The following is a 57,671-nucleotide window of genomic DNA, read 5'->3' as shown; positions in this document are numbered from 1 at the left end:
CCATGAAGCGGTTACTGTGCGCTGACAGCGGTAGTATTTTTCAGGTGTGTAAAGCGTTTCGCCATGAAGGTGAAGGGCGCTGGCACAACCCAGAGTTCACCATGCTAGAGTGGTACCGCTTAGATTTTGACCATTTTGCGCTAATGGACGAGGTTGACGCCTTGCTGCAAGAAACCTTAAACACAGCTTCGGCTGATAAGATGACGTATCAGCAAGCTTTTCAAACCTATTTAAATATTGACCCGTTAAGTGCTGATGGCGACGTTTTGCTAAAGGCAATGGAAGAGCAGAACATAGATATTCACGCGCCGCAAAATCTAAGCTATGACAGCAAGTTACAACTGTTGTTCAGCTATGTAATCGAACCTGAAATCGGTAACGAAAAACCGTGCTTCATCTACGATTTCCCTGCTTCTCAGGCGGCGCTTGCCAAACTAAGCCCAGTTGATGAACGGGTTGCCGAACGCTTTGAGGTGTATTACCAAGGCGCTGAACTTGCTAACGGTTTTCATGAGTTAAGTGCAGCAAAAGAGCAGCGACTGCGTTTTGAAACTGATAACGAGAAACGCAGAGAACATGGCCTTCCCACTAAGCCCATTGATGAAAACTTTCTAAGTGCGCTTGACGCAGGTTTGCCACCGTGTGCGGGTGTGGCGCTGGGCATCGATCGTTTGCTTATGCTTAAAACCAACGCGAAGCATATTCAAGGAGTGATCAATTTCACAGTGAGTAGGGCTTAGTACCTTCGTGCCCAATTAGCTATGAATTGCTTAAACCTTGGGTTTCAGTAGGCGCGTCCGATTGAATTGCAAAAACATAAGATTAAGTGAGTAAAGCAGCGGTTGACAAGCAATGGGCAATGGATAAAATGTTATAACATCACTAAATAATGTTATAACATCCACAGAGGGATACCCATGAAAATGCGTTCGCTGCTAAGTTTATCCATAGCAGGGCTGTTAAGTGCGCCTGTGCATGCCACCACAGTAACGGGAAAAGTCACCGACACGGCAGGGCAACCTGTTGCAGGGGCTGAAGTAAAAATCGAAGGCAGCCGCCGTGTAGCATACACCGATGCAAATGGTATTTACCGTTTTGACGATGTAAAGCAGCCACATATTCATTTACATGTTTATTCTTCAAACTACATTCATGGTGATAACGACTTAGGCGACGTAAATACGGATCAAAATGTAGACTTCGTTTTAAAGCCTGCATCCGTCGAAAATATCGTGGTTACCGCCAATGCGCTTCAATCATCAGTACTGGAATCTGTTACGCCAGTGACCGTAATTGGTGCTGAAAAATTACGTAAAATAGAAGCGCCAACCTTAGGGGAAACCCTAAAAAACGCGCCTGGTGTGCACAGCACTTATTTTGGCCCGGTTTCAAGCAGCCCAGTTATTCGCGGTAATGATGGCCCGCGCGTAAAGATTGTTCAAAACGGTTTGGATGTATCTGATGTATCTCGAGTAGGTCCAGATCACAATGTTGCCACCACACTTTCAAGTGCAACGCAGGTGGAAGTACTTCGCGGTCCTGCAACGCTTCAATACGGTAGTGGCGCTATTGGTGGTGTGGTGAACGTGGTTGACAAACGTATTCCTCAGTATCAGATAGACGGCGTAGAAGGCGAAGCTGAAACTAGCTATAGCACAGTGAATAACGGCTCGTATACCCGTGCAGATGTAACGGGTGGCAGTGGCAATATTGCATGGCATGTCGACGGGTTTTATCGCGATACAGACAACGCGGATATTCCGGGCTTTGCGTCTATCGATCCCGATGAAGATGAACCAAACGGTGTGCTAGAAAGCAGCGCAATGGAGACGCGTAACGTCGTTGCAGGTTTATCTTACGTGGCCGAAGAAGGCTACTTCGGTTTCGCTGTGGAACAACTCGACAACAAATATGGCGTACCTGGTCATAGCCATGCTCATGGTGAGGAAGAGCATGAGGGCGAAGACCACGATCTTGAAGAACATGATCATGAAGAACACGCTGAAGAAGGCGTGTTACTTGATGTAGATATGACCCGTTATCAAGCAGCCGGTGAGTGGCACTCTCCGGTACGTGGACTTACAAACCTTAAATTTGCCGCAGCTTACACCGATTACGAACATGCTGAAATTGAAGACGGTGAACCAGGCACGGTATTCACAAACGAATCGAGCGACATTCGCTTGTCTGCCTACCACGAAGAAGTGAACGGCTGGCACGGCGTATTCGGGCTACAGTTTAATCATAGCGATTACAATGCCGTGGGCGAAGAAGCCTTTACCCCAGCTAATACCACATCAAGCTACGCACTTTATCTAATAGAACAAAAGAAAGTAGGTGATGTAACCTTTGAGCTTGGTGGCCGACTAGAGCGAACGACATTAGACGCTGATGCCAGCGAAGTGGAACTTGACGTATTGCATGATGAGCATGAAGGCGAGGAGCACGATGAGGAACATGAGGGTGAAGAACACGAAGAGCATGCCGTTGCTTTCAACTTCCCTGACTACGACTTTACCAGTCTATCGCTTTCAGCGGGCGCCAACTGGGAATACCAGGAGGGTTACTCGGTTGCCGTTACGTTGTCACGCAGTGAGCGTGCGCCTAGTCAGCAAGAACTTTTCTCTGCTGGCCAGCATTTAGCAACACAAAGCTACGAAGTAGGTCTAGTATTTGATATGGACGAGGAAGGCCATATCGAAGAAACACTTAAAGGCGTAAAAGAAGAAGTTAGTACCAACCTAGATATTACTTTCCGTAAGTTTACTGGAAGCTGGGGCTACAGTGCGTCGTTCTTCTACAATCAGGCAGATGACTATATCTTCCAAACAAGCACAGGCTTAATTGCGCTCAGCGTGCACGAAGAACACGATGAGCACGAAGAGGAAGGATTAGAAAGCGAACACGAAGAACATGGACATGATGAACACGGCGATGAAGAAGGCTTGCCTATCTATTACTTCCAACAAGCTGACGCTGACATTTGGGGCTTCGAAGCAGAAACTTACGTTGATTTATCAGACACGCTACGCTTAACCGTATTTGGTGACTATATCCGCGCAGAAATAGAAGACGACAACCTTCCGCGCACGCCGCCTATGCGCTTTGGTAGTGAATTAAGCTACGTGAACGATGGTTTAAGTGCCGACGTGGGCTTTACGTGGTACGACGACCAAAATGAAGTTGCGTCATTTGAGACTGCAACCGACGGCTACACCTTGGTTAACGCGAGCGTGCAATATGAGTTTGGCACGCAGGGCATTGACTGGGTAGTGTTTGCGCGCGGTGAAAACCTAACTGACGAGGAAGCCCGTGTTCATACATCTTTCTTAAAAGACCAAGCACCGCTTCCAGGTAGAAACTTTACTATGGGTGTGAGAGCGTTGTTTTAATTAAACAACTCCACTGCGGTATACAAGGCGATGTATTGGGGCTCTCAGTACATCGCCTTTTTTATACTAGGGGAAAGTGGTCAGTACGATTTTTTCTAGTTGAATAAACTGCAAAGATAAACATGCTTAAGATGGTAAACGTCGAGCGGTTGTGAAGTAGAGGTGAAAATGAATGAAATAGCGAATTGGTTAAGCATGCAAACCGAAAAACACATGGTGTTAGGTTATGGAAGCTTACTAAGCAAAGACAGCCGAGAGCGCTACTCCAACATTTTTACACCAGGGATCCCTGTGACGGCTTCTGGCTTCGAAAGGGCCTGGGTGACTCGCAGTCTTCATGAAAAACAGACATACGTTGGCGCGGTGGCCAATGCGCATAGCAAATTAAACGCCCAGCTTATCCCCACACAAATTAATCCTGCCTTACAGGAAAGAGAAAAGGATTATCGGTTCGTTGAGGTAAGTCCTGAAGCACTAAATTTTCATCTACATCAACATAATGAATCAGCGCCGCTAGAAAACGTGCTTTCACAATTCACTTTTTGGATTTGTGAAACACTTGAATGCACACAGGCAAATAACGACTACCCCGTTCACCAAACTTATATCGATACATGCTTAAGCGGATGTCTAGAGCACGGCGGTATTAAGGAAGCCGAGCGATTTATCGTCCATACATCGTTGTGGGAGCACCCAAGAGTGAATGACAGGTTGAACCCAAAATATCCTCGCGCCGCAGCGGTGAATACTGAACACCTCGAACAGATAGACAGGCTTTTATCAAAGAGGTAGTGTTTCGTTTTTACGTTCTTCTTTGAGTTCTCAGACGCAAAGGTATTTTCATGACGCAAAAGCTGGAAATAAACCCTTGTATGAACATTTCGAAAAAGGTCTAGTGTGAACATAAACACCGCTATTTTTACAAACGATAAAATAACGCTACGGCCGCTTACTTTTGATGATAAACACTGGGTATTGGCATTACAGCAAGATGAACTGTGGCTTAGATACATTGGAAGTAAAAATGTCCATACAGTAGACGATGCGTGTGACTACATTGGCAAAACAAATGCGCAGCGCGAAGAGTGGGGGTATGGCCTGCTGGCTGTCGAATTAACCGAAACCAAACAACCGTTGGGCGTCTGTGGCTTATTTAATCGCTTTGCATTTGAATGCCCAGATTTAGGCTTTGCCATGCTGCCTGAAGCAAGAGGCAAGGGTATATGTTATGAGGCATGTCAGTGTGTTATTGCGTGGTCTGCCTCTAAGGGCTATCGTTTTTTAACCGCAATGACGCACCCAGAAAATATGGCGTCGCAGAAGCTTTTACAGCGCTTAGGATTTAACAAGCAGGGCTTTTACTTTGACAAAACCTTCCCAAAACAGCATTTGTTCAGGTTGGAATTACAGCCATAAAGCATTGCTCTTTATGGCTGTTTGTATCTGTTAATCGCTATAAGGGCGGTAACACGGTCATCTTTTTAATAATAATCGGCTCAATGGGTACGTTATTCGCGTTAAGGCGAATCGAATATTCAGTTTCTACTTCCGACATGGCATCAACAATATCTTCGCCTTCAACAATTACGCCAAAAACTGCGTAGCCCCAGTCTCTTCCGGGGTTTAAGCTGCTGTTGTCATTCACGTTGAAGAAAAATTGTCGGTTTGCGGTATGCGGGTCACCTTGTCTTGCCATGGCAATGGTGTGCAGGTCGTTAGTCAAACCGTTACCAGATTCATTGAAGATATCTGGAAAGTTTGACTTACCGTTGAAGTCTGCCGTATAACCACCACCTTGCACAACAAAACCAGGCACGATGCGGTGAAAAATGGTGTCTTCGTAGGCGCGCTTGTCAACATAACGAAGAAAGTTATTTACGGTAATTGGCGCACGTCTTCTGTCCAGTTCAACCACAATATCGCCCATGGTGGTTTCTATTTTCACCCGAGGGTAATAGTTATCTGGCTGAACCTGAGACCCATCGTCTTTTTTGGCCATAACGGGTGAACTGCTGCCTATTAGCATGATGGCGGTCAGCAGTGATAAAAGTATTTTCTTCATAAAAATGCCTTTAAATGTTTTCCTTAATTCGCGCACGTTTTTTAATCGCTTAGCGTTTTGCAGTGCCTAAGATAACGAACTTTTTGTCACTCGCAAGTACCTTAGCGCCACCAAACAACTTTTTAAGTTTAATGTGATAGTCGAGGTGTCGGTTACCAACCACCACTAAGTGACCGCTTTTAATAAGTACGTCCCGGGAATCAGTGAACATTTGCCATGCAATATGGTCAGTGATTGCGTTTTGTTGATGAAATGGTGGGTTACACAGAATTTTGGTAACAGCAGGTTTATTCTCTCTATTGATTAATGTTTCAAGGCAATTACTTGCAACAAACTCACATTGATCAATTTTATCCGGGAAGTTGTTGAGCACATTGAGTCTGGCACTTTCTAATGCCATATAGGACTCATCCACAAATATTACTTTGGCATCAGGGGCAAGAGAAAGGGCATTAACCCCCAGTACTCCGTTGCCGCAGCCTAAATCTACCACCACATCATTAGCGCTCACCGTCATATGTTCAAGCATAATGCGAGCGCCTATATCTAATGACTGTCGGGAAAACGTATTCGCCAGATTGTCTATAGTTAACGCCGTTCCCATCGTACTTTTACACTGCCAACGCGTCGGATAGGGAGAGTCAGATAGTTTTATTGACTCACGAGGCGAAGCGAACACAAGCCGCGATTTCTTCTTGGCAAGGGAAGTGGTGGTGGGGCCAATATATCGTTCAAATAGGTTGAGTACGGATTTTGTGATGGTCTTCACTTTACCGGTTGCGATAACGCGCGTGTCAGGTGTTATATATTTTTGTAAATCAATAAGCTGTTGTTCAAGAAGTGCAAGGGCGCGGGGGACCTTCAGCGCAACAAGACTCGGCGCCTTTTCTGGCTTAAACGTTAAGCTTTGCACGCTAGTCAAGGTTTTCAGCGGCGCGGTTAGCAGGCCGTTTTTATTGTTCGTTTCTGCATTACCCAGTAAATGATTGGCTTTTAAATTCTCAGAGAGTGATCGCAAAGATATGTAGGAGTCAGATACCCAGTAAGGTGCTAAGTGCGAAAACCAACAACCTAACGCGCCGAAATCGTCGTTAAAAATCATCATTGAGCCATCATTGTCACCACTGCCAATTGAAAGCGACGCTTCACTTAATAAGTTCTCAATGTGCTCAATAACGAGTTCATCAGCGCTATCCCATGCTTGAAGGCTTATGTGCTGGTGCTTTTCAGGGTAGCGAATAAGCGAAAATTGTCGGTCGGCAAAAATAAATTCTGTATTCATTGGAGTCTGTTTTCAGAGATGGCTCAAAGCACTCACATACTTTTGGGAATGCCTATTTGGTTTATGTACGCGCTGCCTATCTTATCATATCAGCCACGCGGCTCTAACCAATAACGTGTCATTCTTATGCCGTGCAATGTTGATGGTGACAATGTAATGGTGAAAGAATCACTTTTATAGCTCGCAGAAAAATCCACATTAGCAATGCATGCGTAATTAAGGTGTAATTAGGGGAAACTTCACATGTGTGTTTAAGCACTTTTGAGATCAAGTGCCCATAGCCAAGATTATAAATCACCGGAAATATCATAGTTACGCATGCAGTTTTCTCTTTTCGAGACCCCAGAAAACAATAGCTCTTCTCATAAGCTCCCGCTGTCAGAGGGCGATGTCACTTATTTTCCTCAAGCGCTATCAAAAAATGATGCAGATACTTTTTTTGAGTTACTGAAGGCCGAGTTACCCTGGCGTCAGGACTCGATCAGACTGTTTGGCAAGCAGGTAAAAATTCCCCGCCTTCAGAGCTGGCACGGCAATGACGATTGCACCTATACCTATTCGAATTTAACCATGTCGCCAAATCCGTGGACGAACAGTCTTTTAAGTATAAAGGATTGTTGTGAAGCGCTATGTGCTCCAACCCAAAATACAAAGTTCAACAGTGTGTTAGCGAATTGGTATCGTGACGGACAAGATAGCATGAGCTTTCATTCAGACGATGAGCCTGAGTTGGGCATAAACCCGGTTATTGCATCCGTCACCTTAGGTGAAGTAAGGCCCTTTGTTTTTAAGCACAAAGAAACTAAGGAAAAGTATACACAGGTGCTTGAGCACGGCAGTGTACTAATTATGGCAGGAACAACACAAAGTCATTATGTGCACGGTATTGCGAAGACGGCTAAGCCTATCGGTGGTAGAATTAATCTTACATTCCGACATCTTATTCACAGAACAAGGTAAGCCAAATGCAAGTAAAAGCGTTTCTGGAAACTACGATTGAAGCTGCACTTAATCCGAGTTTTCTCGAGGTTGTAGATGAGAGTTTTATGCACAATGTTCCGGAAGGGGCTCAAAGTCATTTTAAAGTAACGGTAGTGAGTGATGCCTTTGAGGGGAAGCGCTTAATAGCGAGACACAGAGAAATTAACGGTCTGGCGGCTGAAGCGCTGCAGGGGCCAGTTCACGCGTTGGCACTCCACACGTATACGCCGACAGAGTGGGAAGCTCGAGGTGGGCAATCTATGGTATCGCCAAACTGCCTAGGTGGTAGCAAGCACGACCAATAACGCTCTTTTTGTACTAAATGGAAGTAGATTTATGACAAGCAGTGAAACAAAAAACAGCGGCGCGCTAGCCTCTTACTTAGACATCATTAAAACACCCTCTATTCAGGTGTTACTACTTGGCACCGGTTTTTTGCTTATGATGTTGTTTGTCTACATGGGCGTGCTGACTACGTTTGACAATGCGTTATTCAATGTAATCAGCGAAGCAGGCAATGTATCGGGTTGGAAAGAAGACGCGCTTCGTGATATCACCGCGTTAGGCAGTAATGCGGCACTTATCTTTGTCACGATTTCAGTTGCCGGAGCCTTGGCGATGGCCGGTGAAAAGAAAAAGGCACTGACTTTTTTGATTGCTGTTGCCGTGGGGATCGCAACGACTTTCTTACTCAAAGCTGGCATCGACAGGCCTCGTCCTCCGCTGCCCATGCAGGATGTAAGTGTGTATACACAAAGCTTCCCCTCTGCACATGCTACCTTATCTACGCTTGTTTATTTCTATATCGCCTATTTGTTAACGTACTTCACGCAAAACGCTTCAGTAAAAGTGTGGATCTACATGGCAGCCACCTTTCTTGTATTTTGTATTGGCTTAAGCCGCATTTTATTGGGCGTGCATTGGCCTAGCGACATTATTGCAGGGTGGTTTGCTGGTGGCAGTATGGCTGCCTTTTGCTTTTATATCATCAAGTGGAAACGCAAACTGCGTATAAAAGGCGAAGGTTAAACGTGCAAGATCTCAAACGGCTAGGCGACATTATTAAGCGGGATCCTTTTCGCATGCGTTGCCTTCGCGCTTTGAGAGCGCTCGATTTACCGCAAGGGTACATTGGTACTGGATTTGTTCGAAATGCCATATGGGATGAGTTACACGCAAGAGTGACACCAACTCCGCTTAACGATATTGATGTGATTTACTTTAGTGGTGGAATTAATCCGCCGCAAAGTGTTGCGAGTGCCGATAATACATTGGAATCAGTACCTCAACCGCAAGCTTACTCACCAAATTCTGCAGCTGCTAAACCAGGGCTGAAAGCACAAGAACAAGCCATAGAACGCGAGCTAGCGCGTATGGTTCCTCAAGCTAATTGGCAAGTTAAAAACCAAGCGCGTATGCACGTAGCTCACGCGCACGCTCCCTATCAAAATTGCCACGACGCTATTTCTTATTGGATAGAACGAGAAACCTGTGTTGCGGTTCGTCTTTTAGCCAATGATGATTTAGACATACTCGCGCCATTTGGTTTGGAAGCAAACTTCGCCGGCACCATAAGTATTAACCCAAAATATCCAAGACCCGAAGTTTTTAAACAGCGACTTGCTTCTAAGAATTGGCTTACTGTTTGGCCTTTGTTGACTTTAGTTTCTCCTTAAGAGCTAGAACGCGCTTAATTAAACTAGAAGTGACTCAATTGAGCGTAGCTACCTTTGAGCAGTAGTCTTTGTTGTAATATTTACTATCTTAGCGGCAATAGCCGCTATGGTCGTATTTTCGCTCATAGCTTGTTTTTGCAGTCGACGATACGCGTTATTTTCGCTTAATCCGAATTGCTCCATTACTACCAGTTTTGCTCGCCCAATCAGTTTTTGTTCCTGTATTGCACGCTTGGCCTCTTCGAGCTCCCGACCCATATCTTCTATGTGTTGGGCCTGTGAACGCAGTAAATCATAAAAAGAGCGGTGAGCAGATAGAGTCTTCGTTTGCTCGTTAAGTGATAGCGTTTTGATTTCGTCTTCTTTGGTGTCTTCCGCGAGTCCAGGCATACTTGGATCGAACAATAAGGTGAGCGGTGAGCCATCAGTAGCGTGTTCATCATTGAAGCGCGTAAGCAACTGCTGATGATTGGCCATCTCATTTTTTGCATTGGCGACTTTACTGTTAGCTTGCTGAGTAAGGGCCTCAGTGAGCGCCACTTCGATAGTCTGCATTGCATCCATTCGACGTGTTGCTACATCAAACCAAACTTCCGATATTTCTCCGGCAATCGGACTGCCGTCACCAAGCTGTGCAATCATATTTCTAAGCTGTGTAATATCGATTGCAGCAGGGCTTTTGTTCAACGCGTCTAATGCATCTTTATGCGGCTTACAGCTAAACTCACAGAATATACTGAAGTGATGTTCTTGGGCATGCTGAAGCGCGGCCAGCTTTTCACAAAGGCGAACATCGAAATGAGTTTCTGCGAAACCAATAGCGCCCCACGCCCGCTCCTGCCCAGCGTATTCTTTTGCCTGCATAAAATTGAACAGTGCAACCAATAAGCGAGTGATTGTTGGGTCGCTTGCAATATCTGCCGCTTCAAAAATAACCGTAAGCAAACTGGCAACTAGACGACTATATGCTCGTGTAGATTCCAGTGGTGTCAGCAGCTGCTTGCTTACTTGTTCTCTCAGTCTGGGCAGGTAGTCCGTCGCCTGCATAGCAAGTGTAATGCTGCTCAACAACCGCGGGTTACCCGTTGTGATCTCATCTGTCAGGTAGAGAGATTTCAAGTGGCTTTTCAACATTGACTCCGCTTGCTCGCTAGCACTGACGTACTGCATTCGCTCAGCGGCATAACGCTCGCCTTTTGAAGCAAGAAAGATATTGCTGGCCCCACGCTCTTTTTGCAGTTCATGAATAAGTTCTCGAACGGCAATTACAATTCGACAATTACTAGATAGTTGCTCAAGCACGGTTATTTCGGCGTGCTTGGCCGCTAGCAAAAAGCGCTTAGTGGCGTCGCTACAAAGCGCAATGGTCTGTTCTGGTTCATGAAGCATGTTAAGGCCTGCTAATCTTCGGTACACACGTTTCGAATTTTTTCTTGATGAGTGCATCTATTGGCGAAACGTTTTTTGAAACTCATTGCTCTTAGCCCCTGCACTCAGCAGAGCAATACGTGTACCAAGCAACACTTATGCCCTGTTTATTAGAATTAATGAAGATAAGCGTTAGAGTGAACAAAAACGCTCGGAGTGCTGACATTTAGCGGCATGTGGTTCGGCTGGAATTTTAACTTAAGGTGACTGTATAAGGGGGACGGGAAGGTTAGCGGCGTTAAGAGGGAAGTTGAGAGAGAAGAAGCTGCGCCAAAATGGTGCAGCTTCGCAAAAGGTGTGGTTTTGCTATCCAGATTAGTTTCTGACTACGCGAAGAAACCAACCTACAAACAGTGAAATTAAGAAACCGAAGAAGGCAATCATTGTGGTGATAGTTAACATTTGCCCAGAAAAGTCAGCATTCTCGCCAGTGTGCTCGCTAACCAGCATTCCTGATGCTTTAAAGATAAACAATGCTGCTACAGAAAATAGTAAAATAACGGCGGTCGACATGATAGTGGCTTTCCAATAAGCCTTCGGCGACATCCAATGAATAGCGCCTGCCACTAGCACGCACAAAATAGTCAGAATATAAGGTACCACTTTAACTCCTCGTTGAATAAGACTTGTGCCTTATTGCGACGTCTTACCGTAGCCCCGTATTAGAAATCGAAGCGCATTGAACGACGCGGTTAATAAAAACCATTATACGATGCCATGTACGATGCAATTTGTCAGCATTCGCTATTAAATTAAGCCCTGAGACCGTACATGAAAAATTGACAAGCTCACAGCATTAGGAAAGGGGCAAAGAGCCCTGCGCTTATCACGTAAGCGCCAAGTAGTTCGGACTGGAGCCTGTTGATCTTTGCTGCACATCAACGTTCAACAGGCCCTAGTAACAATCTATTAAAAGATTTTGCGCTACAATGGTGATAGAATCGCCGAAAAAATCTCCTACCTACTTGGTGTTCTGCTTTAACGCGGTGTACGCCATGGTGGGTTGTTGTGTTTAACATCTTAGCTTCTGAGAGAACATGTTCGATTTAATTACCAGTAAAGACAGCAACGTTAAAAACGACGTGCTATCAGGTATTACCGTGGCGCTTGCCTTGGTCCCTGAAGCCGTTGCATTCGCATTTGTGGCCGGCGTAGAACCAATGATTGGTCTTTATGCGGCTTTCATGATGGGCTTAATCACTTCCGCTATTGGTGGCCGACCAGGAATGATTTCTGGTGCTACCGGCGCCATGGCCGTTGTAATGGTGGCACTGGTTGCCCAACACGGCGTGCAGTATTTATTTGCCGCGGTTATTTTGGCTGGTTTACTGCAAATAATGTGCGGTATTTTCAAGCTCGGAAAGTTTATACGTCTGGTCCCATATCCGGTAATGCTAGGCTTCGTAAATGGTTTGGCAATTGTTATTTTCTTGGCGCAATTAGGCCAGTTCAAAGTGACCAACGCAGCCGGTGAATTACAGTGGATGGAAGGTACGCTGTTATATTGGATGTTAGGGCTTGTGGCGCTAACCATGGCCATTATCTATTTATTGCCAAAGCTAACCAAAGCTGTACCGGCGTCGCTTGTAGCGATTGTTACGGTAACCTTGTTAGTACACGGTCTTGACCTTGAAGCGCGCACTGTAATCGACTTTGTTCGCGATTTGCTACCAGCTGACCAGCGCGACACCGCGACGCTAGCGGGTGAACTTCCTAGCTTTGCTATTCCTATGGTGCCGTTCACCTGGGAAACCTTCATGATCATTTTGCCTACCTCAGTCATTCTTTGCTTGGTTGGTCTAATTGAGTCGCTTCTTACTCTTTCATTAATTGACGAAATGACAGATACCCGCGGGCGCGGCAACAAAGAGTGCGTTGGCCAAGGCGTTGCAAATACCGTAAACGGTTTCTTTGGCGGTATGGGCGGTTGCGCCATGATTGGTCAAAGTATGATTAATATTAACTCTGGTGGCCGTGGCCGCTTGTCTGGTATCACCGCGGCGGTTGTATTATTAGGCTTTATTCTATTTGCTGCTCCGCTAATTGAAATGATTCCTCTCGCTGCCCTTGTTGGCGTTATGTTCGTGGTGGTTATCGCTACATTTGAGTGGGCGTCATTCAGAATTATTCGCGGCGTAAACAAAGAAGATGCGTTCGTACTTTTCCTAGTAACAGGCGTTACCGTTATCGCTGATCTGGCTATTGCGGTTGTGGTGGGTGTTATCGTTTCAGCACTGGTGTTTGCATGGAAACACGCTCGTCATATTGAAGCGAGATCCCATATCGATAACGACGGTTGGAAAGTCTATGAGCTAGACGGCCCGCTGTTCTTTGGCTCGGTATCGCATTTCAAAGACCTGTTTGATATCGCCAACGACCCTAATGATGTAGTTATTGACTTTAAAGACTCTCGCATTTGGGATTCATCAGGTATCGATGCGCTAGATACCCTTGCTGACAAATACGAAGAGCAGGGTAAAAAGCTACACATTCGCCATATCAGTGATGAATGTCGCTCACTGCTTCGCAAGGCCGATAAGTTTGTTGAAATTAACGTGGTTGAAGACCCTCGCTACCGCGTAGCGACGGATAAGCTGGCCTAAGTTATTTGATAGCCTTAATGCACCAAGTAAACACAGTTTTGCGTTTGTTTGGTGCAGTTGTGAAGTCTGAATAATGCTTATTTTGTAGTAAATCAAATAAAAACAATTATTTACGGTTTTGGCACTGAACTTGGATAGCTATAAACGTAAAGTGTGTTTTGGTGATTTGTGTCAATCGCTGAAAATTGTGTGATTTATAACACTCCGTAAAATGTGTTAGCCGACCTAAACCGTTGGCAAAATAGGCAACGAAGCCCGCATCAACGAAAGTTGAAGCGGGCTTTTTTTTGTCCCGAAAAAAGGGGAATACCATGACTTCATTGGACTCAAAACCGCAAATTGTCGTCGTAGGCAACGGCATGGTGGGGCATCATTTTGTTGAGCAGCTTCACCAAAGCGATGCCAATGTAGAAATAACCGTTTTATGCGGCGAGTCACGCCTTGCGTACGACCGCGTTTATCTGTCGTCTTTTTTTAGCGGCGCGAGTGCTGATGACTTAGCGCTTACTACTCCCGCTCAGTACGCCGAGTGGGGCGTAAACGTAGTTACCAATGCCTTGGTTACCGATATAGACCGTGACAATAATAAAGTGACGACGTCGGAAGGGCAGGTGTTTAGCTACGATAAGCTTGTGTTAGCTACGGGCTCTTACCCATTTGTGCCACCCATTCCTGGCAACGATCAAGAGCATTGCTTGGTGTACCGTACTATAGACGATCTACTTGCTATTGAAGCGTCAGCAGCGGTGAGCAAAGTAGGGGTTGTCGTTGGCGGCGGTCTTCTAGGTTTAGAAGCCGCTAACGCACTAAAACAAGCCGGTCTAGACACCCACGTGGTAGAGTTTGCCCCGCAGCTTATGGCGGTACAGCTAGACCAAGCTGGTGGTAACGTGCTTAAAGATAAAATCGAAGCATTGGGCGTAATGGTTCACACCCAAAAGGCCACCCAAACTATCGAGGCTGGTGATACCTGCCGCTATAAAATGGTGTTTGCTGACGGCACTGCACTAGAAACTGACATGATTTTATTCTCTGCCGGTATTCGACCTTCCGATCAGCTTGGCAGAAAGTCAGCGCTAACACTGGGTGAGCGCGGCGGTATTGTCATTGATAACCATTGCGTGACGTCTGACCCAAACATTTACGCTGTGGGTGAATGTGCGCTGTGGGATAACAAAATCTTTGGTCTTGTTGCACCTGGCTACACCATGGCACGCACGGCCGTAAGTCATATTACAGGTGGCGATGCCGAGTTCGCTGGCGCAGATATGAGCACTAAACTCAAGCTAATGGGCGTAGAAGTGGGCTCAATTGGCGATGCCCATGAACGCACAGACGGAGCGCTTAGCTACACGTACTTAAATCAGCCCGAGGGCGTGTATAAAAAGCTGGTGGTAGATAGCGAGCAAAAGTACGTGCTTGGTGCTGTGCTCGTTGGCGATACCAGCGACTACGACACGCTCTTACAGTATGCACTTAATAATATTGAATTACCTGAACACCCAGAAAGCCTAATTCTGCCCTCATCCGATGCCGCACCGGCGTTAGGTGCCGATGCACTACCAGACACCGCGTCTATTTGTTCATGCTTAAATGTGACTAAGGGCGACATAGTTTCAGCCATTGAAGGCGGCTGTTGTAGCGTTGGTGATGTAAAAGGTGAAACTAAGGCCAGTACAGGTTGTGGAGGCTGTGCTGCCTTACTTAAAAATGTTGTGGATAGCGAACTTGAAAAGCGCGGTGTGGAAGTATCAAAAGCCATTTGTGAGCACTTCAACCATACCCGACAAGAGCTATTTCACATTGTTAAGGTAAACGGCATTCGCACCTTTGACGAGCTACTAGAGCAGCATGGTGAAGGTCTAGGGTGTGAAATTTGTAAGCCCGCTGTCGGCTCAATTTTAGCTTCGGTGTATAACGACTACATTCTTAAGGCTTCACATCTTCCTCTGCAAGACACCAACGATATCTACCTTGGCAACATGCAAAAAGATGGCACGTACTCGGTTGTACCGCGTGTACCTGGTGGCGAAATAACGCCTGAGAAGTTGATTCTGCTCGGCGAAGTGGCAAAAGAATACAACCTGTACACCAAGATCACGGGTGGTCAGCGCATTGATTTATTTGGAGCGCGCGTAGAGCACTTACCGGATATCTGGGAAAAACTGGTCGCTGGTGGTTTTGAAACCGGCCATGCTTACGCGAAGGCACTGCGTACCGTGAAATCGTGTGTGGGCAGCACATGGTGCCGCTACGGTGTACAGGATTCTGTTGGCACTGCCATTGACTTAGAGAATCGTTACAAAGGCTTACGTGCACCGCACAAAATTAAATTTGCCGTTTCGGGGTGTACCCGTGAGTGCGCAGAAGCCCAAAGTAAAGACATTGGTGTTATTGCTACCGAGCAAGGCTGGAACCTGTATGTTTGCGGGAATGGCGGCATGAAGCCTCGACATGCAGACCTGTTTGCCACCGATCTAGATACCGAAACCCTTATAAAGTACATCGACCGCGTGCTGATGTTTTATGTGAAAACGGCTGATCGCCTACAGCGCACATCGGTGTGGATGGACAACTTAGAAGGTGGGTTAGCTTACTTGCAAGACGTTGTGATAAACGATGCTCTTGGCATTAATAGTGAGCTTGAAGCACAGATGGATGCTGTGGTTGATGCTTATCAGTGCGAATGGAAAACCACCATTGAAAACCCTGAGTCGCGCAAGCGTTTCCGTCAATTCGTAAACAGCAATGCTAGCGACACCAATATTCAGTTTGTTTCAGAGCGAGGCCAGGTTCGCCCAGCTACTGAAGCTGAAAAAGTAGCAGGTAAAAATCAGTTCATTCCTGTCTCTATGGTATAGCCACTGGCTTATCAACCCTGTTAGGAGAATCAAATTATGTCAGCAGCGCAAAATGTAATGGCGTCAGAACCACAGCAAGTGCAATGGCACTATATTTGTGAGACGAACGACTTAGTGACAAACAGTGGGGTTTGCGCCCTTGTCGACTCACAGCAAGTGGCAATTTTCAGTTTGAAGATAAACGGCGAAACCCAGGTTTTCGCCATTAGTAACTACGACCCTATTGGTAAAGCAAACGTACTCTATCGCGGGCTTCTAGGGTCGATAGGCGGTGCGCCTGTTGTTGCTTCGCCTCTATACAAAGAGCATTACTTTTTAGAAACCGGGCTGTGTAAAGAACACGACGATGTTTCCGTCACGGCTTACGCTGTGAAGGTAGAGGGCGAAAAGGTTTTCGTCGGCGTTTAAGCAAACTGCCTTTATTTGAACGCCCACATGAAAAAAGCCTTTTAGCAAAATGCATTCAAAAGCTGTTAAACCGAAAAAGGTAATGAAATGAATATGCCTACACGACAACCCGACATGATGTCTGAACAATTAAGACAAACAACATGCCCATACTGCGGCGTAGGGTGTGGTGTAGATATCAGTTGCAACGTAAGCCCGCGTGCCATAACCCTGGACACTGTTAAAGGCACGCCAGAGCATCCCGCCAATTATGGAAGATTGTGTGTTAAAGGAACAAACCTGCTTGAAACAAACGACGTAAACGGACGTTTGCTTCACCCAACCATGGCAGGTCAATCGGTGGATTGGGACACGGCCACCGATGTGATTGCGGATAAGATCACCTCTACCATTGCGCAGTATGGCGCGGATGCCGTTGCTTTTTATGTATCAGGTCAGCTTCTCACCGAAGACTATTACATTGCCAATAAGCTTATGAAAGGTTTCATCGGCAGTGCCAATATCGATACGAATTCACGCCTATGTATGTCATCAGCCGTTGCCGCGTACAAGCGTGCGTTCGGTGAAGATGTGGTGCCTTGCGATTACACCGATTTGGAATGTACAGATTTACTGGTGATCACCGGGAGTAATACGGCGTGGGCGCACCCAGTGCTTTTTCAACGCATTCAGCGAGCAAAGCTGAAAAATCCGAATATGAAGGTCATTGTTGTTGACCCACGCAAAACCGAAACCTGTACCATTGCCGATTTACACCTTCCTATAAAACCGGGTAGCGACGTAGCGCTATTTAACGGTTTACTCAGCTATGCAAACGCACAAGGTCGAATAGACAAATCCGCCGTTGAGACCTATGCCGAGGGACTTGAAGAAACGCTCAAAAGTGCAAATGCCTTAACGTTAGATGACGTTGCTGAAGTATGCGACCTGGACATTAACAGCATTAAGGCCTTCTTTGATGCCTTTTGTGAAGCCTCTAGCGTAGTTACTTTTTATTCTATGGGCGTGAACCAGTCTTCTGCTGGTGTGGATAAAGCCCAAGCCATTATCAACTGTCATTTAGCAATGGATTTAATTGCTAAAGACGGTTGTGGTCCGTTTTCAATTACTGGCCAGCCAAATGCCATGGGAGGGCGTGAAGTCGGTGGGTTAGCCAATATGCTAGCTGCTCATATGGACCTTGAAAACCCTGATCATATCAGCGCTGTTAAAACCTATTGGAATGCACCCGTCATGCCTAAAGGGCAGGGGCTTAAAGCAGTTGATTTGTTTAATGCAATTGAGAGTGGAAAGGTAAAGTTCGTTTGGATAATGGGGACTAGCCCTGTTGTCAGTATGCCAAATCGCGGTCAAGTTGAGCGCGCACTTTCAAAGTGTGACATGGTGGTGGTGTCTGATATTGTTGAGTCTAACGATACGCTTAACTACGCGCACATTGCTCTTCCTGCCACGGGGTGGTCGGAAAAAGACGGCACGGTAACAAACTCAGAGCGCCGTATTTCACGTCAGCGCGGTATATTGCCCCCACCAGGTAGTGCAAAACACGATTGGCAAATACTATGCGAAGTGGCGGGTAAAATGGGCTTTGGCGAGGCATTTAATTTTACCCATCCGTCACAAATATTCTGCGAATACGCTGGGCTAACCGGCTATCAAAATAACGGTAAGCGACAATTAGACCTGTCACCTTTACAAGCGTTAAGTGAAGCTCAGTACAATGGGCTATCGCCTTTGCAGTGGCCTTTTCACACAGTTATAAAAGCTGAGAATACGGCCAGTTCTAATTCTAAATCTAACCCTAACCCTCGCCTTACCAGTAAACGTCCTTTTGAAGATAAACGGTTTTCAACCCCTAGTGGCAAAGCGAAACTTATTCCCGTAACTTACAGAGCGCCACTGCAGGTAACATCAGACGCTTATCCTTTTGTTGTGAACAGCGGCCGAGCGCGAGATCAGTGGCATACTATGACACGCACGGGTAAAGCGGCAAAGTTACTGGCTCATATGCCAAGTGCTTGCGTGCATATCAACCCTAAAGACGCTGCTGAATTGGGCGTTGAAGATGGAAGCCTCGTTTCTCTTTCAAGTGCAGTGTGTAAAGACGCCCCTGTTATTTATCCGGTTAAAGCGGATACGGATATGCGCAAAGGGGAAGTATTCATTCCCATTCACTGGTCGGCGCAATGGGGTTCGCACAGTAAACTAGGCGCACTTTACGCCAGCGCGGTAGACCCTATTTCAGGGCAGCCAGAGTTAAAACACGCGGCGGTAGCTATCGCGCCTGCTCATTTCGCTACCTACGGCAAGCTCTTTGTTTCATCAGTAAACCAATCAGCACATAATTCAAAACTTAATCCGTTTAGTGAAGACGCACTAAAGCATGCGTGTGATTACTGGAATACGACACCGCTTGAAAGCACAGAGGCGTCTTCACCTTTAAATAACTCGGATGCAGCATTATCAGTATTGAATGTTGCTTCGAACAAAGGTCGTCGGGATTTTACCCAAGGGTTGATACCTCTGCTGCCGCAAAACGCGGTGCTATTGCAGTTTCATCATCATACATACTCAGTATGCCTTGCGCTTGTCGATGATACTCTTTGTTTCGCGGCGTTTTTGGGCGATGAGCCAGAAAAGGGTGAAAGGGCACCAGCAACTGCACATACAACAGCGCAGGCAGCGCCACATTCAAAAAGCACATGGTCAGTACCTAACGAATGGCTTGCCAGTCTTCTCAACACATCTATTTCTACAGACATACAGCGCAATTTAATACGTGGCCAAGTAGACGACGCATTTTTAAATGGTGATGTAGTTTGTAGCTGCTTTGAAGTGCGCGAAAAAACCATTACACATGCCATCGAAGAAGGCTGTAGTTCGGTGGCAGATCTTGGTGAAGCATTAAAGTGTGGTACGAATTGTGGCTCGTGCAAGCCCGCTTTGTCTCAGCTGATAGACAAGCATTTAGTCATTGAAATTCAATCTGTTTAGGAGCGTTAAATCATGTCAATTGCATCTAGTTGGTCGTTACCGTTTTTGCGCACCTTATTTAAACCGCAGAAACCTTTGTTAAACCTCTTTTATCGCGATGCTATTTCTACCTCGGTCACGACCGTGACGACGCGCCAGCGCTCCGATAATCCAAAAGCTCCAGCTAAGCATTCATACTTTGGCAAGTGGTTGAAGTTAGCAAACAGGCAAACTGAAGGTCATAAACAAGGGCAGGTGTTCATCGTCGGTGCTGGCCCTGGTGATGCCGAGTTACTTACGTTAAAAGCGTTTCGTCTTCTGCAACAAGCCGATGTCGTGCTGTTCGATGCTTTAGTCAGCGAAGATATTCTCGCGCTAATTCCCTCTAAAGTGGTGAAAGAATATGTAGGGAAACGCTGCAAAAAGCATAGCTTTACCCAAGACGCTATATGCAAGCGAGTGGTTGAATTGGCAAGCAACGGTCACACTGTCGTACGGTTAAAAGGCGGTGACCCAGCCCTATTTGCAAGAACCTGCGAAGAAACCGATGCACTCACAAAAGCCAACATTCCTTTTGCTATTGTTCCTGGTATTACGGCAGCATCGGGTGTGTCAGCCTATACGGGGATCCCTTTAACCGACAGGCGTTGTGCTCAGTCGGTGAGTTTTATGACCGCACATTTTAAGGACGTGGATCAATGGCCAGAGATGGCACCCATGGCGCAAAATGTATTGAAGCAAACCATGGTGGTTTATATGGGGCTAAGCCGACTTGAAGGGCTATACAAAGGCTTGATTCATCACAACGTGCCAACCACATGGCCAGTAGCGGCAATTGAAAATGCCACTTCGCCTGAACAGCGCGTGATTACTGGCGTGCTTGCCGATATTCATAGCAAGGTAGAAGCAGCAAATTTAACGGGGCCTACGTTACTTATATTTGGAAAGGTGGTAGAGTCTCGTCAACAGGTAAATACTCTTCTATTACATTCATCCAAGCATGCAGCAACCATTTAGTGAATACATAAAAATTATTGGAAAAGGTCAAAAAGGGGGGCGTAGCCTTACCCGTGATGAGGCTTATCATGCCATGAAAATGGTATTGGCCAATGAAGTGACAGGCGATCAACGCGGCGCATTTCTTATGTTGCTGCGTACCCGTGAAGAAACACCAGAAGAAGTTATTGGCTTTGTCGATGCATGCAGAGAGCTGATAGAGCCAGAAGTTAAAAACCTCACCCCCACGTTAGATATTGGCTGCTACGCGGGAAAGCGTCGCCAGTTACCGTGGTACTTATTGGCCGTAGCGGTTCTAGCCAACAATGGTTACTCGGTTATGCTCCACGGTGCGCATGAACCGGGTTCGGGACGCCTTTATGCAAGTATAGCGTTACCCCAATTGGGCCTGTCTGAAGTTAGCAGTATTGAAGATGCCAAACAGCAGTTAACGGATAAAGGGGTGACTTACCTTGATTTGTCTTATTTGCTGCCTGCGCTCGACACAATTATTAAGCTTCGTGAGGTATTTGGCCTGCGTTCATGCGCTAACACCCTCGCAAGGTTGTTGAATCCCACCGCTGCACAATTTTGCGTACAGGGCGTTTTCCATATGCATCTTGACCACAAACACTGCCGCGTTAATGAAAATTATCCATCTATAGATGCGCTTTGTTTTCGTGGTGATGGCGGAGATCCTGAAGTTAATGGTGAACGGGAAACTGAGCTATTTATTACCAGAAATGGTGAGACCGAAGAAGTAATAATGCCGGTGGTTGCTGACAAATGGGCGCTTAAAGATAAAGACATGAACGTTAACGACATGCTTGATGTGTGGGCGGGTAACGCGAGTAGCCTTTACGGTGAACAAGCCGTTTTGAGTACACTTGCCAGCTATTTAGTGCTGCTACAAAAGTGTGATGTCGCAGATGCCCTGTCCCAGGCAAGGCAGCTTTGGGCACAGCGCGATAAAAGCGCAACGCCATTTTAAGGTCACCTGCGTTTTCCGAGCGGGCAATTATCTATATTGCTTGATATAAAGCCCTTCTTTTTAAGGAAAAATAGCCAATCGTCGCATTGACTTAATCGTTGCTATACTTGTTAATAGTAATAACAAGTTTTCCTTAAGTGGTGTTATGCGAATCACGCAATGGCTCGTATTTTTAGCTAGCCTGTCGCTCATATTTCGAGCAGGTTATGCTGTATCTGAAAATCGAGAACAGGTCACAACCTCTAGCGTAACTTTCGTACTAACCGCAGATATGCCTAATATTAGCGACGCACGCACAGGGCGTTACGCTAATCTTCAAACCCTCGTAAAACAACAGCGGCAAATTAGTGAAACCGTCTTCTTCATTTTCGGCGGTGGCTCGATTGGGCCGAGCGCGCTATCCTCGTTTGACCGTGGCTCCCACATTATTGATATTCTCAATTCCCTTGAGCCAGATGTGATGGGGGTCACAAAGAGAGAATTTAGTTTCTATGAGGATGAATTATCTCTTCGTTCTTATGAAGCAGCCTTTCCATTGGTAGCCAGCAACGTAATAGACAACCGAGTGGGGCGTTCCCCTGATGGCCTGCACACTTCTGTGATTGTAGAAAAAGAAGAATTAACTCTTGGTGTTATATCAGTTTTACATGAGAGAGTGATAGAAGAGTACCAATTATCTGATATTACTATAACGCCTCCTCAAAAAGCCATCATGGAGGAGTCTAAAAGATTGCGACAGCAAGGCGCAGATATTATTTTGCTTCACTATTCCTACCCGTTCCCTTTTATTAATACCATGCTGAACAAACGCATTATTGATGTCGCTTTTATAACAGACAGTCGCTTGGACGAGAAAAATATGCTCGAAACTACGCGTCACCCTAATAGCATGGTGCTTACGCAGCAGGGCACCGCTGTCGTTGCTAGTTTCGTGAAAAGTGCTGGGTGGCAAGCAACGTCGTATACCGAACAGCCGTTAGAAGATATAGAGGCTGATGCTGAGTTAAACGAGCAACTCATTGAGTATGAAGCGCGCCTAAAGCGGTTGTTAAATATCCAAATTGGCGAATGGAAGATTGCCGTTTCGACCGCGCGCAAAGAAGTGAGAAGTGAAGAGAATCCTTTTGTAAACTTTGTCGCGGATACCATTAAACACTATGCCAATACTGAAATTGCCTTGATAAACGGAGGCAGTATCCGAGGCAACAAACAATATACGGCAGGTACACCGATTACTCGGCAAGATATTGTCACCGAAATGCCGTTTCGCGCGCATGTAGTAGCTTTAGATATAACTGGCGCTCAGTTGATTCAAGCTCTGGAAGAGGGGCTTTCGCAATATCAAAATTTAAAAGGTGGTTTTCCTCATGTATCGGGTATGTCTTATAGTTTCGACCCTTCAGCGAAAGTTTTTCAACGAGTAAAAAATGTCACGATTAATGGAAAGCGAATCGATAAGTCGAAAACCTATTCACTGGCTACAAGTAACTTTCTGGCCAATGGCGGAGACGGTTTCTATGCGTTAAAGAATACCGAAAAGCGTCCGGCCTCGAGCACACGTCCCCCTCAAATATCAGACCTTGTTATGCAGGCCATCGTCAATCAATACGATTTAAAGCCTAAAACTGATAACCGCATAATAAATATGGCAAAAGGCGAGTGATCAGATGCAGCATAAGAAAAAGACTTTGTATCTGTTTATCATTGCACAATGCAGTGTGATGGGATTTTTTCTTTTAATACTGGTTTTGACGCTGCTGCGTTTAAATGACGTGCGAACAGTGCTTGACGATATCACCTCGTCTTCTATCCCCACTCTTAGCCAAGCTACTGAAATTACTCGTGAAGTTCAGCACTTAATTTCACTTACTGCGCGATTAACATCGTCTGAGAGCCAATCGTCTCGGCGTATTATCAAAACTCAGTTAGATGAAACGATAGAGCGCCTGGATTCCTCCAATTTGAAACTTGAGCAGGGAGACAAGTACTTAGCGACGCAACTGAATGTACTTACATTAGAAATAGAAGAACTAAACGCATTAGTGCGTCAGCGAATTGATGTTGAAAAAGAAGTGCGGGTGGAAAGGGAAGTACTCTTTACTTACTTGAACAATACTTTCGAAGACAATAAATCGCAGTATGAGGGTATTCAATCTTCTCAAACGCTGGTTCCTCTGATATTACAAATTGCCCAAATAAATCAGCAGTTCCAACTGCATGAGTTACGCAAGTTAGAGGACAGTATTGAAAAAAGCATCGCTTCCTTGCGTGAGGCGACATCGCTAGACAAGCGCAGCAGCGAACTGGTAAGTGCGCTAGAGGAGGGGGTATTAGGTAAATGGGGCATGATTGATAAACAAGCTAATGTCATGCGTATTCGTGGACGTTCAAGAGGGCGAGGCAGTTTTGTTGAGCACTTGGCTGAAGAAGTCGCGTCAAATATTGAGTTTAGGGCATCTTCAATCACAAAAGACACCTCATTTTACGCATTGTCTGCCAACCAGGCTGTGTCCAAACAAATAACCCTGTCATTGGCACTTTCATTAATTGTGATGATTATTTGTTGCGCCATCATCTTCTATATCTACAAACGTATTATTCTGCGTTTAATTGCTTTAACCAACTTGGTTGAAAAAAATAGTGAAGAAGTAGCAAGCTTCGAAGGCAGTGACGAGATATCTCGCCTGGCTAAAACCTTCGCACTGTATTTTGAGAGAGTGAAGAGCCAAGAAACCGAATTGATTCGTTTGTCACTTAGCGATCCGCTGACTAACATCCCAAACCGACGGGCATTTGAAATGGAAATGGAAAAGGTAATAGCAATGTCAAAACGGTATGAATGGCCGTTGACGGTGATTATCTTGGATGTCGATAGTTTCAAACTTTACAATGACAATTATGGTCACCCTAAAGGGGATGAATGCCTGAAAGCCGTCGCTATTGGGCTTAATGAAGTTATTACCCGTAATACTGATTTCTGTGCTCGATACGGTGGTGAGGAGTTCGTAGCGATTCTGCCTAATATCGATGAGAAAGGCGCGAAGGTGAAAGCTGAAGAGATTCGAGATGCGATAGAATCATTAGGGATAGAGCACAGCAAGAGCACAGTTTCACCCGTAATTACCGCAAGTTTGGGCGTTGCAACGGTCAATTTCGTTAATCACCACAACTGGACGTTAACTTCGATCCTTAATACCGCTGACAGAGCTTTGTACGACGCCAAAACGGGCGGCCGGAATCGTTGCGTGTTTTCATCGCTGCCATGAGTATTTTTGTATAGCAAAAAGTAGCGCGTTTATGTCAATGCCCAAACTGGGCTATCTTTAATCTTTATTGAACAAAAAAATTTAGTTTTATTTGTGTGAAACATCAATAAACTTCACTTCCTCTGCTATCTTTAATCAAAACCAATAAATACTAGCTTATCGTTTCAGACAACTAACCGTATTTCAGTGTGATACGCCAGTGCCTATTTTGTCAGGGTGGCTTCGTTATGAGCTAAGTCGGCTGATAAATAATGCGTGAAACGAAGTTCATTAGGAGCGCAGGATGTTTTTCAAAAATAAAGAGTTGATAGCCGAAAACCAACGTTTGGAAAAGGAAATGGCGGCACATGAAACGGTTAAGGAAGAGCTTCGTGAAGAAATGTTGTACATTGAGTTGAATGCAGACGGACGTATAAGTGCAATTAATGATCTATATACTCAAGCAACAGGATTTAAGATTTCAGAGCTAGAAGGGAAGTCTCTTGAAAGCTTGATGGATCCGAAATCGCTCAAAAAATCGGACGTTCAAGATATGCTAGGCGCTATTAAAAATCATCGTCATTGGCATGGCGCAGTTAGATTCAACAATGCAAAAGGTCATGAGATTTGGGTAAGAGGAATCATACAGCCCATAGACGACGCCTATGGAAATGTGAAGTGTATTTCTTTCTATATGGCAGAGCAAACGCGCAATATTTCTTACAGTAACGAGCTTAGAGACATGCTTGCCGGACTTAATCGCTCTTCCGCAGTCATAGAGTTCAATCTAGATGGGAGCATAATTAAAGCCAATGAAAACTTTTTGAAAGCAATGGGCTATAAGTTGGAGCAAATAGTTGGAAAGCATCATAGGATTTTTTGCACGGAACAAGAAGCGAACTCTGAAGAGTACAAGCAGTTTTGGCGTGGACTAGCGCAAGGACAATTAGAGTCGGGGCGTTATAAGCGTATCGACAGTCGAGGGAACGAAGTTTGGCTTGAAGCGTCGTATAACCCCATACGAAATGAGGATGGCAACCTTTATAAAGTGGTTAAGTTTGCAACCGTAATCACTGAGCAAATGAAGCGGGAGTTCGCCATTTCCGAAGCCGCCAACGTTGCATTCAACATTTCGCAAGAAACTGGAGAGCAAGCTCGTAAGGGAAATCAAGTGCTCGATTCTACGGTTAAGGCGATGAACGAATTAACGAAACAGATGGGCAATGCGAGTGAAGGTATTAAGGACCTAGATGAGCAATCCCAAAAAGTTGCGGACTTGGTTAAAAGTATTAGCGGAATTGCCGATCAAACTAATTTATTGGCGCTTAACGCTGCTATTGAAGCTGCACGTGCAGGCGATCAAGGGCGTGGTTTCGCGGTGGTTGCCGATGAAGTCAGGCAGCTAGCGTCGCGAACCAGTAGCGCAACTGAAGAAATCGTAAACGTCGTCGTAGAAAACAGAAAGTTAACAGAAAATGCAGTTCAGTTAATTGAAGCGGGTCAGGAAAAAGCGCGCGAAGCCTTAGAGTATTCAACGCAGTCAGGCAAAGCAATGAGCGAAATCCAAAGCGGTGCCAATGAAGTGGTAAACGCTATCGGGCAATTTACTAAACGCCTCTAGAAAATTAGCGACACAATCAGACGGCTTTAGTCATTGGCCATATTTGTTCAACCTTGGTATCTGCTTTCGCGCACCAAGGTTGAACACCCCCCCTGTTTTGGTGCACCAAAACGAATTCATTCTCACTTTTCTCTTACCTCAATAGTGTAAATGTTCATAAATTTTAATGGCTTACATTTCTGGCACGATGGGTGCTAATTAATCCGTGCAACAGCAACGTTGCTGTACAAAGCAACGGGTGCAAACACAAATGCGATGGCAGAGTGGAGTGCACAACACTTACCATAGGGTAAACAAATAGGATTCAGCGGAGAACGGTAAGGAAGCATCATCATCTCCGGCATTTATGGCAAGTGCATAATAATAAAAAATAAAGATGGTTTTATAAGCTAAAGCTTTTAATAAACCTCCCTTAAAGATGAGGTGTGTGAGCGGGAATTCCTGACTTACCATTAACAACTTGATGCGTTTGTAAGAACTCCGATATTACAAACACGGCAACGAAGCCCACCATGCTCGACGGTTAAACGTCGTACGCTGGTGGGTTTTTTTTGGCTACGAGGAACACGTATGACTGGGTTAAAGACAACATCACTGCTAAAACGCTTTCGAACGGCGAGTGCTGGAGTATGTGCAGCACTTGCCGTCTCTGTAGCAAGTTTTTCTGCGAGTGTGGCAGCACAAGCGCCAGCGGTAGGCTGGCCTGAGAAGGAAGAACTTAAGTTTGGTTTTATCAAGCTCACTGATATGGCACCGCTTGCTGTGGCGTACGAAAAAGGCTTTTTTGAAGATGAGGGCCTCTACGTTACGTTGGAAGCACAGGCTAACTGGAAAGTACTGCTTGACCGCGTAATTGACGGCCAATTAGATGGCGCCCACATGTTGGCTGGTCAGCCCCTTGGCGCGACCATTGGTTTCGGTACGGAATCGCATGTGGTAACAGCGTTCAGCATGGATCTCAACGGAAATGGTATTACCGTTTCTAATGAAATTTGGGACAAAATGAAGGCGCATATTCCACAGGAAAATGGCAAGCCAGTACATCCCATTAAGGCCGATTATTTAAAGCCAGTGGTTGATGAATACCGCAACGCAGGAAAGCCGTTCAACATGGGAATGGTCTTTCCGGTTTCTACGCACAACTACGAGCTACGCTATTGGCTAGCGGCAGGTGGAATTCACCCTGGATATTATGCGCCGCATAAAGGTGACACAGCAGGTCAAATAGACGCTCAGGCACTGTTGTCTGTAACACCTCCACCGCAAATGCCTGCCACGATGGAAGCCGGCACTATCTATGGCTACTGCGTGGGCGAACCTTGGAACCAACAGGCAGTATTCAAAGGTATTGGTGTACCTGTGATCACCGATTACGAAATTTGGAAAAATAACCCTGAAAAAGTGTTCGGCGTAAGCCAAGGCTGGGCAGAAAAATACCCTAATACGCACATTCGTGTGGTTAAAGCACTAATTCTTGCGGCAATGTGGCTGGATGAGAATGACAATGCTAACCGCCCTGAAGCAGTAAAGATTCTTGCCAAGAGTAACTACGTAGGTGCGGATGAAAACGTACTGGCTAACAGCTTGACAGGTACTTTCGAATACGAGAAAGGTGACAAGCGCGACGTGCCCGACTTTAATGTGTTCTTCCGCTACAACGCTACCTACCCCTATTACAGCGACGCTATCTGGTATCTCACACAAATGCGCCGTTGGGGCCAGATTTCAGAAGCAAAGTCTGACGACTGGTATAAAGAAACAGCTAAAAAAGTCTATAAACCTGAGGTTTATGCTCAGGCAGCTAAAGCACTCATTGCCGAAGGTAAAGCTAAAGCGTCTGATTTCCCTGAGTTTGCAACGGAAACAGGCTACAAGCCGCCTCAGAGCGAATTCATTGATGGCGTGACGTTTGATGGAAGCAAGCCTAACGCTTATTTAGAGCAATTTAAGATTGGTCTGAAGGGCGACACTGTACTGTAAGTGTCAGGTTCAATGGCCCCGACTTCAGTTCTAACTAGGGCGGGGCATAAACAGCGCAATAGCGCACATCATGTGTCAGGAGCAAGCAATGAGCAAGATGACAACCATTCTTCGCCTTCCATCGTCGCCGTCAAACGCCAACTCTTTGTTGAGCCGTTTATATCAATCCACGCCTGCGTTGCTGCTGCCTGTTATCGGCTTGCTAATGTTCTTGGCCATTTGGAATGGTGTTGCAAAAAGTATCGACACGTCGCTGGGGCAGTTCCCAGGGCCCGCACAAGTTTTTGAGCAGGCCGGTGCGTTAATTGACGAGCATATTGCACAGCGCGAAAAAGCAGACGCTTTCTATCAACGTCAAGAAGCAAGAAATGCAGCGCGTGTAGCGCAGGACCCTACTTATCAGCCAAAAATTAGAGAATTCACCGGTGCGCCAACGTTTTTTGATCAGATATGGACAAGCCTTTACACCGTCATGGTTGGATTCTTAATTGCATCAGTCGTGGCGGTTCCCGTGGGTATACTATGTGGTCTAAGTAAATCTGCTTACACCGCAATAAATCCACTTATCCAGTTATTTAAGCCAGTGTCTCCATTGGCATGGCTGCCGCTGGTGACTATGGTAGTAAGTGCCCTTTATGTCAGCGATGACCCGGCGTTTTCTAAATCATTTGTCACCTCTGCCTTTACGGTTTCGCTTTGTTGTTTATGGCCAACTCTTATTAACACCGCTGTAGGCGTTTCCAATATTGATAAAGACCTAATCAACGTAAGTAAAGTATTGCGTCTTACGCCCTTTGCTCATCTCACCAAAATAGTACTTCCATCTTCTATTCCCATGATTTTTACAGGACTTAGATTGTCGCTTGGTATTGGCTGGATGGTACTGATTGCGGCAGAAATGCTTGCCCAAAACCCGGGCCTAGGAAAGTTTGTGTGGGATGAATTCCAAAACGGAAGTTCGGAGTCGCTAGCGAGAATCATGGTAGCAGTGCTCACCATTGGCGCTATTGGCTTTGTGCTAGACCGCTTAATGTTATCGATTCAGCGCGCTGTAAGCTGGGACAAGTCGAGCGTACTACGCTAATTTTGAGGAAAATTTTATGCACACTAAACACTTAGAGTTAGAGCAGGTAGGTATCGACTTCCCCACACCGAAAGGGCCCTTCACTGCGCTTCAAGATGTAAATCTTAAAATCAGCAAAGGTGAATTTGTGTCGTTAATTGGCCATTCGGGCTGCGGTAAATCAACGGTGCTGAATATCGTCGCAGGTTTGCACCAAGCTACTACCGGCGGCGTAATTTTAGATGGCGCAGAAGTGAAGCAGCCTGGACCTGAACGCGCAGTAGTCTTTCAAAACCATTCTTTATTACCTTGGCTTACGGTATACAAGAATGTTGAGCTGGCCGTAAAATCGACCATGCGAGGCAAGAGTAAAAACGAGATGCGTGACTGGATCATGCACAACCTAGAGCTTGTGCACATGACCCACGCCCTTGATAAATTACCCAGTGAAATATCAGGTGGTATGAAACAGCGAGTGGGCATTGCACGAGCGTTGGCAATGGAGCCAAAAGTGCTGCTAATGGATGAGCCGTTCGGTGCGCTAGACGCCCTAACTCGCGCTCATCTTCAAGACTCGCTAATGGAAATTCATGCTGATTTGGGTAACACGGTTATCATGATTACTCATGATGTGGATGAAGCGGTATTGCTATCAGACCGCATTGTTATGATGAATAACGGCCCGGCAGCCACCATTGGCGAAATTCTGGATATTGAGTTGCCGCGTCCGCGAGATAGATTAGCACTTGCAGATAACAAGCAGTACAACCACTACAGACATGAAGTCTTAACTTTCCTTTACGACAAACAAAAGAAGGTTGAAACCGTTTCGTCACGCGCCAACCAAGCGCCTACAACTAACAAACATTCACAACAGCTAGTAAAACCCAGCGGGGTGTCATCTGAAAAAAAAGACGCTAAGAAGTCAGATGCCGCCTAGCTTTATCGGCACCTGACTAGGGCGGAAGCCTTTTCCGCCAACTAACCAAAACCATCACTTTTAACCAGCATTCTACTGCTGGCTGGGTAAGTGTTGACTTCTGGGCCTGTTGGCCTTTGTTGTACAAGTTTTGGTCTAAATGGAAGCCTTTTAATCGCGAAACAGTCCTGCAAGCCTAGTGGGCTAAGTTAAAGGACTGTGACAAAGAGTAAAAGGCTTCCATAACGACCCCTTCGGGCAGCGCCTGTGTGCCATCTATACTGCGTTGAATGTTTTCGATTTAGAACCACTAAACCGTCAAACATCCGCCTTGCCTAGATGGCACACAGACCGCTGCAAAAAATGTACAGCAAAAGCCAGCAGGCCCTCATCAATACCAATAGGGGATACACATGAACACGTTACAAAACTTTGGCATCAAGATGCTGGCGGCATCTGTTATGACAGTACTAGGCGGCAGCGTAATGGCTGCCGATATTCACGCCGCCCTTAGTGATTCAAAAGCATGGGCGGACCTGAATTTACGTTATGAATCTGTTGATCAAGACAATGCATTAGAAGATGCAAGTGCACTGACTTTGCGCACCCGTTTGGGCTTTAGCTCGGGTAGTGTTAATGGCTTTTCGTTTACTGCCGAGGTTGAAGATAGCCGCATTGTATTGGGGCAAGATGAGTTTACTGTGGGGCCTACTGGCTTTAACGTGGGTGAGTACTCGGTCATTGCCGATCCTGAAACTACCGAAGTTGATCAAGCTTTTATTCAGTATAAGGCGGATAACTTTACCGCCAGAGTAGGGCGACAAGTGATTACGTTAGATGACCATCGATTTGTTGGCCACGTTGGCTGGCGACAAGACCGCCAGACCTTTGATGCCGTAAGCGCTAAATATGCGGCAACAGACAATTTAGAGCTGTTCTATAGCTATCTTTACAAACGCAACCGCATTTTTGCTGAGGCGGCAGATTTAGATTCTAAAGATCATATTCTTCATGCGACTTATACATCTAAAATTGGCAAGTTTGTGGCCTACGCTTACCTTTTAGAAGTGGACAACGACACGGATAACGCGTTGGACACGTATGGCGTGAGCTACGATGGAAAGATGAAAGGTGAGAGCGTGAGTTGGGCTTACGGTGGTGAGTTTGCCACGCAATCAAGCGAAGCTGGCGCGGGCGAAACGGCCACCGACTTTGACGCCTCTTATTTAAATGCGTATGTCGCAGCCACGTTTTCTGGCGTGACGGCTAAGGTCGATTACGAAATACTAGGTTCTGACGATGGGTTGTACGGGTTTGCAACGCCGCTAGCTACGCTGCACAAATTCAACGGTTGGACTGATCAGTTCTTGGGCACGCCAGCACAGGGCTTAAAAGATCTTAAGTTATCTCTATCAGGTGGGCTAGCCGGTGGTAAATGGCTTTTGGCTTACCACGATTTCAGCGCTGACGACAGCAGTAACGGTGCTGACGACTTAGGCAGCGAAATTAATGTACAGTATACGAAGAAGTTTGCAGGTAAGTACAATTTTGGCATTAAGTACGGTACTTACGATGCGGGAGATATAAAGGTGGATACCAATCGCTTCTGGATGTGGATTGGTACACGCTTCTAATTGCAATACACTATTACAACGTTATGTTGTAATTAATACTACAGGTCTGGCTGAGTCGTTACTGACTTAGCCAGCCTTTTTCAACGGCCACATCAAGCTGCTGCATAACGTAGTCCCATAAAGCCGGTGCGCAAGATTTAAGGTGAGCATTACGCTTCTCAATTTTCTCCCTTGCAATACCGTGACGCTTCCAGCTTCCTCCGTTGTCTTTCATATTTTGAAATACGGGAAGTACGCGGTCCATTGATTTTGCAAATTCTGCATCGGCGGTTTCCGCTGCTTCAAACTCAAGCCATAAATCGAGCATTTCACTACTAAGTGGACTCGGCAATAAACCAAAAATGCGCTTAGCGGCAGCTACTTCTTTCTCGGCTTGTGCGTCGTGATCTGTTTGATGATTGAAAGCAAACATGTCGCCAGCATCAATTTCCACAATATCGTGAATAAGGATCATGCGAATAACGCGGGTCACATCTATAGGTTTAGCCGCATATTCGCTTAGCATATTTGCCATTAATGCAACATGCCAGCTGTGCTCTGCGGAGTTTTCCTGTCGATAGTTATCACAGGGAAGGGTGATCTGGCGCTTAACAGCTTTTAGCTGGTCAAGTTCACAGATAAAGTCAGCAAAGTCACTTACTGCATACATTGGGATGCTCCAAGGCGTAAAAATGGGCGCCTGAGCGCCCATTTAATTATTCAAGGTCTAACGAGTGTATTGGTTATTAGCCAAATTATTTTTGCTCAGATAGCCACACGATTAGGTCAGCGATGTCGTCGAAGGTCATGTCAGCAGTGAATGTAGGCTGATATTTACCGTTGATAATAAAGCTTGGCACACCAGTTAGGTGCTCACGATACTCGTCAATTTGCTGTTGATTCTTGCGCACCATGCTATTTACGCCGAAGCTTTTAGCCATTTTGTCAAACTCTTCACCGTCTACACCGTTCACAACGAAGATATTGCGAAGGTCTTTCAAGCCAGTGATAGATGCACGTTGCTTGTGGATATAGTTAAAAATAGCGCCGTTCATCGCGTCTTCTTGCTTCATAGCGCGCGCAATAAGCATGGCTTTAGTTGCATCGTCTTGAACTTCAGGTCCAGTAAAACGCATAAAGTTTACATGCACCTTATTGAATTTCGTGCCGTCGCTTTTCTTTTCTTTAATTTGCGCAACGATTGGTTCGAACTGGAAGCAGTGAGGGCACCAAAATGAGAAGTACTCAGTAATAACAGGCTTATCTGTGGCTTCTTTATCAAGCACAGTATAGTGCGTACCTTCTTTCCATTTAGACGCTGGCTCCTGAGCGCATGCTGTTAGTGGCAAAAGCATTGCCATGACAAACATTACTGCAAACTTTTTCATGGAATATAATCCTATGTTCAAAAAACTATTATCGATACCGAGATTATCACAGGCTTGTTCGCTTAACTAGGACCTATTCTACTTCAATGCCTTAGTACGCGACAAGCTCACTAAAAAACGCGACTCAAGGTTTAGGTAAATGCAGTATTTTATATACGCATGATGAACAGAGTCTGAATCATCAGGTCCTAACAGAAACTCAAAGAAAAAGGGCTATAACCATGTATAGCCCTTTATTGTTTGTTGATTTCACGTTGAGTTTTGCCTTTAAGCAACGCTCAACAGAAGGTTCATTAACGTTACATCACTTACATGCTGTAGTTAACTGAAAGTAGAGCGCGACGCTCTTGGCCTGCATAACCTACAATGTCTTCATAATCAGTATCAAATACATTGTCGACCTTCAACGAGACCTGCCACTGCTTATCTATCTGATAGCCTAAATTAACGGTTGCAAGCGTATAGGCTGACAGCGACAGAGTCTGAGACGGTTCAGGGAAAGGAGGGAAGAAGGTGTCGTAATGACTCCCTGTGTAAGCTAGCTTGGTGTAAAAGCTGAATTTCTCCGTTCCAAAGTCAGTGTTGTAGGTTAATGAGCCTTGGTGACGGGCACGACGCAGTTCAGTGGTTGTTATACCATTATCGGTTTGTTCCGCATCTAGATAACTATACGCTGCGGTAAAATCACCATAGCCACTGTCCCAGTTAAGTTCTAGATCAATACCTTCTCGCGAGCTCTCACCGTCGATATTATCGGCACTATATGCACCCAAATCTGACACAAATACGAAGCCATTGATTTCATCTTCAAGGTCGGTAGTGTATGCGCTGATTTGTGCAGACAGTGATTTCCAGTTTGCCTTAACGCCTATTTCCCATTCTTCACTGGTTTCAGGTTCTAAGTTTGAGTTGCCGATGAAGCTTGCAGGGAAGTAGCCAAAGCGCTCGGTGAAGGTGGGGGTTTTAACAGCTTTACCATAGCTGGTAAAAACAGCGTAGTAATCGTTAAGCTGCCACGTAAGGCCACCGCGATAACTTACGGCATTGTCGAACTCACTGTTGTTGTCGAATCGTGCGCTTAGTGTTGCGGTTAGCGACTCGGTTAGCTGGCCATTTGTCTCGGCAAATACGCTATAAGTATTGTCGTGCTGCTTCTGGTTCGGATCGCCAAATGCAATTGGGCCGCGCTGGGTAAAAAGGCGCTGTAGGTATTCAACACCACCAGCAAAATCCCAGTTATCCATGGTATAGAAACCTGTCCAGTTTAACTCTATGCGCTCACCAGTGGTGCCGCCAGTGTCTGCACCTGACTCGGTGTTATCGTTATCGTCTTTGCGATAATGCGCACTTAGCGCTGAGCGATAACCTGTATTTTCCGGAGCAAATTCCCATCTTAATTTCGCACTAATTTGTGAACCATCCGTCACGTTATCTGAGTCAGCAGGAAGGCCTGTCGTCACAAAATCAGTGCCGTCGTAATCATTCTCGTACTGAACCGTGCGAAGGTTAGCTATTAACGTATGCTCCGACGTTGCGGCATAATTAATATTAATACCAGCGGTCATGTTATCGTAGCCATCATCTTCGTTACCAACACGAGATACGTTGTCGCCGTCGGTGCGAATGTAGCTGGCGTATGCTGAAACACCCACGTTATCGCTTTGCGAGCGCGCGTTCATGCTGCCCTGCAATGTACCTTGTGTGCCAACGCCAGCAGAGAAGTCTACGTGTGACGCATTATCGGCAAACTGGCCTGACTTCGTAGTAATGCTCAATACACCACCGATAGCCCCGCTGCCCCATCTTGCGCTTTGCGGGCCTCGAAGAAGTTCTATGCGCACCACGTTTGTACTAGTTAAGTGAGCAAGGTCAACCAGGCTTCCTTGGCCTACGTCGTTGGCAACAACGCCATCAATTAAAACAAGTAGATGGTTGGTTTCACCGCCGCGCACGCGCAGCTCTGTTAAGCCACCAGGACTGCCTGACTGAGACAAGCTAACGCCAGGTAGGCCGCGAATTAGATCGGTAAGTTGAAGTGCGCCCGAAGCTTTAATGTCGCTTTCAGTTAGCACCGAAACTGAACCAGGAAGTTTGGTTAACGAAATAGGCAAACGCGTGCCTGTTACTGTTAAGGTTTCAATATCTTGGTCATAAGTTTGAGCAAAGGCAGGTGTGCTTAAGCACGAAATAACTGCAGCGCTAAGGGCTGCTTTAGTAAAATGTGTACGCATGGTTTTTATGTTGTCTTTGATGCGCTCCACCCGAGCACATGATTAGGGAAAGTGCGCGTTTTTGCTTAATTATGGATGTGAGCAAGCAAACGACACCATGAAGTACAGGCCGGTATCCGGGCTTACTCACCATTACTAAAAATGTAATAGCTCTTTTGCCTTCCCATCTAATGGCGTTAAATACCTAACGCATAAAAGACAGTGGCGTATGAAAAGAAAACGACAACGCGTTGAGTTTACCGTTGCGGGGGCAGCATCAGTTTTTCACTGATTTCCCGTTTAACCCTTGTCGCCGTAGTTAATACCAATCCGCATAGATCATTGCCCACTCAGAAGGCGCTGGCAAGCTTCATAGCAAAGCGTGGGAATGCAGGAATGGCTGTTCCCTTTCAAATTCCCAGAATGCAGCTAGGAAGCTTGCCAGACCTTCCCGAAGGGCGAGTTTAAAATGTTCGTACTCTTTGTTGTGTTACCTTGATGTAGAACCACTATACCTACGGTAACACGCCGCGATTACGAACATTTTAACTCTCGCTGAGTGGGTAATTATCTATGCGGACTGGTATAATACGGAGCTAGACAAGAGCACCTACACACTGTCGATTATATCTAAGTTAAAAAGTGATAGCGAATATGGTTTCTTATACCTTACGCTTTTTCGTAACCGCCATAAGATTATCGACAACGGTCATGGAAAAAGCGTTTTTTCAGCAGTAAAGGGGCTGGCTCAATATCCTAATTTCAGTGGAGGCTCTTGAAGGGCCGATAGCTGTTCTTTCAGAGCAAGTATTTGGCCTTCCCAGTATTTGTCTTCAGCAAACCAAGGAAATGCCCGCGGAAAAGCAGGGTCTTCCCAGCGTCGTGAAAGCCATGCCATGTAATGCACCATTCGCATAGCGCGCAGGGGCTCAATAAGTGGCAACTGTGCAGTGTCAAACGGGTGAAACTCCTCGTATGCTTCAACCAAAGTATCGAGCTGCAATAGTTGTTGTTGGCGGTCGCCGCTTAGCATCATCCACAAATCTTGGATAGCAGGGCCCATGCGGCAATCATCTAAATCAACGAAGGTAGGGCCATCGCGCCACAGTATATTGCCTGGGTGGCAGTCACCGTGAAGCCGAATACTTGATGTTGGCTTATACGCTTTTTTCGTGGCATCAATAACGGGGTTAAGTATGGCAAAAAATGCTGTCTTTAGATGCTCTGGCAGCAGTGTGCTTTTCATAAGCACCTGCTTCGGTTCATCGAGGTAACTTTCAATACCAATCGAGGGACGATGTGCAAACCCTTTAGCATGGGCCACGCGGTGGATACGGCCAATGAAACGCCCCATCCATTCGAGTTGATCAAGGTTGTCATTTTCGAATTGTCTACCGCCCACCGAAGGAAATAACGCAAATCGATAGTCAGTTTCGGCCACGGTGTGATGATGCAGCGTGCTGCCATTGAGAGAAATGGGCGCAGCCAATGGAATTTCGTTATCGATTAGCTCTGCAGCAAACGCGTGTTCTTCAAGAATTTGAGCGTCGGTCCATCGACCTGGGCGATAGAATTTTGCTACATAGCGCTGACCGTCTTCAGCCAAAAACTGGTAGACGCGGTTTTCATAACTATTTAGTGCTAGCAAACCGCTTTGAAGAAAAATGCCCTGACTTTCCAGGGCATCTAATATGGTATCTGGGCTAAGCCCAGAGAATGAAAAATCTGTCATCGATAAAGGAACTTAGTTGGCTCATCAACGGTAACCGTTTCGCCATCAATAGTGGTGGTTACACTGATAAAAATATCGGTAACCGTATCTTCCAGATTATAGGCGTCAGTTGCAACTGAAATTGGCGTGCTATACACCGCACCGCCTTCAACTGTTACAGTTTGCTCACCAATGTACTTGTAGTCAGGCAAACCTTTTACAGCAATAGAGTAGGTTTGGGTTTGCTGAGTTTTGTTAAGTACTTTTATTGTATAAACGTTCTCAATTAGCCCTTCATTCGTTTCGCGGTATAGCGAGTTTCTGTCGCGGATAATGTCAACTTCGGTGGGGCTGCGCATCCAAATATTGGCAAACAGCAAGCCTATCATCACCACTAAAACCACAAAGTAACCAATTAACTTTGGACGTAAAATGTGAGTCTTACCGCCAGCTAGTTCTTCTTCAGAAGTAAAGCTGATCAGGCCTTTAGGATAACCCATTTTATCCATAACACCGTTACAGGCATCAACACAGGCGCCGCAGTTGATGCATTCGTATTGTAAGCCATTTCGAATATCGATACCGGTTGGGCATACCTGAACACACAGGTTGCAGTCTATACAGTCGCCTAACCCTTTTTCTTTTACTTGCTCGTGACTAAGTTTGCGTGGTCGCGGGCCGCGTTGCTCTCCACGCTTTGCATCGTACGATACAGTAAACGTGTCTTTGTCGAACATGGCAGACTGAAAACGCGCATACGGGCAAATGTGCGTGCACATGATTTCGCGCATGTAGCCAGCGTTTCCGTACGTACATACGGCAAAGAAAATAACCGATAAACCTGCCCAGAAGCTGGTGTTAAATGTTACAAAATCGATAAACAGTTCATCAATTGGCGTAAAGTAGCCAACGAAGGTTAAAGCCGTTAACAGCGCTACCAATACCCAAGCGGTGTGCTTAGCTGTTTTACGCAAAAATTTATCTGCATCCATTTTGCGTGCATCTAGCGCTATACGCTTGTTGCGCGGGCCTTCGAATTTCTCTTCGAACCACGTATAAATGTATACCCACGTTGTTTGAGGACACATAAATCCACACCACACTCGACCAGCGAAAGTGGTGACGAAGAACAGCGCAAAGGCGGAAACAATAAATATATAGGCCAGTAAAGTGAGATCTTGAGGCCATAAGGTTAGAGAGAATATAGTAAATCGCTGCTCACCAATATCGAGTAGCACGGCTTGATGCCCGTTGTACTGAATCCATGGAATGATGGCAAAGAGGCCCAAAAAGAAAAGGCCAAACATGCGTCTAAACGTCTCCAGAGGGCCTTGTACAGCCCGCACATAAATACGGCTACGAGAGTCGTGGCGTTTACCCTCAGGTCCACCTTTGGGTTTATGTACTTTTACCGGTGTAACGGTCTTTACCGGTATTTGTTCATTCATAGCTTAACCTTATGTGACGTAACGAACTGCCTGTGCAGTATAACTGCGTTCAAAACGTCATATTTAATGTAGATCAATAATGCGGCGTATGGTGTATCTTTTTAAAGTTTCAGTCAATACTGAAACTTCAGAACGTAAGTCGTTTTTTGTTTTGATTTCCTCAGTCTATGTAACTTTGTAAATAGTTAAATACAGCTACGTGAATAATGAGGATTAATATAACGGCCAGATGCCATTTGATGCCCAACATCGACGATTAGGCTTTACCTACTATACATGAGTATAGTTTGCTGTATTTACAGGTAAACCGATATGACCCTATTATCGTCGATAATAATGTGGTCAATTACCGTTTGAATCGTGTACAGTGAGCATTGTGAAAATGTAAATTGGCAAAGTGTAGTTGAGCACATAGTGAGAAAGGTGCTAAAAAATTGGCGCTATTTGTAGTCAACGTCTGTCAAAGTTAGCTGAGAAGTCATGTTAAGGTTCTTTATCATCGCTGCTGAAATTATTGTTTTGGTAATTGTGCTGCGGTCTCCTTTTGTTCAGTATCTCTTTGAAGATATCCAGAACTCGCTTTCTGAATGGCTAGTTTCAATTGCCACCTTACCGGAGCGAGAAGAACTGCGTAGTTTACAAGATAAAATTAATATCCAGCTGAGTCCCTTAAAGCCTTACCAGCAAACATATGTTCAGCAAATCACCGCTGATAGCGCAAGTGTTAAACGTTTTTATCACACCTATTGTGAAAAGGACGATATAAACCCCAACTTTACGGGAACTAAACGCGTTCAACTATGCCTAATCATTAAACAGTCGTCAGTTATGCAAGTAGCAAAGCGAGACTAGCCAATTTTAACAAGGCTGGTTAAATATAAAGCTGATATAAAAGCCGACAATTGCTGCATGCTAAGCTTTCTCTAAATGTCTTGCTAACTCATAGTTTAAACGACTGAATTTAGGAGCATAAAAGTGAATAAATTACGTACTTTTTCTTGTTTAAGCTGCGCCACAGCGGTGGGACTCCTTACCGTTTTTGCTCCCACTCAAGCCGCTGAGGTGAAGATAACGTGGGAAGAACCTGAGTCTTATAGCGATGTAAGACCAACCAATGAATCTCGTAAACGGTTCCGCGAACGAACGCTACAAGAGCTTGAAGAACATATTGTAGATTTGGCCAGTGATTTACCTGAGTCGCAAGTGCTGTCAATGACAGTAACAAATGTTGATTTAGCTGGCCAAGTTTGGCCAAGCCAGTTTGTCGGTTTCGGTAACGGCGCCGGTAGCGACGTCCGTATCATTAAGCGCGTTGATATTCCTAGAATGACATTTAGCTACTCGTTGGCTAATGCCGACGGTCAGGTCATTTTAAGTGGTGAAGATGTGAAACTTAAAGATATGGATTTTATGGAGTCGAATATTCGTCGCAATCGCGCGGAATCGCTTTCTTATGAAAAAGCGATGCTTAACGATTGGTTTTCAGATACCTTTTCAACCCAAGTAGCAGCGAACGACTAATAGTTTCGTTCAAGTCATAATAAAAAAGGTCACATATAGTGACCTTTTTTGCATTCATAGCCCATATTTCACGGGCTATAGCAATATAAGCTGCCTACAGATAATCAAACTCATTACCTGATATTGCAAGGGTGCTTTCAGGGCCAGCTTTATAAGCGGCTTTGTGCGCATCGCGACGTACCAAGATACGTTCCATATAGAAGTCACGTGTCTTCATCTTAGACGCTGCAAGTACCGCATTACCTGATGCCTGCGCTTTGTCAGCCATGCTATACCACAGTACACCAATCAAGGAATAGGCGCTGTATGCCAAGTAATCACAAGCAGCGGCTGCAGCGGTGGTGGCATCCATACCTAAGCAATCGGCTGAAGATGCACGCCAGTCATCAAGAATTCCTTGAGCCAGACCCTTCGCCTCACTGTCTTGAATGTCGCTAACTAAAGCGTTAAACGCATTATAGGTCGCTTCCATCATTTGACCGCCATCTCGGGTAAGCTTACGACCAATAAGGTCTAGCGCCTGAATACCGTTGGTGCCTTCATATAACATAGCAATGCGCACGTCGCGCATAAGTTGTTCCATACCCCATTCACGAATAAAGCCGTGACCACCAAATACTTGTACACCTAGGCTGGTGGTCTCAAGGCCCATATCCGTCATAAAAGCTTTGCAGATTGGAGTTAAAAACTGAAGTATCTTGTCGGCATCTTCTTTTTCTTGACCTTCACCAAGCTTCTCAACGTCCATAAACTTGGCATAGAAAAGTGAAAGTGCACGGCAGCCTTCAATCAGTGATTTCTGCGTAAGTAACATACGCGCTACGTCAGGTTGAAAGACGATCGGGTCTGCTTTGCCTTCTGGATTTTGAATACCCTGAGGTGCGCGAGACTGAACGCGTTCGCGGGCATAGGTCAGCGCGCCTTGGTAAGAGGCTTCTGCCGCCCCTAAACCTTGCAGACCTACTTGGAAGCGTGCATCGTTCATCATGGTGAACATACATGCTAGGCCTTGGTTTTCTTCACCAACAAGGTAACCCGTTGCACCGTCAAAATTCATCACACAAGTCGGGCTCGCTTTGATCCCCATTTTGTGTTCGATGCTTCCCACTGACAAGCTGTTCGCCTCGCCAGGCTCATTGCTGGCATCTGGAAGGAACTTGGGCACTAAGAATAAGCTGATGCCTTTAACGCCTTTGGGAGCATCAGGCAGACGAGCTAGAACAAGGTGAATAACGTTCGAGCTCCAATCATGATCGCCTGCGGTAATAAAAATCTTATTACCGGTGACTTTATAGCTGCCGTCGCCTTGTGGCTCAGCTTTGGTACTAAGCAAGCTCAAATCTGTTCCTGCGTGAGGTTCGGTCAGGTTCATGGTACCTGTCCACTCACCGCTGATTAGCTTAGCAAGGTAGATATCTTTTAATTCTTTACTGGCGTGCTTAGTAACCGCAAGTGTTGCGCTTTCAGTAAGCATGGTGGTTAAACGCCAGCTTAAGTTCGCCGCGTTTAGCATTTCGTGAACAGGCACAGCCATGGTGTACGGCAAGTCTTGCCCGTCGTACTCGGCAGTACCTAGCATTTCATTCCAGCCGTTAGCAACATATTCCTGATAGGCATCAGCAAAGCCTCTAGGCGTGGTAATGCTGCCGTCTTTTAGCGTACAGCCTTCTTCATCGCCTTCACGGTTAAGAGGGGCAACCACATCCAAAGCAAACTTTGCACCCTGTGCAATAATTTCGTTGGCAAGTTCGCTATCAAAGTCGCTGATACCGAGCTTTTCGTAGTGAGCATCAAGTCCAAGCCAGTCTTTTAACAAGAACTGAAAATCAGTCGTAGGGGCGTGGTACAGAGGCATGGATGACTCCTTTTTCAAACAAGTGTTTTAATTTTGTCTATTATAGTCACAAAAAGCGTAGTCCGAATAGTCCGTTAAAGGAAAGTTAATAATAAATTTGGATGATGTGGGTAATGATCTATGCGGACTGATATGAGAGAAACACATAGGTTTACCAAGACTCGTGGACTTTAAATGTGCAGTAAAGGTCACACAGGCTCTGATGATGATGACTGACGCATTGATGTTAATATAGAAAAGTGAACTCAAGTGGTAAGCTCGCTTGCAATTCAAATTCTCACTGGCATGCTTAGCCTATATTGAAATAACCCGTTCACATACGCACAAGCAACACGGTACATAAAAACATGAATCCAGAAAGCGCGAAGAAAAACCTTAAATATAGCAGTGATGATGCGCAGAGCCCGGTTTGCATTGTAACGGGGGGAAGCTTGGGTATCGGTTTTGCGGTATGCAAGCTGTTTAGTCAAAACGGTTATCAAGTCATTAATTTAGATATCAGAGACTTTGAGCAAGTGTTACCTAATGTTATCTGGAAGCCGTGTGATGTAAGTGTTGTGCGTGATATTGAAGCCGCGGTGAATGAGGTTATTAGTTCTTATCAACGCATAGACGCATTGGTGTGTAATGCCGGTATACATGTTTCAGCAACCATTGAAAACACTGATGAAGCGCTGCTTGATAAGGTACTAAACTTGAACGTAAAAGGGGCGTATGGCGCGATTAAGTCTTGCCTGCCAACCATGAAAGAGCAGGGCAGCGGCGCGATTGTGGTGATGGGCTCAGATCAGTCCTTTATTGGAAAGCGCAATTCGTTCGCCTACGGTGTCAGCAAAGGTGCGTTGGCGTCTATGACGAAAACCACCGCGCTTGACTACGCACCCTATAATATCCGCGTTAACGCGGTATGCCCGGGTACCATCGAAACCCCTCTATTTCATAACGCCATTGATAATTATGTGGCACGTTCTGGGGCAGATAAAAATGAAGTGGTAGCTGAAGAAGCCGCTGCACAACCTATTGGACGTTTGGGCCAGCCCGAAGACGTAGCTGAATTGACTTATTTCCTATGCAGCAACAAAGCGTCGTTCATCACGGGTAGCTTGTATGCGGTGGATGGGGGCTACACAGCACAATAGATAGAGCTGAACAGAAAAGCAACGCGAAATGCCTTATCAGCAATAGCATAAACCAAGGTTTTATAAACAAAGATGAGCAAGCCTTCAATCACTTGGATAGATCCTCATATTCACTTCTTTGCCTTAAACGAAGGGCACTATAATTGGCTGAAACCAGCCAATGCCCCTTTTGGGCCAGATAAAAAAGCGATTGCAAAACATACTACAGAGCACATGCTCTATCGCGCGTCGTTAGGGCAGTTAGGCGGTTTTGTTCACATTGAAGCGGGTTACGATAACGAAAGACCCTGGCGTGAAATTGCGTTCTTGGAGCGTCATTGTACGCTGCCATTCCGTTCAGTTGGGTGTATCGATTTAACAGGAAATAATGTCGGTAGTCATATCGATAAGCTAAAGCGATACCACTCAATACGTGGGCTTCGTCACATATTAGATGACGATGCTAAAGCACTTTTACGCACCCCTAAAGTTAAATGGGGGCTTCATCATATGGCGTCGCAAGGCTTGTCTTTTGAAGCGCAGTTAAATCTTACAGATAGCAATGCTGTGCATGCGCTGCTAACGGTACTAGAACAAACACCCTCGCTAAAAGTGGCTATAAACCATGCCGCAATAGCGCCGATTGATGTAAATAGCTTTGCGTTTAAAACATGGCGGCAGAGTATTCGCGACTTGAATGAAACGCAGCAAGTTGTGTTTAAGTTCTCAGGATTAGAAATGCAAGATCGCCGTTGGCTGTGGCAGCGTGCGTCTTATATTTTTGAAACCTTGCTGGACACCGTTGGCACAGATCACATGATGTTTGCCAGCAACTTCCCGCTGTGTCAGTGGCGAATGCCGTATGCCGCGCTTTGGCACGGGTTCGTTGACATGACAACGCCGCTTTCTGTAACTCAAAAAGCGGCGCTGCTGTATGGTAATGCGAAGCGATGGTACGACATCGCATAAAGCTAGCGTACTTAAGCTGCTGAACTAGCCTAGGGTTTATTGCCTTCAATAAACCCGTTGGGTTTCAGCTTTATTTAAGTGCAGTTACCGTCATGTGCGGCGAGCGATAAACCACCTCATCGTTTAGATCGATACCAATTCCCGGTGTGTCAGGCGCTTCAATGAAGCCGTTTACTGGCTGAGGATCTTGAATGCAAAGTTCACGGTTCCAGTCTTTAATAGCGTAGGTATGGTGCTCGTGAATTAAGAAGTTTGGAATGGCCGTTTCTAGATGCAGGCTTGCCGCTGTCGCTACAGGGCCTCCGCAAACGTGAGCCTGAATACGTACATCGTAAATGTCGGCATAGTCACACACCTTTTTCGCTTCGGTGAAACCACCACAAAGGCCAACGTCAGGCTGAAGTACATCAATAGATTGGTCTTCAAGGTAAGGGCGTACATCCCAGCGGTGGTACAAGCGCTCACCGCCCGCAATAGGCACATTCACGTTCTTCGCTACTTTGTCGTGAAGCTTCGAGTTAAGGTAATTCACTGGCTCTTCGTAATATAGACAGCCAATTTCTTCAACGATGTCACCCAGCTGGATAGCCGTTGATGCACCTAATAAGCTGTGACATTCAAAGATGATGTCGCCATCTTCGCCCATTGTGTCTCTAATCGCCTGAAGACGGGCTTTGAACAGTTTAAGCTCGGGCTTAGTGAATAGTTTGGTTCTGTCGAAATGGGTGTTGCCGTCTTTATCGTAAACGATGGGGTCAACTTTAACCGCATCGTAACCATCTTTAAGTGCTTTTTCAGTGGCGCGAGCATAGTCAGCGGGGTCGTTAAGCTTGGTTACTTCTTTGTCCCAATCAAACTGTAGCTGGCTAGCGTAGCTACGGAGCTTGCCATTAGTTTTGCCACCCAGTAATTCGTAAACCGGTAAGCCAAGCGCTTTGCCTTTAATGTCCCAAAGTGCAGTATCAATAGCGCTCATCGCAGCATAAATAACCGGGCCGCCGCCTAATCCCCAAAAGCCTTCGCGCAGCATTCTCGACCACAGCAGTTCAGTGTGAAAAGGATTAAAGCCAATCAGCATGGCTTCGGCAATTTCTTTAATCATGTGTGCAGCGGCGCTGTGACCCCAATCGTAAGCCAGTCCTGCTTCGCCCACACCGGTAATACCTTCGTCGGTGTAAACGCGTACGAAAACCGGGTTCCACTGAGGGCGCTTAGGGCATTCGATATCAAAAATTTCTACTTTGGTGACTTTCATAATGTATAAACAATTCCTGTTTGAAATAAGTTGGCGTTTAGCTGGCTAAGCTAAATTATTCGCAGAAGCCCGGGTCTAGTTTGTAAGCTTTGCGAAGCATGGCAGGCCATGCTTTTTGTCCGCCCGTTTCGCCGCTGTGCACCACATTGGCCTGTGCGTATATGCCATCAATAATGCTTTGCGGTATCTCGATAACCTCTTCATTAGACTGCATCAGGGCAAGCTGAATTTCGCACGCACGCTGCAAATCATAAAAGCGCATAAAGGCGTCACCAACGGTGGGGCCAAGGGTTAGACCGCCGTGATTAGGCAAAAGCATGTGATTAGTGTCGCCAAGATCGTCCTGCAAACGTTTCTTTTCACTATCATCAACGGCTAAACCTTCGTAGCCGTGATAAGAAAGTGAAGGTAGTGAAAACATTGAATACTGGCTCCAGGGCTTAAGCCCGCCTTTGACAGATGCGACTGAGATTGTGGCTAGTGTATGCAGGTGAATAACGCATTGGGCATCGTGGCGCACTTTGTGGATAGCACTGTGAATGGTGAAGCCAGCGGGGTTTATGCCGTAAGGTGTATCGTCAAGGATGTTACCCTCTAAATCGACCTTAACCAGGTTAGAGGCGGTAACCTCGTCAAACGTCAGGCCAAAGGCGTTAACCAAGTAATGATCAGTGCCCGGTACCTTAGCTGAGATATGCGTGTAAATAAGGTCGCCCCATCGCATATCTGCCACTAACCGATAGCATGCTGCTAAATCGACACGAGTTTGCCATTCTTGTTCAGATACTTTGCCTTTGAGGCTTAAGGTTGGCAGTGAAAACAAGCCACTTCTCCTATTCTTTTCATGGTGACAATTTACCAATACCCGCAACAATGAACAATGCTTTGTCAGTGCTGCGTTATATCGAATTGGGTATAGCCATCGCGCAAGGGAATAAGATCGTCAGCGAAACGCATTGCGTCGTGGTCAAGGGTAAAGGGGTCGGCTTTTACGAGTTTTTTTATCTCTAATTTGGCCCAAGGAGGCGCATCGAAGGCGTCTTTAAGGGTCTCAATACCAGCATCTAAATCACAACCAAATATAGCCAATCCATTAGGTGTGGTGGATAAATATTGGGTAACTTCAACATTGAACCCAGTTTCTTCCCACGTTTCTCTGTGTGCAGTACAGGCGACCGACTCATGTTCAAGCAACCCTCCACCAGGAAAATCCAATTTACCTGAAAGACGGTGTTCTACTAACAGTACCTTGTTATTTGTTTTGACTAGGCACGCGGCAGCAATCAAAGGGGCTGGACTGTTTTCTCCGACTTGGTTTTGTTGAGATAAAAGCCTATCGGAAACGCGACAAACCGGCGCGTTGGGTGAAGACTGTGAACATGCGAAAAGCGTTAAAACAGCGAATATAGCTGATAAGCGAAATAAGATGACCATCGATTTGGGTAAAATACTCTAGAAGCTGTTTGTGATTGTTTTAAAAATAATCAATATTAAACGACAGACTCTACGCAAAAATAACACAACTAACAATAATAACGCAGTACACAATCTTAACGTATAGCGGCGCTTGCGAAGAATCGTAAGCGGATTTTGTGTACTTGAGTATCCTAAACGTTTTGAAAAATACGTGATGGGATACTTTTTTACCTATAGGAAAGGTTATGTCTTCACGATTATCTTTATCGCCTTTGTTGCTTGGCGTAGTACTACTTGCAGGTGTTGTAGTGTATTTGAATATGCCCGAAGAAGAGAGCGCGAGTAATAGTAGCGTGCGGGCGACGCCGGCAAAAACAGCCTTGGTATCATCACAGGCATTCCCCATTACGATTGAGTCATTAGGTACTGCTACCGCCAATGAGTCGGTGAATATTACCGCACAAGTCACCGATACCGTAAAAACGATTAATTTTGAAGACGGCGATAAAGCCACCGAAGGCGAGTTACTGGTTCAGCTAAACAATACGGAAGAACGCGCCAGGGTAGAGGAACTTAAGGCGAATATTGATGAGGCCAAACGCCAGTTCACGCGAATTTCTGACTTGCGTCAGTCAAACGCTACCTCTGAACAACTTCTTGACGAGCAGCAAGCACGGGTTAAAGCCTTACAAGCTCAGCTAGATGTTGCGCTAGCTCAGCTAAATGACTTGCAGATACGCGCTCCATTTAGCGGACTATTAGGTAATCGCGAAATCAGTATCGGCTCTTTGGTGCAACCTGGTGACACTATCACTACTTTAGATGACATCAGTCTAATTAAGGTCGATTTCAGTATTGCTGAAAATCACCTTGCAAGCGTGGCGAAAGGGCAGACATTAAGTGCATCTTCGGTGGCTTACCCTGGAGAAGAATTTACAGGGAAAATCACCAACATTGATACGCGCCTTGACCCAATTAGCCGCTCTATTCGTGTGCGTGCCACAATTGACAATAAAGACAATCGCCTGCGCCCCGGTATGCTGCTTACTGTGGTGGTAGAAAAGCGCGTGCTTAACACCTTGGTACTTCCGGAAAAGGCACTGGTTCCTGTACAAGACAAGCAATACGTGTATGTGGTTAATGATAACGTTGCACAGCAAACCGAAGTGGTGATTGGAGAGCGTCGTCCTGGGCTAGTACAAATTGTGAGTGGGCTAAACGAAGGCGACGAAGTCATTACCGAGGGCACACTTCGGGTGCGCGACCAATCTCCGGTTAATGTGTTAAACCGCTAAGGGAGCATATCGTCATGTTATTGTCAGACGTCTCTGTAAAGCGCCCTGTTTTCGCAACGGTTATTAATTTACTGCTGATCATTTTCGGTATTGTCGCTTTTACCATGTTGAGTTTGCGTGAATACCCTGATATCGACCCACCGATTGTCTCGGTGAGTACGACCTATACAGGGGCATCGGCTAATATTGTTGAGACTCGGATCACCCAGCTATTGGAAGATAGAATATCGGGTATAGAGGGGATAAAAAACGTTACCTCGACCTCTCGTAATGGTCGTTCAGACATTACCATTGAATTTAAGCTCTCTCGTGATATTGATGCTGCCGCGAATGACGTGCGCGAGCGAGTAAGTCGCGCACTCAATAACTTGCCTGATCAAGCTGATCCTCCTGAGGTGTCTAAAGCAAATTCCGATGAAAGTGCCGTGGTATGGTACAACTTGCGAAGCACAAACCTAAATACCATGGAGCTGACTGACTACGCCGAGCGCGTATTAGTGGATAGGCTTTCAATTGTCGATGGTGTCGCCCGAGTTCAAATTGGGGGAGGCAGGCGCTATGCCATGAAAGTGTTCTTAGACCGCAATGCAATGGCGGCAAGAGGTATTACGGTAAACGATGTAGAGCAAGTCATTCGCGCCGAGAATGTGGAATTGCCGGCGGGGGAAGTGGAAAGTACTGACCGTAACTTTGAAGTACGGGTTGCGCGAACCTTTCTTACGCCTGACGACTTTGCCGCGCTGACAGTTGCGATAGGCGACAACGGCTATCTTGTGCGGCTTGGCGAAATAGCCCATGTTGAATTAACCGCAGAAGATGACGAAACCGAATTTCGTGGTGATGGCGTCAATATGATTGGACTCGGTATTATTAAGCAGTCCAAAGCCAACACCTTAGACGTTGCCCGTGCAGCGAAAGCGCAAATTGAAAGAATAGAAGCCACCCTTCCTGATAATATTTTTATTGTACCCAGCTATGATTCGTCGGTATTTATTGAGGCGTCGATTGATGAAGTATATGAGACTTTAGGTATAGCGATGCTCATGGTGGTGATCGTTATTTACCTTTTCCTAGGTAATATTCGCGCCACGTTGATTCCGGCAGTGACCGTACCCGTTTCTATTATTGCCGCTTTTATCGTGATGTATGCACTGGGGTTTTCGATCAACCTTCTTACCCTGCTTGCTATGGTGCTAGCCATCGGTTTGGTGGTGGATGACGCCATAGTTGTGCTTGAGAACATCTACCGACGCATAGAAATGGGCGAACCACCTATTTTGGCCGCCTACCGCGGCGCTAAAGAAGTTGGGTTTGCGGTTATTGCAACAACGCTGGTGCTTATTTCTGTGTTTGTACCGTTGGTTTTCCTTGAGGGCAACATTGGAAGGCTATTTACGGAGTTCGCATTGGCCATAGCTGCTGCGGTAGCGTTTTCAAGCTTTACCGCACTTACGTTGTCGCCCATGATGGCGTCGAAAATCCTTAAAAAAAGAACCCGATCGTCTGGCTTTGGAAGTTGGATGGACAAGCAGTTCTCTAAACTAGAGAACGGCTACTTCAATACGCTAGGTAAAACGTTGCATCAGCCTATTTTGATGCTGCTTATGCTTGCTATTGCTATCGTTGCATTGGTACAGCTTTCTGAAAAAGTGCCTAGCGAGTTCGTTCCCAAAGAAGACAGAGGCAATTTCTTCATTTTGATGAACGCGCAGGAAGGGGCTAGTTTCGAAAGTAACGCAAAGAATCTCGAAAAGATTGAAAGTATCTTAATGCCTTACCGCGAGAGTGGGAAAATCAATCGCCTTTTGGTTAGAACACCTGGTTTCGGCGGTAATGCGGGTATCGCAATAGTGGGGTCTGCAGACTGGGATGAGCGAGATTTCAGTACATTTTCGCTCATGGATGAAATCAGCGCCAAACTTAACAGCGTGCCTGACGTTCGTGCTTTTGCCATCATGCGCAGCGGGATTTCTGGAGGAGGCCTCGGCCGTCCTGTTCAGTTCGTCTTACAAGGCGATACCTACGAAAATCTGGTTGAATGGCGAGACATTGTTCTACAAAAGGCAGCGCAGAACCCAAGGCTCATTCGACTAGACTCCGATTATAAAGAAACCTCACCACAGCTATTGGTGAATATTAACCGCGACAGGGCCGCTGATCTTGGGGTATCAATTAGTGATATTGGCGGCACACTGGAAGTGATGCTGGGTCAGCGTAGGGTGTCAACATTCCTTGATAGGGGCGAAGAATACGATGTCATCATGGAAGGTATAGAGGAAGATTTTCGAAGCCCTAACAGCATAGAAAATTTGTACGTGCGTTCATCCCGCGCTGGCGAGCTCATTCCTATGGACAATTTACTCACGTTTGAAGAGCAAGCCACGTCAGCACAGTTAAATCGCTACAACAGAATGCGTGCTGTCACTATTTCTGCCAACTTGGCGGACGGTTATACGCTAGGGCAGGCACTTGAATATTTAGAAAACATTGTAAGTACAGAGCTGCCTGACAATGTATCAATAGATTACAAAGGCGAGTCACAGCTGTATCAGGAAGCGGGTAATTCATTTGTATATGTATTTATGCTGGCACTCGCTGTCACTTACTTAATATTGGCTGCGCAATTTGAAAGCTGGGTGCACCCGCTAGTCATCATGCTGACCGTGCCGCTGGCGCTTGTTGGAGCCTATATCGGGCTATTCTTTAGCGATATGACGATCAATATATACAGTCAAATTGGTTTGGTTATGCTAATTGGACTTGCCGCAAAAAACGGTATTCTTATTGTCGAGTTTGCAAACCAGCTACGGGATGCCGGTATGGAGTTTGAATATGCGCTTAAACGCGCAGCCGCGCAGCGCCTACGTCCTATCGTAATGACCGGCTTCACTACGGTATTTAGCTCCTTACCACTTGTACTCGCGTCTGGACCAGGAGCAGAAAGCAGAATGGTTATTGGTATGGTCATTTTCTCTGGTGTTCTCGTTTCTGCCTTCATGACACTTTATGTTGTTCCCACCGCTTATAGTTGGCTGGCAAGAAACACCGGTTCTCCACTTCAACGAACAATGGAGATAGAGACGCTGGAGCAGTCAATCCCTTATAAAAAAGGCGAATCGTAACCATTATAGCGGGGTAAAGCCCGCTTAGCCTTTATTTTCGTTAATACACGCTCAACAAGGGCTGATTAAAAAAATATACAGGAAGGGGCTATAAGGGTTATCTTTCCGTATGTTTTTACATACGTAAATATCAGCGCTTATCACTAAGTGTTTTGTGGTGAAACCCCTTAACTTACTGAAAAAGATAAAATAATTTTCTTTTCACTGCTCTCATCATAAATTCTTATTTGTGGTCATAGTGCATAAAGGAATGTATTAGACATTTGTATAGTTGCTTAACTTACAACTTCTTCTACACTTCGCGCCAAAATCAAACGCTTGTATAAGTCATTAATTTTTAAATGCTAAAATTTTCACGCTCAAATTGGCGAATATGGCAATTGTGACCAATACTTACCCCGTTGTATGAGTATGAGCACACACGCACATGTTTGTCTCAAGCCGTTTAAAAGCTCCACTTTCCGTGCAAACGGGTTAGCAAGAAAGTTAAAAGCGAAGAGCAAGCATTCAACAGACTCTAGAGGACATATCATGAAGAAATGGATACTTGCAGCAGGATTGTGCTGTAACGTAGCTTTTGCCGATGTAGCAGTTATTGTTCATCCAAGTAACGCTGACACCCTCGACAAAGATAGTATTAGCCGTTTATTTCTAAATAAAGCAAAGGCGTTTCCAAGTGGTACGCAAGCCGAGCCAGTTGCGTTAGCTGAAGGCCAATCTGCCACTGATGAATTTAACGGCAAGGTATTAAACAAAACCGCAGCACAATTAACCGCGTTTTGGTCAAAACTAGTATTTACCGGTAAAGGTCAACCACCAAAAGCTCTGGGTAGCGATGCAGAAGTTGTATCTGCTGTAGCCGGAAACCCTGGCGCAATTGGTTACGTCGACGCTGGCGCTGTTAACGACAGCGTACGAGTAGTCGCTACCTTTTAACTGACCGTTTATACAAAGAATTTAAGGAACACGCATGAAAACCAAACTTGCTATCTTATCTATGGCTGGCCTGTTAGCTACTCCGGCACTGGCTGATATTCAAATCAACGGCTTTGCAAACCTTATTGGTGGTATGACACTAGACGATGACGAGTCAGTATACGATTACGACAGCGACTTTAACTTCGACCCTGCAAGTGTATTTGGCCTTCAGGTTCGTGGTGATGTTAGCGATAAGCTCTCTGCGACCGCCCAGCTGGTTGGTCGTGGTAGCGAAGATTACGACGCCGATTTTGAATGGGCGTACATGACCTATATGTTGAACAACAACTTCAACATCAGTGCAGGCCGTCTTCGCATGCCTTTATTTAAGTATTCTGCTTCATTAGATATCGGTTACTCGTATCACTGGCTTACACCACCAGATGCTGTATACGGCATTGACTTCAACAACATTGACGGTGTTCGTGTTGACTACATGAACTACTCAGGTGACTGGGAATATGGTGCACAGTTTACCGTTGGTCGTACTGAGGCTGATACCACCATTTCAGGAACACCTGCTGCGTTAGAATTGGAAAACGTGGTCGCTGTTTCATTTGAAGCAACACGAGATTGGTTCAGTGCGCGTACTTTGCTTGCACGTGCTAAAACAAGTGCTGCGAATGCTGACTTTGACACATTTGTTGGTGGTTTAAATCAATATGGTGCCTTTATTCCTGCGGCGTCTTTAGCCGCTGAAGGCCTGAGTGTTAACGAAGATACAGGTACCTTCTTTGAAGTGGCTGTTGATATCGATAAGTACGATTGGTTTGTGGGTGCAGAATTTACCCAAACAGAAGTTGATGGCTCTGTTATTGCCGATAATAAAGCATGGTACGTTACGGCGGGTATGCGCTTTGGCAAGTTTACACCACATATTACTTACGAAGTTGAAGAAGCGGATAATGGTACTCAGCTAGGTTTAATTGCTGCATTACCAGCTACGATTGCGACAGGCGATGCCGTGGTAGATGCTACGTGGAACGGCGCAAATGGCTCGTCGGGTATTTACCAAACTGCGGCAGGTATTGCTGCTCAACAGGAGCTAGACGTGTCTGCAGTTACTGTTGGTCTTCGTTACGACGTTGAGCCAGGTTTTGCACTTAAAACTGACGTGACTTGGTATTCAGATGATCTAAACGATCTAAATGATGCAACACTGCTTAAAGTAGGCGTAAACTATACGTTCTAACTACTCGTTATGGCCTTGCATTTTGGTGCGAGGCCATAATTTCATTAAAGATTTTAGCTAATGGGTAGATAAACTAGATATGATGTTTTTTCAGGTGAAACTGAAACGTAGTTAAGCAATTATAAAAAACAGTGGGATAGCTGATGAACTTTCTAAAAAAAATGCCAATTGCGACAAAGATTTTCCTCATTCCGGGGATCGCAGCGCTAAGTTTTATTATTTACTTGCTTATCACTGTCTATACCGCACTCAATAATGGTGCAACGCTAGAAAAAGTTCAGAAAGTTCAATTTCCTGCCCTTCAACTATCAGCATCGACCTTGGTTGATATGCAAAAGGTTCGCGATACCCTTGCGAGCGCAGTGACCACTGGTGATGAAGACACCCTTACTATGGCGCAAGAGCTCGCCGAAGAAGCAAAAAGCGGCTTAAACCACATTGCTTCTATTAGCCCTGAGTTTCGTAGTGAGATTTCCCGCATCTCCTCAGGCTTTGATAATTATTTCGATGTTGCCTACGACGTATCACAGTCTATGGTCAAAGGCACTGCCGACTTCAGTCGTTTAGGCGAACTCTCAGCCCAAATGAATCAGTCTTACGATGGTGCCATCGCTGCGATGTCTCAATTTCGTGATGCTCAACAGGCGGCATTTGAAGAAGCATTTAAAAACACAGACAGTGCCAATACCTCGCTAATTAGTACAGGCGTCATTTTAGCCGTGGTTGTGACTATATTGTTGTTTGGGACCGCGGTACCTATTGTTCGCGGCATTAAGCAAAGTATTGATGACGTGGTTCGTTCCCTGAAAGATATTGCTCAAGAAAACGGTGACCTAACGGTTCGTATAGAAACCAAAAGCGAAGATGAAATTGGCGAATTGGTGTATTGGTTCAACCAATTCATGGACAAACTGCAAGGCGTAGTGCGTGATGTGGTAGAAGCGAGTTTACCGCTATCAAACCTAGCGCAGAACTTACGCGGTGTAACGGAAGAAACTCAGCGCACTATTGATGTACAGCAAAAGTCCGCAACCAATGCTAAGCGTGCGGTAGATACGATGAGTGGCTCTGTTGACGGTGTTGCACATAGCGCAGCGCAGGCGGCAAGCGACGCTAACAAAGCGACAACAGCGGCCAGTGAAGGACGTCAAATCGTACAGCAAACCGTTACCAGTATTCAGCAGCTTGCTGAGAACGTACGCGAAACCGCTGACGTTATAGCTCGTCTAGAGTCTGACTCTAATAAAGTTGGCTCGGTGCTAGATGTGATTAAAGGCATTGCAGAGCAAACTAACTTATTGGCACTTAACGCCGCTATCGAGGCTGCAAGGGCGGGTGAACAAGGTCGAGGCTTTGCAGTGGTAGCTGATGAAGTAAGAACGCTAGCATCGCGCACACAGCAGTCTACGGAAGAAATTCAAAGTACTATTGAACAGCTTCAAAATGCTGCTCACTCAGCGGTAGAGGTAATGTCTCGCGGTACCGAACAAGCAACTAGCAGTGTAGAGACAGCTAATAAAGCGGGAAGCAGTCTAGAAACCATTACCAGTACTATTGGGCGCATCAATCAAATGAACGAGCAAATTGCGCACAATACCGAAGACCAGCGCACTGTAGCGGTTGACATAGTTCGTCACGTTGATGAAATTCATGAGCGTACCGAGCAAACGGCGAGCCGTTCAGGTGAATTAGGCAGCATGTGTAATGAGCTTGCTGACCTGGCGCAGCACCTTGAGTCAATTGCGAAGCAATTCAGAGTGTAACACCTTATCAAATGCTATTTAGGGCCTCCGCAAGGAGGCTTTTTTGTAGGCGCCAATTACATTTCAAAAGTCATTGTTACTAGCGTTAAGCGGAATTAGGATAAAACGAAGGCATAAAAAAATCCCCAGCCAAGGCTGGGGATTTTTAGTCAAAGCAATGCTTTTTCTATTCGTCTAAGAAGCTGCGTAGCTGCTCAGAACGGCTAGGGTGGCGAAGTTTGCGAAGTGCTTTCGCTTCAATCTGACGAATACGCTCACGGGTTACGTCAAACTGCTTGCCTACTTCTTCAAGGGTGTGGTCAGTATTCATGTCGATACCGAAGCGCATACGAAGTACTTTTGCTTCACGGGCGGTCAGGCCTGCTAGTACTTCCTGCGTTGCATCTTTCAAGCTACCGCCAGTTGCTGAGTCGAGGGGCTGAATAATCGTGCTGTCCTCGATAAAGTCGCCAAGATGTGAATCTTCATCATCACCGATAGGGGTTTCCATCGAGATTGGCTCTTTAGCAATTTTAAGTACCTTACGAATTTTGTCTTCAGGCATTAACATGCGCTCTGACAACTCTTCAGGAGTAGGCTCACGACCCATTTCCTGAAGCATTTGACGAGAGATACGGTTAAGCTTGTTGATCGTCTCAATCATGTGAACAGGGATACGGATAGTACGCGCCTGGTCAGCAATAGAGCGAGTAATCGCCTGACGAATCCACCACGTTGCATAAGTTGAGAACTTATAACCACGACGGTATTCGAACTTATCCACCGCCTTCATTAGACCAATGTTACCTTCTTGAATAAGGTCTAGGAATTGAAGACCACGGTTGGTGTACTTCTTAGCAATTGAGATAACAAGACGTAAGTTAGCTTCAACCATTTCTTTCTTCGCGCGGCGTGCTTTCGCTTCACCGATTGACATACGACGGTTGATGTCTTTGATATCTGCGATTACCAAGCCAGTTTCCTGTTCAACTTGGTTCATCTTGCTAATACAGCGCTCAATTTCTTCCTGATTTACAGCAAGGTCAGCGGCGTATGGTGCACCTGATTTAACTGCTTCATGTAACCATGCATTAGACGTTTCGTTGCCCGCAAATGCTTTGATGAAGTCTTTCTTCGGCATTTTTGCGTTAACTACGCAGAACTTCATTACTAGACGCTCTTGAATACGCACTTTGTCCATCATCTCACGCATGTTCTTAACCATGCGATCGAACTGTTTTGGAACTAGGCGGAATTCTTTGAAAACATCGCTTAATGCATTGATTTGCGTGCGAGAGTCAGCATGAGCACGGCCTTTCTTCTCGATAACTTCACGAGTTTTAAGGTATTGCTCACGAAGCTCAGTGAAACGCTCACGGGCTAACTCTGGGTCAACACCGCTATCGTCTTCGTCACTATCGTCATCATCTTCATCGTCGTCTTCATCATCTAACTCTTCTTCAGATAATTCAGAACCAACGTGAGTAGCCGTTGGAGCAAGGTCTTGCTCATCGTTAGGATCAACAAAGCCAGAGATGATGTCGCTCAAGCGAATTTCTTCTGCTTCGTAAAGATCCCACTGGTCTAATAGATAAGTGATAGCTTCTGGGTATTCAGCAACTGAACATTGTACCTGGTTGATACCATCTTCAATTCGTTTAGCGATTTCAATTTCGCCTTCGCGAGTAAGAAGTTCAACCGTACCCATTTCACGCATGTACATGCGAACTGGGTCGGTCGTACGGCCAATTTCACTTTCTACAGTAGCTAGTGCCTGAGCTGCCGCTTCTGCAGCATCTTCATCAGCATTCGCTTCTTGCATGAGAAGTTCGTCTGCATCAGGAGCTGATTCAGAAACTTGAATTCCCATGTCGTTAATCATGCGGATTATGTCTTCGATTTGATCAGAATCGACAATATCTTGCGGCAGGTGGTCGTTTACTTCTGCAAAGGTTAAGTAACCTTGCTCTTTACCTTTTGCAATCAGGAGTTTAATCTGAGACTGCTTGCTTTGCGCCATATAACCTACACTTCTCACATTCAATTAGTTTGCAATAGAAAAGACAACATACGTCTAGGTATGTTCTCCGTTCTGCTGTAGTACTGCTTTTGTATCAAGGCCGTTAATGCTCGATGCCACGCTGGTCTAAACCATTATGTTGCGATGCACATCTGCTCGGGTTCGGATCTGCCCGTTATGTTCGGCTATATCTTTGCTACTCGTGCTGCTGTATTTTTGTTCACTTTATAGTGAATGAGACACGTTTATCTGTGCCCACAGCGAATTAGCCAGTATAGCAGAATAAACGGTGGTTTTACCAGATTGATGGCCGATTTTTTAGCCAGTGTTTTTAAGCTAT

Annotated in this window: 44 protein-coding genes and 1 riboswitch (1 of these 45 only partly in view); of the genes, 30 read left to right on the top strand and 14 right to left on the bottom strand. The window is 45.7% G+C overall.

Annotated features, from left to right (window positions below):
• From epmA to BIZ39_RS01985, 4 genes are all read left to right on the top strand, one after another.
• A protein-coding gene (gene epmA, locus BIZ39_RS02000) for an elongation factor P--(R)-beta-lysine ligase (RefSeq protein WP_187446220.1) crosses the window boundary here: on the top strand, nucleotides 1-740 show its 3' portion. Its footprint begins 229 nt before the window's first position; only the last 740 of its 969 coding nucleotides appear in the window; the start codon falls outside the window, past its left edge; its stop codon occupies nucleotides 738-740.
• A 177-nt stretch (nucleotides 741-917) separates the two neighbouring features.
• Nucleotides 918-3,392, top strand: a complete 2,475-nt coding sequence (locus tag BIZ39_RS01995; RefSeq protein ID WP_187446219.1) for a TonB-dependent receptor — start codon at nucleotides 918-920, stop codon at nucleotides 3,390-3,392.
• A gap of 168 nt (nucleotides 3,393-3,560) precedes the next feature.
• The gene (locus BIZ39_RS01990) at nucleotides 3,561-4,184 is read left to right on the top strand and encodes a gamma-glutamylcyclotransferase (RefSeq protein WP_187446218.1); all 624 of its coding nucleotides are present in this window, start codon (nucleotides 3,561-3,563) and stop codon (nucleotides 4,182-4,184) included.
• 105 nt (nucleotides 4,185-4,289) lie between these two features.
• On the top strand, nucleotides 4,290-4,808 hold the full coding sequence (locus BIZ39_RS01985; RefSeq protein ID WP_187446217.1) for a GNAT family N-acetyltransferase: 519 nt from the start codon (nucleotides 4,290-4,292) through the stop codon (nucleotides 4,806-4,808).
• Nucleotides 4,809-4,845: 37 nt separating this feature from the next.
• On the opposite strand, the gene BIZ39_RS01980 is transcribed toward BIZ39_RS01985, so the two are convergent.
• On the bottom strand, nucleotides 4,846-5,454 hold the full coding sequence (locus BIZ39_RS01980) for a peptidylprolyl isomerase (protein WP_014975652.1): 609 nt from the start codon (nucleotides 5,452-5,454) through the stop codon (nucleotides 4,846-4,848).
• 49 nt (nucleotides 5,455-5,503) lie between these two features.
• Complete coding sequence (locus tag BIZ39_RS01975; protein ID WP_187446216.1) at nucleotides 5,504-6,736, bottom strand: methyltransferase; 1,233 nt, start codon at nucleotides 6,734-6,736, stop codon at nucleotides 5,504-5,506.
• A gap of 318 nt (nucleotides 6,737-7,054) precedes the next feature.
• Here BIZ39_RS01975 and BIZ39_RS01970 point away from each other — a divergent pair, with 318 nt between their 5' ends.
• The 4 genes from BIZ39_RS01970 to BIZ39_RS01955 are packed head-to-tail and all read left to right on the top strand — an operon-like array spanning nucleotide 7,055 to nucleotide 9,393.
• The gene (locus BIZ39_RS01970) at nucleotides 7,055-7,696 is read left to right on the top strand and encodes an alpha-ketoglutarate-dependent dioxygenase AlkB family protein (protein ID WP_187446215.1); all 642 of its coding nucleotides are present in this window, start codon (nucleotides 7,055-7,057) and stop codon (nucleotides 7,694-7,696) included.
• A 5-nt stretch (nucleotides 7,697-7,701) separates the two neighbouring features.
• Nucleotides 7,702-8,022 (top strand): BolA family protein, encoded by a 321-nt coding sequence (locus BIZ39_RS01965; protein ID WP_014948226.1) that lies wholly within the window; start codon nucleotides 7,702-7,704, stop codon nucleotides 8,020-8,022.
• A 31-nt stretch (nucleotides 8,023-8,053) separates the two neighbouring features.
• A complete protein-coding gene (locus tag BIZ39_RS01960) occupies nucleotides 8,054-8,746 on the top strand; it encodes a phosphatase PAP2 family protein (protein ID WP_187446214.1) in 693 nt (230 codons plus the stop codon).
• 2 nt (nucleotides 8,747-8,748) lie between these two features.
• Nucleotides 8,749-9,393 carry a nucleotidyltransferase family protein gene (locus BIZ39_RS01955; RefSeq protein WP_187446213.1) on the top strand — a complete coding sequence of 215 codons (645 nt, stop codon included), beginning with the start codon at nucleotides 8,749-8,751 and terminating at the stop codon, nucleotides 9,391-9,393.
• A 48-nt stretch (nucleotides 9,394-9,441) separates the two neighbouring features.
• Here BIZ39_RS01955 and BIZ39_RS01950 read toward each other — a convergent pair whose 3' ends face one another.
• Together BIZ39_RS01950 and BIZ39_RS01945 are read right to left on the bottom strand one after the other, a co-directional pair.
• Nucleotides 9,442-10,782: a nitrate regulatory protein gene (locus tag BIZ39_RS01950; protein WP_061486924.1), complete on the bottom strand. Its 1,341-nt coding sequence runs from the start codon at nucleotides 10,780-10,782 to the stop codon at nucleotides 9,442-9,444.
• A 354-nt stretch (nucleotides 10,783-11,136) separates the two neighbouring features.
• Nucleotides 11,137-11,424 (bottom strand): hypothetical protein, encoded by a 288-nt coding sequence (locus BIZ39_RS01945; protein ID WP_014948232.1) that lies wholly within the window; start codon nucleotides 11,422-11,424, stop codon nucleotides 11,137-11,139.
• A 434-nt stretch (nucleotides 11,425-11,858) separates the two neighbouring features.
• Between BIZ39_RS01945 and BIZ39_RS01940 the strand changes: the two genes are divergently transcribed.
• The 13 genes from BIZ39_RS01940 to BIZ39_RS01880 all read left to right on the top strand — a co-directional run bounded on the left by BIZ39_RS01940 (nucleotide 11,859) and on the right by BIZ39_RS01880 (nucleotide 32,112).
• Nucleotides 11,859-13,424, top strand: a complete 1,566-nt coding sequence (locus BIZ39_RS01940) for a SulP family inorganic anion transporter (RefSeq protein WP_014978293.1) — start codon at nucleotides 11,859-11,861, stop codon at nucleotides 13,422-13,424.
• Between the two features lie 311 nt (nucleotides 13,425-13,735).
• Nucleotides 13,736-16,285: a nitrite reductase large subunit NirB gene (gene nirB / locus BIZ39_RS01935; RefSeq protein ID WP_187446212.1), complete on the top strand. Its 2,550-nt coding sequence runs from the start codon at nucleotides 13,736-13,738 to the stop codon at nucleotides 16,283-16,285.
• Nucleotides 16,286-16,321: 36 nt separating this feature from the next.
• Nucleotides 16,322-16,693 (top strand): nitrite reductase small subunit NirD, encoded by a 372-nt coding sequence (nirD, locus tag BIZ39_RS01930; RefSeq protein ID WP_187446211.1) that lies wholly within the window; start codon nucleotides 16,322-16,324, stop codon nucleotides 16,691-16,693.
• An 87-nt stretch (nucleotides 16,694-16,780) separates the two neighbouring features.
• A complete protein-coding gene (locus BIZ39_RS01925; protein ID WP_187446210.1) occupies nucleotides 16,781-19,684 on the top strand; it encodes a nitrate reductase in 2,904 nt (967 codons plus the stop codon).
• Between the two features lie 12 nt (nucleotides 19,685-19,696).
• A complete protein-coding gene (gene cobA / locus BIZ39_RS01920; RefSeq protein ID WP_187446209.1) occupies nucleotides 19,697-20,680 on the top strand; it encodes a uroporphyrinogen-III C-methyltransferase in 984 nt (327 codons plus the stop codon).
• A complete protein-coding gene (locus BIZ39_RS01915) occupies nucleotides 20,664-21,650 on the top strand; it encodes a glycosyl transferase family protein (protein WP_168463603.1) in 987 nt (328 codons plus the stop codon). Before cobA ends, BIZ39_RS01915 begins: the two co-directional genes overlap by 17 nt.
• 145 nt (nucleotides 21,651-21,795) lie before the next feature.
• The gene (locus BIZ39_RS01910; protein ID WP_187446208.1) at nucleotides 21,796-23,313 is read left to right on the top strand and encodes a bifunctional metallophosphatase/5'-nucleotidase; all 1,518 of its coding nucleotides are present in this window, start codon (nucleotides 21,796-21,798) and stop codon (nucleotides 23,311-23,313) included.
• 4 nt (nucleotides 23,314-23,317) lie between these two features.
• Nucleotides 23,318-24,916: a GGDEF domain-containing protein gene (locus BIZ39_RS01905; protein ID WP_187446207.1), complete on the top strand. Its 1,599-nt coding sequence runs from the start codon at nucleotides 23,318-23,320 to the stop codon at nucleotides 24,914-24,916.
• Between the two features lie 283 nt (nucleotides 24,917-25,199).
• Complete coding sequence (locus BIZ39_RS01900) at nucleotides 25,200-26,516, top strand: methyl-accepting chemotaxis protein (protein WP_187446206.1); 1,317 nt, start codon at nucleotides 25,200-25,202, stop codon at nucleotides 26,514-26,516.
• Nucleotides 26,517-27,086: 570 nt separating this feature from the next.
• On the top strand, nucleotides 27,087-28,496 hold the full coding sequence (locus tag BIZ39_RS01895) for a CmpA/NrtA family ABC transporter substrate-binding protein (RefSeq protein ID WP_187446205.1): 1,410 nt from the start codon (nucleotides 27,087-27,089) through the stop codon (nucleotides 28,494-28,496).
• A gap of 88 nt (nucleotides 28,497-28,584) precedes the next feature.
• Nucleotides 28,585-29,580: an ABC transporter permease gene (locus BIZ39_RS01890; protein ID WP_014948244.1), complete on the top strand. Its 996-nt coding sequence runs from the start codon at nucleotides 28,585-28,587 to the stop codon at nucleotides 29,578-29,580.
• A gap of 16 nt (nucleotides 29,581-29,596) precedes the next feature.
• On the top strand, nucleotides 29,597-30,499 hold the full coding sequence (locus tag BIZ39_RS01885) for an ABC transporter ATP-binding protein (protein ID WP_187446204.1): 903 nt from the start codon (nucleotides 29,597-29,599) through the stop codon (nucleotides 30,497-30,499).
• Nucleotides 30,500-30,891: 392 nt separating this feature from the next.
• Nucleotides 30,892-32,112, top strand: coding sequence for an alginate export family protein (locus BIZ39_RS01880; RefSeq protein WP_187446203.1), 1,221 nt, complete (start codon nucleotides 30,892-30,894; stop codon nucleotides 32,110-32,112).
• A 58-nt stretch (nucleotides 32,113-32,170) separates the two neighbouring features.
• On the opposite strand, the gene BIZ39_RS01875 is transcribed toward BIZ39_RS01880, so the two are convergent.
• The 5 genes from BIZ39_RS01875 to ccoG form a co-directional block, all read right to left on the bottom strand.
• On the bottom strand, nucleotides 32,171-32,761 hold the full coding sequence (locus tag BIZ39_RS01875; protein ID WP_014948247.1) for an HD domain-containing protein: 591 nt from the start codon (nucleotides 32,759-32,761) through the stop codon (nucleotides 32,171-32,173).
• Between the two features lie 85 nt (nucleotides 32,762-32,846).
• Nucleotides 32,847-33,479 (bottom strand): thiol:disulfide interchange protein DsbA/DsbL, encoded by a 633-nt coding sequence (locus tag BIZ39_RS01870; RefSeq protein ID WP_014948248.1) that lies wholly within the window; start codon nucleotides 33,477-33,479, stop codon nucleotides 32,847-32,849.
• Between the two features lie 308 nt (nucleotides 33,480-33,787).
• Nucleotides 33,788-35,710 (bottom strand): TonB-dependent receptor plug domain-containing protein, encoded by a 1,923-nt coding sequence (locus tag BIZ39_RS01865; RefSeq protein WP_222936423.1) that lies wholly within the window; start codon nucleotides 35,708-35,710, stop codon nucleotides 33,788-33,790.
• An 89-nt stretch (nucleotides 35,711-35,799) separates the two neighbouring features.
• Nucleotides 35,800-36,034: riboswitch (cobalamin riboswitch) on the bottom strand.
• Between the two features lie 403 nt (nucleotides 36,035-36,437).
• Nucleotides 36,438-37,421: a serine/threonine protein kinase gene (locus tag BIZ39_RS01860; protein ID WP_039224496.1), complete on the bottom strand. Its 984-nt coding sequence runs from the start codon at nucleotides 37,419-37,421 to the stop codon at nucleotides 36,438-36,440.
• On the bottom strand, nucleotides 37,418-38,848 hold the full coding sequence (gene ccoG / locus BIZ39_RS01855) for a cytochrome c oxidase accessory protein CcoG (protein ID WP_014975671.1): 1,431 nt from the start codon (nucleotides 38,846-38,848) through the stop codon (nucleotides 37,418-37,420). Before ccoG ends, BIZ39_RS01860 begins: the two co-directional genes overlap by 4 nt.
• A 480-nt stretch (nucleotides 38,849-39,328) precedes the next feature.
• Here ccoG and BIZ39_RS01850 point away from each other — a divergent pair, with 480 nt between their 5' ends.
• Both BIZ39_RS01850 and BIZ39_RS01845 read left to right on the top strand, forming a co-directional pair.
• Nucleotides 39,329-39,700 (top strand): hypothetical protein, encoded by a 372-nt coding sequence (locus BIZ39_RS01850; protein WP_014948251.1) that lies wholly within the window; start codon nucleotides 39,329-39,331, stop codon nucleotides 39,698-39,700.
• A gap of 123 nt (nucleotides 39,701-39,823) precedes the next feature.
• A complete protein-coding gene (locus BIZ39_RS01845; protein ID WP_187446201.1) occupies nucleotides 39,824-40,369 on the top strand; it encodes a DUF3016 domain-containing protein in 546 nt (181 codons plus the stop codon).
• Between the two features lie 94 nt (nucleotides 40,370-40,463).
• Here the strand turns inward: BIZ39_RS01845 and BIZ39_RS01840 are convergent, their stop codons facing one another.
• On the bottom strand, nucleotides 40,464-42,224 hold the full coding sequence (locus BIZ39_RS01840; protein WP_187446200.1) for an acyl-CoA dehydrogenase family protein: 1,761 nt from the start codon (nucleotides 42,222-42,224) through the stop codon (nucleotides 40,464-40,466).
• A gap of 347 nt (nucleotides 42,225-42,571) precedes the next feature.
• Here BIZ39_RS01840 and BIZ39_RS01835 point away from each other — a divergent pair, with 347 nt between their 5' ends.
• Nucleotides 42,572-43,363 (top strand): SDR family NAD(P)-dependent oxidoreductase, encoded by a 792-nt coding sequence (locus tag BIZ39_RS01835; RefSeq protein WP_187446199.1) that lies wholly within the window; start codon nucleotides 42,572-42,574, stop codon nucleotides 43,361-43,363.
• A 72-nt stretch (nucleotides 43,364-43,435) separates the two neighbouring features.
• Nucleotides 43,436-44,311 carry an amidohydrolase family protein gene (locus BIZ39_RS01830; RefSeq protein ID WP_187446198.1) on the top strand — a complete coding sequence of 292 codons (876 nt, stop codon included), beginning with the start codon at nucleotides 43,436-43,438 and terminating at the stop codon, nucleotides 44,309-44,311.
• A 70-nt stretch (nucleotides 44,312-44,381) separates the two neighbouring features.
• On the opposite strand, the gene BIZ39_RS01825 is transcribed toward BIZ39_RS01830, so the two are convergent.
• The 3 genes from BIZ39_RS01825 to BIZ39_RS01815 form a co-directional block, all read right to left on the bottom strand.
• Nucleotides 44,382-45,566, bottom strand: coding sequence for a mandelate racemase/muconate lactonizing enzyme family protein (locus BIZ39_RS01825; protein WP_014975676.1), 1,185 nt, complete (start codon nucleotides 45,564-45,566; stop codon nucleotides 44,382-44,384).
• Between the two features lie 55 nt (nucleotides 45,567-45,621).
• Nucleotides 45,622-46,389, bottom strand: a complete 768-nt coding sequence (locus tag BIZ39_RS01820; protein ID WP_187446197.1) for a class II aldolase/adducin family protein — start codon at nucleotides 46,387-46,389, stop codon at nucleotides 45,622-45,624.
• Nucleotides 46,390-46,454: 65 nt separating this feature from the next.
• On the bottom strand, nucleotides 46,455-47,000 hold the full coding sequence (locus BIZ39_RS01815) for an NUDIX hydrolase (protein WP_061094210.1): 546 nt from the start codon (nucleotides 46,998-47,000) through the stop codon (nucleotides 46,455-46,457).
• 227 nt (nucleotides 47,001-47,227) lie between these two features.
• Between BIZ39_RS01815 and BIZ39_RS01810 the strand changes: the two genes are divergently transcribed.
• The 5 genes from BIZ39_RS01810 (at nucleotide 47,228) to BIZ39_RS01790 (ending at nucleotide 55,332) form a co-directional block, all read left to right on the top strand.
• Nucleotides 47,228-48,277: an efflux RND transporter periplasmic adaptor subunit gene (locus BIZ39_RS01810; protein WP_187446196.1), complete on the top strand. Its 1,050-nt coding sequence runs from the start codon at nucleotides 47,228-47,230 to the stop codon at nucleotides 48,275-48,277.
• A gap of 14 nt (nucleotides 48,278-48,291) precedes the next feature.
• Entirely contained in the window at nucleotides 48,292-51,399 is a 3,108-nt protein-coding gene (locus BIZ39_RS01805; protein ID WP_187446195.1) for an efflux RND transporter permease subunit, read from the top strand.
• Between the two features lie 531 nt (nucleotides 51,400-51,930).
• Nucleotides 51,931-52,335 (top strand): phosphate ABC transporter substrate-binding protein, encoded by a 405-nt coding sequence (locus tag BIZ39_RS01800; RefSeq protein WP_039224509.1) that lies wholly within the window; start codon nucleotides 51,931-51,933, stop codon nucleotides 52,333-52,335.
• A gap of 34 nt (nucleotides 52,336-52,369) precedes the next feature.
• Nucleotides 52,370-53,569 carry a topoisomerase IV gene (locus BIZ39_RS01795; RefSeq protein WP_168533563.1) on the top strand — a complete coding sequence of 400 codons (1,200 nt, stop codon included), beginning with the start codon at nucleotides 52,370-52,372 and terminating at the stop codon, nucleotides 53,567-53,569.
• Between the two features lie 143 nt (nucleotides 53,570-53,712).
• Complete coding sequence (locus BIZ39_RS01790; RefSeq protein WP_168533565.1) at nucleotides 53,713-55,332, top strand: methyl-accepting chemotaxis protein; 1,620 nt, start codon at nucleotides 53,713-53,715, stop codon at nucleotides 55,330-55,332.
• Nucleotides 55,333-55,498: 166 nt separating this feature from the next.
• Here BIZ39_RS01790 and rpoD read toward each other — a convergent pair whose 3' ends face one another.
• Nucleotides 55,499-57,331 (bottom strand): RNA polymerase sigma factor RpoD, encoded by a 1,833-nt coding sequence (rpoD, locus tag BIZ39_RS01785; RefSeq protein ID WP_014948265.1) that lies wholly within the window; start codon nucleotides 57,329-57,331, stop codon nucleotides 55,499-55,501.
• Nucleotides 57,332-57,671 lie beyond the last annotated feature (340 nt).

The sequence above is a fragment of the Alteromonas sp. BZK5 genome (assembly GCF_014349115.1).
GTDB classification, from domain to species: domain Bacteria; phylum Pseudomonadota; class Gammaproteobacteria; order Enterobacterales; family Alteromonadaceae; genus Alteromonas; species Alteromonas macleodii.
This window is presented reverse-complemented; position numbering and strand designations above follow the sequence as displayed.

Excerpts from the sequence above, each read along its gene's own strand:
- BIZ39_RS01995 (WP_187446219.1), top strand. The coding sequence starts at position 918 with ATGAAAATGCGTTCGCTGCTAAGTTTATCCATAGCAGGGCTGTTAAGT.
- BIZ39_RS01990 (WP_187446218.1), top strand. The coding sequence starts at position 3,561 with ATGAATGAAATAGCGAATTGGTTAAGCATGCAAACCGAAAAACACATG.
- BIZ39_RS01980 (WP_014975652.1), bottom strand. The coding sequence starts at position 5,454 with ATGAAGAAAATACTTTTATCACTGCTGACCGCCATCATGCTAATAGGC.
- BIZ39_RS01975 (WP_187446216.1), bottom strand. The coding sequence starts at position 6,736 with ATGAATACAGAATTTATTTTTGCCGACCGACAATTTTCGCTTATTCGC.
- BIZ39_RS01970 (WP_187446215.1), top strand. The coding sequence starts at position 7,055 with ATGCAGTTTTCTCTTTTCGAGACCCCAGAAAACAATAGCTCTTCTCAT.
- BIZ39_RS01965 (WP_014948226.1), top strand. The coding sequence starts at position 7,702 with ATGCAAGTAAAAGCGTTTCTGGAAACTACGATTGAAGCTGCACTTAAT.
- BIZ39_RS01960 (WP_187446214.1), top strand. The coding sequence starts at position 8,054 with ATGACAAGCAGTGAAACAAAAAACAGCGGCGCGCTAGCCTCTTACTTA.
- BIZ39_RS01950 (WP_061486924.1), bottom strand. The coding sequence starts at position 10,782 with ATGCTTCATGAACCAGAACAGACCATTGCGCTTTGTAGCGACGCCACT.
- BIZ39_RS01940 (WP_014978293.1), top strand. The coding sequence starts at position 11,859 with ATGTTCGATTTAATTACCAGTAAAGACAGCAACGTTAAAAACGACGTG.
- nirB (WP_187446212.1), top strand. The coding sequence starts at position 13,736 with ATGACTTCATTGGACTCAAAACCGCAAATTGTCGTCGTAGGCAACGGC.
- nirD (WP_187446211.1), top strand. The coding sequence starts at position 16,322 with ATGTCAGCAGCGCAAAATGTAATGGCGTCAGAACCACAGCAAGTGCAA.
- BIZ39_RS01925 (WP_187446210.1), top strand. The coding sequence starts at position 16,781 with ATGAATATGCCTACACGACAACCCGACATGATGTCTGAACAATTAAGA.
- cobA (WP_187446209.1), top strand. The coding sequence starts at position 19,697 with ATGTCAATTGCATCTAGTTGGTCGTTACCGTTTTTGCGCACCTTATTT.
- BIZ39_RS01915 (WP_168463603.1), top strand. The coding sequence starts at position 20,664 with ATGCAGCAACCATTTAGTGAATACATAAAAATTATTGGAAAAGGTCAA.
- BIZ39_RS01910 (WP_187446208.1), top strand. The coding sequence starts at position 21,796 with ATGCGAATCACGCAATGGCTCGTATTTTTAGCTAGCCTGTCGCTCATA.
- BIZ39_RS01905 (WP_187446207.1), top strand. The coding sequence starts at position 23,318 with ATGCAGCATAAGAAAAAGACTTTGTATCTGTTTATCATTGCACAATGC.
- BIZ39_RS01900 (WP_187446206.1), top strand. The coding sequence starts at position 25,200 with ATGTTTTTCAAAAATAAAGAGTTGATAGCCGAAAACCAACGTTTGGAA.
- BIZ39_RS01895 (WP_187446205.1), top strand. The coding sequence starts at position 27,087 with ATGACTGGGTTAAAGACAACATCACTGCTAAAACGCTTTCGAACGGCG.
- BIZ39_RS01890 (WP_014948244.1), top strand. The coding sequence starts at position 28,585 with ATGAGCAAGATGACAACCATTCTTCGCCTTCCATCGTCGCCGTCAAAC.
- BIZ39_RS01885 (WP_187446204.1), top strand. The coding sequence starts at position 29,597 with ATGCACACTAAACACTTAGAGTTAGAGCAGGTAGGTATCGACTTCCCC.
- BIZ39_RS01880 (WP_187446203.1), top strand. The coding sequence starts at position 30,892 with ATGAACACGTTACAAAACTTTGGCATCAAGATGCTGGCGGCATCTGTT.
- BIZ39_RS01875 (WP_014948247.1), bottom strand. The coding sequence starts at position 32,761 with ATGTATGCAGTAAGTGACTTTGCTGACTTTATCTGTGAACTTGACCAG.
- BIZ39_RS01870 (WP_014948248.1), bottom strand. The coding sequence starts at position 33,479 with ATGAAAAAGTTTGCAGTAATGTTTGTCATGGCAATGCTTTTGCCACTA.
- BIZ39_RS01865 (WP_222936423.1), bottom strand. The coding sequence starts at position 35,710 with ATGCGTACACATTTTACTAAAGCAGCCCTTAGCGCTGCAGTTATTTCG.
- BIZ39_RS01860 (WP_039224496.1), bottom strand. The coding sequence starts at position 37,421 with ATGACAGATTTTTCATTCTCTGGGCTTAGCCCAGATACCATATTAGAT.
- ccoG (WP_014975671.1), bottom strand. The coding sequence starts at position 38,848 with ATGAATGAACAAATACCGGTAAAGACCGTTACACCGGTAAAAGTACAT.
- BIZ39_RS01850 (WP_014948251.1), top strand. The coding sequence starts at position 39,329 with ATGTTAAGGTTCTTTATCATCGCTGCTGAAATTATTGTTTTGGTAATT.
- BIZ39_RS01840 (WP_187446200.1), bottom strand. The coding sequence starts at position 42,224 with ATGCCTCTGTACCACGCCCCTACGACTGATTTTCAGTTCTTGTTAAAA.
- BIZ39_RS01835 (WP_187446199.1), top strand. The coding sequence starts at position 42,572 with ATGAATCCAGAAAGCGCGAAGAAAAACCTTAAATATAGCAGTGATGAT.
- BIZ39_RS01830 (WP_187446198.1), top strand. The coding sequence starts at position 43,436 with ATGAGCAAGCCTTCAATCACTTGGATAGATCCTCATATTCACTTCTTT.
- BIZ39_RS01825 (WP_014975676.1), bottom strand. The coding sequence starts at position 45,566 with ATGAAAGTCACCAAAGTAGAAATTTTTGATATCGAATGCCCTAAGCGC.
- BIZ39_RS01815 (WP_061094210.1), bottom strand. The coding sequence starts at position 47,000 with ATGGTCATCTTATTTCGCTTATCAGCTATATTCGCTGTTTTAACGCTT.
- BIZ39_RS01810 (WP_187446196.1), top strand. The coding sequence starts at position 47,228 with ATGTCTTCACGATTATCTTTATCGCCTTTGTTGCTTGGCGTAGTACTA.
- BIZ39_RS01805 (WP_187446195.1), top strand. The coding sequence starts at position 48,292 with ATGTTATTGTCAGACGTCTCTGTAAAGCGCCCTGTTTTCGCAACGGTT.
- BIZ39_RS01800 (WP_039224509.1), top strand. The coding sequence starts at position 51,931 with ATGAAGAAATGGATACTTGCAGCAGGATTGTGCTGTAACGTAGCTTTT.
- BIZ39_RS01795 (WP_168533563.1), top strand. The coding sequence starts at position 52,370 with ATGAAAACCAAACTTGCTATCTTATCTATGGCTGGCCTGTTAGCTACT.
- BIZ39_RS01790 (WP_168533565.1), top strand. The coding sequence starts at position 53,713 with ATGAACTTTCTAAAAAAAATGCCAATTGCGACAAAGATTTTCCTCATT.
- rpoD (WP_014948265.1), bottom strand. The coding sequence starts at position 57,331 with ATGGCGCAAAGCAAGCAGTCTCAGATTAAACTCCTGATTGCAAAAGGT.